This is a genomic window from Pseudomonas sp. Z2-11, assembly GCF_054161305.1.
Map to the genome: position 1 here is coordinate 5,022,843 of NZ_CP096395.1, position 57,435 is coordinate 5,080,277.

Genomic DNA, 57,435 nt, shown 5'->3' on the forward strand with positions numbered 1-57,435 from the left:
GCTGATCAGGTAGATGTCGCGATCGCGAATCAACGCCGCCAGCTGGTCCAGCTCGGCGCGGCTGATCAATGCGCCGCTGGGGTTGTGCGGCGTGTTGAGGATGATCATTCGCGTGCGCGGGCTCAGGGCTTCGCCAAGCTTCTGGAAGTCGATGGCAAAATCATCCAGGCCCAGTTGCACATGTACGCAACGCCCGCCGGCCAGTTGTACGGCAGGTTCGTAGCTGTCGTACGCTGGGTCGAAGACGATCACTTCGTCGCCGCTGTGTACCACCGCCGCGATGGCGCAGAAAATCGCCTGGGTCGCGCCGGGGGTCACGGTGACTTCCTGATCGGCGTCGACGCTGGCGCCATAGCTGCGGGCGATCTTTGCCGCGATCTGCTGGCGCAGGGCTGGCAGGCCAGTCATCGGCGAATATTGATTGTGGCCTTGGGCGATATGCCGGCCCACTGCATCGCGCAGGGCCTGCGGGCCATCGAAATCGGGAAAGCCCTGGGACAGGTTCAGCGCACCGGTCTGCGCGGCAAGCTGGGACATCTGGGTAAAAATGGTGATGCCGACATTCGGCAACTTGCTGGTGATCATCGAGGGTTCCCTGGGTCTGCACCCGGCTCTGGCGCGGCGCGGGAGAGGTCGAGGATAGCCCAATCGCCGGGCATGAAAAAGGGTGCCCGTGGGCACCCTCTTCAATTGTTGCCGAACACCGTGGCGAGGGAGCTTGCTCCCGCTGGGTTGCGAAGCAGCCCCAAGATGTATCCACCACAGCGGTGCATCAGACAAAACGCAGGGGGCTGCTGCGCAGCCCAGCGGGAGCAAGCTCCCTCGCCACAAAAGCGGTCCTGAGAAGCCAGGATCAGCGCTTGTCGCGGCGCTTCTTGTCGGCCTTCTTGTGGTGCGACATCAAGCGGCGCTTCTTGTTGACCTGGCGGTCGGTGAGCGTGTTCTTGTTGCCTTCGTACGGGTTCTCGCCGCCCTTGAACTCGATGCGGATCGGCGTGCCGACCAGCTTGAGGACGCGACGGTAAGTGTTTTCCAGATAACGAACGTAGGACTTGGGCACCTTCTCGATCTGGTTACCGTGGATCACGATGATCGGTGGGTTGGCACCGCCCAAGTGGGCGTAGCGCAGCTTGATCCGGCGGTTGTTGACCATCGGTGGCGCATGCTCGCCGACCGCGTCTTCGAGGATCTGGGTCAGGCGGTTGGTCGGCCAACGGGTGACCGCCGACTTGAACGAGTTCTGCACCGAGGCGTAGAGGTTGCCCACGCCGGTACCGTGCAGGGCCGAGATGAAGTGGATGTCGGCAAAGTCGACGAAGAACAGCCGACGCTGCAGTTCGACCTTGACGTAATCGCGCTCGCTCGGCGTCATGCCGTCCCACTTGTTGATCGCGATGACCAGTGCACGACCGGCTTCCAGGGCGAAACCCAGCAGGTTCAAGTCGTGATCGACCACGCCTTCGCGGGCGTCCATCACGAAGATCACCACGTTGGCGTCTTTGATCGCCTGCAGCGTTTTGACCACGGAGAATTTTTCGACTTCCTCGTGGATCTTGCCGCGCTTGCGCACACCGGCCGTGTCGATCAGCGTGTACTTCTCTTCGTTACGCTCGAAGGGAATGTAGATGCTGTCACGGGTGGTGCCGGGCTGGTCGTAGACGATGACCCGGTCTTCACCGAGCATGCGGTTGACCAGCGTCGACTTGCCGACGTTCGGGCGGCCGATGATAGCGATCTTGATGCCGTCCTTTTCGCTCGGACCCGGAATGCGCTTGGCTTCCTCGCCCTCGGCAACGACTTCTTCCTCGCCCTCTTCCGGCTCGTCTTCATCGTCCTTGGGGAAATCAGCCAGGGCGATTTCCAGCATCTGGGTGATGCCGCGACCGTGGGCACCGGCGATCGGAATCGCCTGGCCCATGCCCAAAGGTGCGAACTCGGCGCGAGCCATGTCCGGGTCGATATTGTCGACCTTGTTGGCGACCACATAGGAACGCTTGTTACGTTTGCGCAAATGCTCGGCGATCATCTGGTCGGCGGCGGTAAAACCGGCCTTGGCGTCTACCAGGAACAGCACCACATCGGCTTCTTCGATGGCGAGCAGCGACTGCTCGGCCATTTTTTCGTCCATGCCGTGCTCATCACCGGAGATGCCGCCGGTGTCGACCAGAATATAGGTACGCCCTTGCCACTTGGCCTCACCGTATTGGCGATCACGGGTCAGACCGGACAAGTCGCCGACGATAGCGTCGCGAGTCCTGGTCAGGCGGTTGAACAAGGTGGATTTGCCGACGTTCGGTCGGCCCACCAGGGCGATTACGGGAACCATGCGGCTCTCCACTTCGTTATTTCAGAAAATACAAAAGCCGCTGCGAGGCAGCGGCTGGTGCTCGGGGGCCACCTTGTGGGAGCGAGCCTGCTCGCGAAAGCAGTGGGTCAGTCGACATACAGGCCGCTGGACCAGCGCATTCGCGAGCAGGCTCGCTCCTAAAAAGGTGAAGCCGCTTGGGAATTAACCCAAGCATAGTCTTACTTGATGGTCAGGGCTTCCAGTTTGCCGCTGTTGCCATACACATAGATCATGTTTCCCACCACCAGCGGACGCGCACGCAGGCCGTCGCTGTCGATGCGCTCGCGACCGACGAAACGACCGTCGACCTGGCTGAGCAGGTGCAGGTAACCTTCCAGGTCACCCACTGCAACGTAGCTGGAGAACACTTCCGGGGCCGACAGTTGGCGACGGGCCAGGGAGTCGTTGCTCCACAATGCGGTGGTGGAACGCTCGTCAACGCCTTCGACGGTGCCCGAGGACAGGCTCACGTAGACGCTGCCGAAACCTTGGGCGACACCGGCGTAGCTCGACGCATCGCGCTGCCACAACGGACGACCGCTTTCCAGGTCCAGCGCCGCAACGCGGCCCTGGTAACTGGCGACGTACAGCGTACCGCCGGACAGCAGCAGGCCGCCGTCGATGTCGACCACACGCTCCAGCTCCGAACGACCTTGCGGGATCGCTACGCGCTGTTCCCAGACCGGTACGCCGTTGGAAATATCCAGGGCCACGACTTTACCGGTCGACAAGCCAGCCACCGCGAGGCGGTTGGTGACGATCGGCGCGCTGGTGCCACGCAGGGTCAGTACCGCCGGAGTGCTGTCGTACAACCAGCGCTGGTTGCCGGTGGCGGCATCCAGGCCAATCAGGCGGTCGTCCTGGGTCTGCACCACCACCACGTCACCGTTGGTAGCGGGCGGCGCGAGCACTTCGCTGGTCACGCGGGCGCGCCATCTCTCTTCACCGCTGCTCGCGTCCAGGGCGACGATCTCGCCCTTGAGCGTGCCGATCATGACCAGCCCGTAACCCACGCCAACGGCGCCGGACACAGGCAGCTCAAGATCCTTTTCCCATTTGACGTCGCCGCTCATGCGATCCATGGCCATGACGACGCCAGTCACGTCGCCGGCATAGAGGGTGTCGCCGTCGATGGCCGGCACCAGCATGTTGTAGGTTTCACCCTGGCCGTCACCGACGGAGCGGCTCCATTGCTTCTGCAGCACGACTTCTTCTTTGAAATCGGTCAGTTCGGCCGGAGGCAGTTCTTTCTTGCTGTTGCTGCTGCAACCCGCGGCCAGAATGGCCAGGGCCAGCAATGCTGCATGTTTCCAACGGATCACGTCACGCATCCCCTTTGGCCAGGTCGTCCAGCTTGATTTGCAGGCCACCGACTGCGGCTTCATCCGACAGCGCAGCCTTGGCTTTTTGGTAGGCCGCATGGGCCTCATTGGCACGGCCCAGCTGTACCAGCAGGTCGCCCTTGAGTTCTTCGCGGGTCGCCAGGAACGCCTTGTCGGCGTCGCCGTCGAGCAGCTTCAGCGCGTCTTCGGCCTTGTTCTGTGCCGCCAGCACCTGCGCCAGGCGCTGACGCGCGACTTCGCCCAGGGTCGGGTTGGCCGGTTTGTCGACGATGGCTTTCAGCTCGGTGACCGCGTCGTCCAGCTTGCCGCTGTCGACCGCAACCTTGGCCACGAACAGGCTGCCGTACTGGGCGTAGGCGGTGCCGCCGAACTCTTTGTTGAGCTTGCCGGCCAGGTCCGCCACGCGCGCCGCGTCAGGCTTGCCGTCGGGGGTCAGGGTGGTTTCCAGCAGTTGCTGGTAAAGCACCGAGGCACCTTGCGACTGATTGCTCTGGTATTTCTGGTAGGCCTGCCAGCCGAACACGATGACCAGCGCCAACAGGCCGCCAGTGACCAGCGGCTTGCCGTTGCGCGTCCACCAGTCCTTCAAATCCGCCAGCTGTTCATCTTCGGTACTCGACACCCCAATACTCCTTAATCGCTAAATCGGCTGTTTGACAGCTTCAACCCTGCACGACGCAGGTGGCCAGGTGTGCAGCAAGCGCATCCCAGGCAATACTTTGTTGTTCGCCCTGGCCACGCAGGGGTTTGAAACCTACCACTTGTTGGGCCAGTTCGTCGTCACCAAGAATCAGTGCGTACAGTGCACCGCTCTTGTCGGCCTTCTTGAATTGGCTCTTGAAGCTGCCGGCGCCGGCGTTGATCTGCAGACGCAGGTTGGGCAACTGGTCACGGATCCGCTCGCTCAGGGCCAGGGCGGCCAGTTCGGCGGCCTCGCCAAAGGCGCAGAGGTACACATCGACCTGGCGCGCCAGTTCTTCCGGCACCTTGTCCAATGCTTCAAGCATCAGCACCAGGCGCTCGATACCCATGGCAAAACCCACGCCCGGGGTCGGCTTGCCGCCCATCTGCTCCACCAGCCCGTCGTAGCGGCCACCGGCGCACACGGTGCCCTGGGCCCCGAGCTTGTCGGTGACCCATTCGAAGACGGTCTTGCTGTAGTAATCCAGGCCACGGACCAACTTGGGGTTGATCACGTAAGGGATGCCGACGGCGTCCAGACGTGCCTTCAGCCCTTCGAAATGCGCGCGGGATTCGTCGTCGAGGTAGTCGGCCATTTTCGGCGCGTCCACCAGGATCGCCTGGGTCTCCGGGTGCTTGGTATCGAGCACGCGCAGCGGGTTGGTCTTCAGGCGGCGCTGGCTGTCTTCGTCGAGCTTGTCGACATGGGCGGACAGAAACTCCACCAACGCCTCGCGGTAGCGGCCACGGGATTCGCTGGTGCCCAGGCTGTTGAGCTCAAGCTTGACCGCATCGCGCAGGCCCAGCTCGCCCCACAGGCGCCAGGTCATCACGATCAGCTCGGCATCGATGTCCGGACCTTCCAGGTTGAACACTTCAAGGCCAATCTGATGAAACTGGCGATAACGACCTTTCTGCGGACGCTCGTGGCGGAACATCGGGCCGATGTACCACAGTTTCTGCACCTGGCCGCCGCCGGTGATGCCGTGCTCAAGCACTGCACGCACGCATGCTGCCGTGCCTTCGGGGCGCAGAGTCAGGGAATCGCCGTTGCGGTCGTCGAAGGTGTACATTTCTTTTTCGACGATGTCGGTCACTTCACCGATGGAGCGCTTGAACAGCTCGGTGAACTCGACGATGGGCATGCGGATCTGCCGGTAACCGTAGTTATCCAGCAGGCGCGCGACGGTGCCCTCGAAATAGCGCCACAGGGGCGTCTGCTCGGGCAGGATGTCGTTCATGCCACGAATGGCTTGCAGAGACTTGCTCACGTGTATTCCTTAATCTTGCGACTTAACCGCGCGCGATGACCGCTGCGTCGGCTTCGACCTTTTCGGCCGCTTTCTGGCGGATCAGCTTTTCCAGCTCATCCACCAGATTGTCATTCGTCAGTTTCTGCGACGGCTTGCCGTCGATGTAAATCAGGTTCGGCGTGCCGCCCGTCAGGCCGATATGGGCCTCCTTGGCTTCGCCGGGCCCGTTGACCACGCAACCGATCACCGCGACATCCAGCGGCACCAGCAGGTCTTCAAGGCGCCCTTCCAGCTCGTTCATGGTCTTGACTACATCGAAGTTCTGCCGCGAGCAGCTCGGGCAGGCGATGAAGTTGATCCCACGGGAACGCAGGTGCAGGGACTTGAGAATGTCGTAGCCGACTTTCACTTCCTCGACCGGGTCCGCCGCCAACGAGATGCGGATGGTATCGCCAATCCCTTCGGCGAGCAGCATACCGAGGCCGACGGCAGATTTCACCGTACCCGAGCGCAACCCACCGGCTTCGGTGATGCCCAGGTGCAACGGCTGGACAATTTCCTTGGCCAGCAGGCGGTAGGCTTCGACGGCCATGAACACGTCGGAGGCCTTCACGCTGACCTTGAAGTCCGGGAAATTCAGGCGTTCGAGGTGCTCGACATGGCGCAGCGCCGATTCCACCAGCGCGGCCGGAGTCGGTTCGCCGTACTTCTTCTGCAGGTCTTTTTCCAGGGAACCGGCGTTGACGCCGATGCGGATCGGAATGCCGCGATCACGGGCGGCATCCACCACCGCGCGCACCCGATCTTCGCGACCGATGTTGCCCGGGTTGATGCGCAGGCAGTCGACGCCCAGCTCGGCCACGCGCAAGGCAATGCGGTAGTCGAAGTGAATGTCGGCCACCAACGGCACCTTGACCAGCTGCTTGATCTTGCCGAACGCCTCGGCGGCGTCCATGTCCGGCACGGATACGCGCACGATGTCGACGCCGGCGGCTTCAAGGCGATTGATTTGCGCGACCGTGGCGGCCACGTCATTGGTGTCGCTGTTGGTCATGCTCTGCACAGCGATTGGCGCATCGCCGCCCACGGGCACGTTACCGACCCAGATCTTCCGGGATTCGCGACGCTTGATAGGAGATTCGCCGTGCATGACTTATTGACCCAACTTCAGGCGAGCGGTCTCGCCACTGGTGAACGGAGCCACATCGACCGGCTGGCCGTTGTAGCTGACCTGCGCGCCACGGGCATAGCCCAGGCGTACGGCAAACGGCGGCCTGCCGTTGACGGACGTGCTGTCGCCCTTGCGCTTGAGGCCGCTGAACAGGACCTTGCCGTTGCCGTCGGTAATCTGCGTCCAGCAATCGGCGGTGAACTGGATCTGTACCTGGCCATCGCCAGGCGCAGGAGCCGGGGCCGCGGGGGTTGCTGGCGCTGCTGGCACGGCCGGAGCGGCCACGGTTGGCGCTGGCGTGCCAGGAGCAGGAGCCGCCGGGGTGGTCGGCGCGCTGCCGGCATGGGCCGGAGCCGTGGGGGCGGCAGGCGTTGGGGCTGGCGCGGGAACGGATGGCACGACAGGCTCGGCCCCCGCGGCGGCATCGGTCTCGCCGCTGTCCTGGCCTTGAGGCAATGCCAGGGCGGTTTCACCCTCAGTCTGCCCCTCGACAACAGCCTGGTCTTCCGGCTCATCCAGCGGATGAATCTGGGTGGTGCCGTCGGCGCCTTCGACTTCGACATGCTCAGGGTTCATCGCAACCGGCTCCTTGCTGCGCAAGGAAGCCTGATCCTGCCACCAGACGAAACCGCCACCGATCACCGCGATCAGCAGCAACAGGCTGACGATACGCAAAATGGTATGGGAAACGCGCACTGGCTCCTCGATACGGCCCAGGCTGTGCACACTGCTGCCCTGGGCGTCGGAACCGGTGTATTGATCGAATTGCTGGACCAGCACGGTCTGGTCCATGCCAAGCAACTTGGCATAGGCGCGGATGTAGCCCCGGGCGAAAGTATGCCCAGGCAATTTGTCGAACGCGCCGGCTTCCAGGTTGCTCAGGGAAGTCACGGTGAGATTGAGCTTGAGGGCCACTTCGGCCAGCGACCAACCATTGCTTTCGCGGGCTTGACGCAGGGTCTCACCGGGATTTACGCGAGTCGCTGCTACAACTTCGGGATGCGCCGCTTTCATCATTGCTCCGACAGGTATTGCTGATATTCCGGCGTACCGGGATAGAGTCTTTTGAGTTGCAGGCCATAACTGGCGGCCTTGTCACGATCTTCAAACACATGCGCCAGCCGAACGCCGAGCAATAGACTACGTGCATTTTGCTCGCTGAGCAGGCTAAACCGCTCGTAATAGTCGCGAGCGGGCACATAATGCCTGTCTTCGTAAGACAACTCAGCCATTTCCAGCAACGCGCGCGGTTGCTGGCGGTTGAGCCGCAGCGCCTTTTCGAGCTGCTGGCGGGCCAGGTCACGCTGGCCGAGTTTCGCGGCGGTCATGCCGAGGTTCTCGAACACCCGCGAACGCTCAGGGTAAAGGGTATCGGCGGCCGCTTGCTCGAAGCGCTCGTAGGCTTCCTTGTAGCGTGCCTGCTCGTAGAGGAAGCTGCCGTAGTTGTTGAGGATCCGGGCGTCTTGCGGGCGGGCGGACAACGCCTTGCGAAAGTGCTCGTCGGCCAGTTCCGGCTCCATCTCGGCCTGGAACACCAGGGCCAGCGCCGCATTGGCATCGGCGTCCGAGCTGTCCAGCTCCAGGGCCTTCTTGAGCGGCACCTTGGCCCGCTCGGTCATGCCCTGTTGCAAATAGCCGATGCCCAGCTGCACATAGGCCTCGCGCGCTTCGTCACGGCCCTTGCTGGTTTTCATCGGGTTATAGTCGCCCGACAGAACACAACCGGAACAAAGGCCGGCCAACAGCAACAGCAGCGCAAAGCGCAGGGACATAGAGTTCCTCTCTTAGTGACTGTTCGCAGCGTTCTGTACTGCATCGTCCGCGGCGTTCAATTCGCGCACGGCAATGTAGCGTTCGCTGCGACGGGTGCGATCCAGCACCTGTCCTACCAATTGGCCACACGCGGCATCGATGTCTTCGCCACGGGTGGTGCGCACGGTGACGTTGAAGCCAGCGTGGTGAAGCTGATCCTGGAACCGACGAATCGCATTGTTGCTCGGACGCTCGTAGCCGGAATGCGGGAACGGGTTGAACGGGATCAGGTTGATCTTGCACGGGATGTTCTTGAGCAGCTCGATCATCTCGACCGCGTGTTCAACCTTGTCATTCACGTCCTTGAGCAAGGTGTACTCGATGGTCAGCACGCGCTTTTCGCCCAGGGACGACATGTAGCGCTGGCACGACTCGAGCAGCATCTTAAGCGGATACTTCTTGTTGATCGGCACCAATTGGTTACGCAATGCGTCATTCGGTGCGTGCAGCGACAACGCCAGCGAGACGTCGATGTGCTTGGCCAGCTCATCGATCATCGGCACCACGCCTGAGGTGGACAGGGTCACGCGGCGCTTGGAGATGCCGTAGCCCAGGTCATCCATCATCAGGTGCATGGCGGCGACGACGTTGTCGAAGTTCAGCAGCGGCTCACCCATGCCCATCATCACCACGTTGGTGATGGCACGGTCGACGGTTGCCGGGACGCTGCCAAAGGATTTGTTGGCAATCCACACCTGGCCGATCACTTCGGCGGCGGTGAGGTTGCTGTTGAAGCCTTGCTTGCCGGTGGAGCAGAAACTGCAATCCAGGGCACAGCCTGCCTGGGACGAAACGCACAAGGTGCCGCGCTTGCCCTGGGGAATGTAGACGGTCTCGACGCAGCTGCCGGACGCCACGCGCACCACCCACTTGCGGGTGCCGTCGCTGGAAATGTCCTGGCTGACCACTTCGGGGCCGCGAATCTCGGCAACGGCCTTGAGCTTTTCGCGCAGGGCCTTGCCGACATTCGTCATGGCGTCGAAATCGTCGACGCCAAAGTGGTGAATCCATTTCATCACCTGACCGGCACGGAAACGCTTCTCCCCGATCGAGTCGAAGAATTTCTCCATTTCCGGCTGGGTCAGGCCCAACAGGTTGGTTTTGCCGTTCGATGTAGTCATGGATTCACCTTCACTCAAAAGCCTGGGCTTAGCGAGTGGTTACTTCAGTAGCGGAGAAAAAGTAAGCGATTTCGCGAGCAGCGGCGGCTTCGGAGTCCGAACCGTGGACGGCGTTGGCGTCGATGGATTCAGCGAAGTCAGCACGGATGGTGCCGGCAGCAGCTTCTTTAGGGTTGGTAGCGCCCATCAGCTCACGGTTGCGAGCGATGGCGTTTTCGCCTTCCAGCACTTGAACGACAACCGGACCGGAAGTCATGAAGGCAACCAGTTCACCGAAGAAACCGCGCTCGCTGTGCTCAGCGTAGAAGCCTTCGGCTTCGGCTTTGGACAGTTGCTTCATTTTCGAAGCTACAACGCGCAGGCCAGCGTCTTCGAAGCGGGTAACGATCTTGCCGATCACGTTTTTAGCAACGGCGTCAGGCTTGATGATGGAGAAAGTACGTTGAACAGCCATGGTGTAACTCCAGAAACGGTAATTTACGAAAAATTAAACCCGCGAATTATACGCGGGTTCTTGGGTATTGCCTAACCTGCGAGGCGATCAGTCCAATTCTGCGGCCCAGAGCTCCTGAACCGCTTCCAACACCTTCTCGCCGACTCGGCCAGAGGTGGCATCGAAGTCAGGCAGCTCAAGGATCATCTGCTGCAGACGGACGAAACCTACGGAGTACGGATCGAGACCCTCGTGGGCTTCGGCCAATTCTTCGGCGATGCGTTGTACATCATTCCAACCATAGCTCATGACAGTGTCACCATCAGTGCGGCGCTTCGGCCGCATGGTTAAGTGAGTATCTCGGGATTTCGACGGTCAGGTCTTCAGTGCCGACGATGGCCTGGCAACCCAGACGCGATTGCGGCTCAAGCCCCCAGGCGCGGTCAAGAAAGTCTTCTTCCAGCTCGTCCGCCTCTTCCAGCGACTCGAAACCTTCACGAATAATGCAGTGGCAGGTCGTGCAAGCGCAAACGCCGCCACAGGCGCTTTCCATCTCGATGTGGTGTTCGTGGGCCAGGTCAAGAATGGACGTTCCGGGCTCGGCTTCCACGACCATGCCGTCCGGGCAGAACTTCTCGTGGGGCAGAAAAATCACCTGCGGCATCAGTTATTCCTCGATTTCATTCAGGTTGCGCCCCGCCAGGGCGGCTTTCACCGTCGAGTCCAGGCGGCGGGCAGCAAAGGCATCGGTGACTTGCGACAGACGCTTGGTCCGCTGCTCGATGGCATATCCATCGGTGCCCTTGATCAATTCGGAGAGTTCTTGCATCTGCATTTCGATGACCATGCGCTCCTCGGCGTCGAGCAAGCGCTCGCCGTCGGCTTCGACGGCGGCTTGCACGGCTTCGATCAGGCGCTGGGCGTCGACCTGCTGCTCGCGCAGCACACGGGCGACTTTGTCGTCGCTGGCGTGCTGGAACGAATCCTTGAGCATCTTGGCGATTTCGCCGTCGGTCAGGCCGTAGGACGGCTTGACCTGGATGCTTGCCTCGACGCCCGAACCGAGTTCACGGGCGGAGACATTGAGCAGACCATCGGCGTCGACCTGGAAGGTCACGCGGATCTTCGCCGCGCCGGCAACCATCGCCGGGATGCCGCGCAATTCGAAACGCGCGAGGGAGCGGCAATCGCTGATCAATTCACGCTCGCCTTGCAGCACATGAATCATCATGGCCGACTGGCCGTCTTTATAAGTAGTGAAATCCTGGGCGCGGGCGACGGGGATGGTGGTGTTGCGCGGGATCACCTTCTCCATCAGGCCGCCCATGGTTTCCAGGCCCAGGGACAACGGAATCACGTCGAGCAGCAGCAATTCGCCGCCCTCGCGCTTGTTGCCAGCCAGGGTATCGGCCTGGATCGCGGCACCGATGGCGACCACCTGGTCCGGGTCGATTTCAGTCAGCGGCTGACGGCCAAAGGCTTCGGCAACGGCTTCGCGAACCCGAGGCACACGGGTCGAACCACCGACCATGACCACGGCCTTGACATCTTCCAGCTCGACGCCGGAATCACGCACGGCACGGCGGCAGGCCTTGAGGCTGCGGGCGACCATGGGTTCGATGAGGGCATTGAAGGCTTCGCGGGTCAGCGTGGCTGTCCATTCGCCGTAAGTGACTTCAACGCTGGCGGCGTCGGTCAAGGCTTCCTTGGCGGCGCAGGCGGTTTGCAGCAGATGGCGCTGGGTACCCGGATCGAGATCAGCGGACAAGCCCGCCTGCTCGATGATCCAGCCGGCAATAGCGTGATCGAAATCGTCGCCGCCCAGGGCGCTGTCGCCACCGGTGGCGAGGACTTCGAAGACACCGCCGGTCAGGCGCAGGATCGAAATATCAAACGTGCCGCCGCCCAGGTCGTAAATGGCGACGAGGCCCTCGGCATGCTGGTCCAGGCCGTACGCCACCGCAGCCGCCGTCGGCTCGTTGAGCAGGCGCAGCACATTGAGACCGGCGAGCTTGGCCGCGTCCTTGGTGGCTTGGCGCTGGGCGTCATCGAAATAGGCCGGAACGGTGATCACCGCGCCCACCAGTTCACCGCCCAACGCGGCTTCGGCGCGCTGACGCAAGACCTTGAGGATATCGGCGGAGACTTCTACCGGGCTTTTCGGGCCCTGCACGGTTTCGATGAACGGCATGTGGGATTCGCCGCCGACGAAACGGTACGGCAGTTGATCGCCCAATTGCTTGACGTCGGACAGACCACGACCCATCAAGCGTTTGACCGACACGACGGTATTGAGTGGATCGGTGGCGGCGGCCAGCTTGGCCGACTCGCCGACTTCGACGCGATCGGCGTGGTAGCGCACGGCAGACGGCAGGATCACCCGCCCCTGCTCGTCGGCCAGCGGCTCGGAAAGACCGCTGCGCAACGCAGCGACCAGGGAATTGGTGGTACCCAAGTCGATCCCGACAGCCAGGCGACGCTGGTGCGGTTGTGGACTTTGGCCGGGTTCGGCGATCTGCAGTAGGGCCATCGTAATCAGGACTTATCTGTAATCAGGCGTGCGACCGGAGCGGCACTGGGTTAATCGTCGAGGCGCTCTTCCAGCTGGCGCACTTCGTAGGTCAGCTTGTCGAGGAACTGCATGCGCCGCATCAGGCGTTCGGCCTGTTCGCGTTGCGCAGCGTCGTTCCAACAGGCGGCGAAGCTCTCGTTGAGTTCTTGCTGGGCGTCTTTCAGGCGACGCTTGAAGACCGCGACACCCGCCAGGTTGGCGCTGTCCTGCAGGTCTTCGAGCTCCTCGCGCCATTGCATCTGCTGCAACAGGAACTCGGGATCGTGCACCGTGACTTCCAGGGGCAGCTCATGACCGCTGATGGCGAGCAGGTAACGCGCGCGCTTGGCCGGACTCTTGAGCGTCTGGTAGGCCTCGTTGAGGTTCGCCGACTGCTCGAGCGCCCGCCGCTGCTCAGCCTCGGAGGCATCGGCAAAGCGGTCGGGGTGGACACCACGGGCCAGTTCCAGATAACGCGCGGACAACTGATCGAGGTCCAGCTGGAAAGCAGGCTGCAACTGGAACAACGCAAAATGACAAGGAGTACCCACGAGCAGCCTCAGATGTTGAAGCTTTCGCCGCAGCCACATTCACCGCGCACGTTGGGGTTGTTGAACTTGAAGCCTTCGTTCAACCCTTCCTTGACGAAATCCAGCTCGGTGCCGTCCAGGTACGTCAGGCTCTTTGGGTCGATGATCACTTTCTGACCATGACTCTCGAACACCTGATCGTCTTCACCGACTTCGTCGACGAATTCCAGTACATAGGCGAGGCCGGAACAACCCGTGGTGCGAACACCCAGGCGGATACCCTCGCCCTTGCCGCGCCCTGCAAGTGAGCGCTGGATATGGTTAGCTGCCGCTTCTGTCATCTGGATAGCCATGGAAACTCCTTACCGTAACGCGGATCAGATCAAGCCTTTCTTCTGCTTGTAGTCGCGAACGGCGGCCTTGATGGCGTCTTCAGCGAGTACCGAGCAGTGGATTTTCACTGGCGGCAAGGCCAGTTCTTCGGCCAACTGAGTGTTCTTGATAGTTTCGGCTTCGTCGAGGGTCTTGCCCTTCATCCACTCGGTGGCCAGGGAGCTGGACGCGATGGCGGAGCCGCAGCCGTAGGTCTTGAACTTGGCATCTTCGATGATGCCTTGCTCGTTGACCTTGATCTGCAGACGCATCACGTCGCCGCACGCCGGGGCGCCGACCATGCCGGTGCCGACGTCAGGATCCTGCGCGTCCATCTTGCCGACGTTGCGCGGGTTCTCGTAGTGGTCGATGACCTTTTCGCTATATGCCATTTGCTTCAATCCTCATCAGTGGAGCCGCTCTGGTGGCGACTTCTCAGTGCGCCGCCCATTCGATTTTCGAAATGTCGACGCCGTCTTTGTACATGTCCCACAGCGGCGAAAGAGCACGCAGCTTGGTAACGGCCTCGCAGACTTTCTGCGCGGCGTAATCGATTTCTTCTTCGGTGGTGAAGCGGCCGAAGGTGAAGCGGATCGAGCTGTGAGCCAGTTCGTCGTTGCGGCCCAGGGCACGCAGTACGTAGGAAGGCTCCAGCGACGCCGAGGTGCACGCCGAACCGGACGACACGGCCAGATCCTTGAGCGCCATGATCAGCGACTCGCCTTCAACGTAGTTGAAGCTCAGGTTCAGGTTGTGTGGAACGCGGGCGGTCATGCTGCCGTTGACGTAGAGCTCTTCGAGGTGCTCGACCTGCTTGAAGAAACGGTCGCTCAAGGCCTTGATGCGCACGTTCTCGGCGGCCATGTCTTCCTTGGCCACGCGGAAGGCTTCGCCCATGCCAACGATCTGGTGGGTCGCCAGGGTACCGGAACGCATGCCACGCTCGTGACCGCCGCCGTGCATGGTCGCTTCGAGGCGAACACGCGGCTTGCGGCTGACGTACAGGGCGCCGATGCCTTTAGGGCCATAAGTCTTGTGGGCCGAGAACGACATCAGGTCGACTTTCAGCTTGGACAGGTCGATGTCGACCTTGCCGGTGGACTGCGCGCCGTCGACGTGGAACAGGACGCCCTTGGAACGGGTCAGTTCGCCGATCGCCGCGATGTCGTTGACGGTGCCGATTTCGTTGTTCACGTGCATGATCGAAACCAGGATGGTGTCGTCGCGCAGTACGGCTTCGACCATGGCCGGGGTGATGATGCCGTCTTCACCGGGCTCGATGTAGGTGACTTCGAAGCCTTCACGCTCCAGTTGGCGCATGGTGTCCAGGACAGCCTTGTGCTCGATCTTGGAGGTGATCAGGTGCTTGCCCTTGGTGTGGTAGAAATGCGCGACACCCTTGATTGCCAGGTTGTCGGACTCGGTGGCACCGGAGGTCCAGACGATCTCGCGGGGGTCGGCATTGACCAGGTCGGCGACCTGGCGACGGGCGTTTTCGACCGACTCTTCGGCTTTCCAGCCGAACACGTGGGAACGCGAGGCCGGGTTGCCGAAGTTTCCGTCGACCAGCAGGCATTCACTCATCTTTTGCGCGACACGCGGATCAACCGGGGTGGTCGCAGAGTAATCAAGGTAAATCGGCAATTTCATGGACTCTCTCCTAAATCAGGCTGGCTGGCGTTCCGCGTGCTCTGCGGCAGTCATTCGACGGCGGACGCTTCAATCTTGTCCAGGTGCGGCGCCTTGCCATTGCAACGGCGCTGGTCCTGACGCTGGGCTACTTCTTGCACCTCACGGCGAGTCACAAGGTCGGCCAAGCTGATACCACTCAGAAATTCGTGAATCTGCAGGCTCAAATCGCACCACAGATGATGGGTCAGGCAAGTATCGCCGCCGTGGCAGTCGCCCAGCCCTTGGCACTTGGTCGCATCGACCGATTCGTTCACGGCATCGATCACCTGGGCGACCTGGATGCCTTGCATCTCGCGCGACAGCTGGTAGCCGCCACCGGGGCCACGAACGCTGGAGACCAGGTTGCTGCGGCGCAGCTTGGCGAACAGCTGTTCGAGGTAGGACAGGGAGATACCCTGGCGTTCGGAGATATCGGCCAGGGACACCGGCCCGTGCTGCGCATGCAATGCCAGATCCAGCATTGCGGTCACGGCGTATCGGCCTTTTGTAGTCAGTCGCATGGACAATTACCACGAAGTTCGGAATGGGGGCGAGTATGCAATTCCCGAGTATTTAAGTCAAGTATAAGACCTAGTGCTTTACTCGGGTTTACCCGCAAAAGAGCGCGCGAATGATAGCAAAGGTAGGTGGCTAACGACCAGCCATACCGCGTCATCGTTCTTCGCGAGCAGGCTCGCTCCCACAGGGGCTGGCGGCCCAGTGCGGGAGCGAGCCTGCTCGCGAAGAGGCCTGCCGGGTTTCAGCTAGCCTGGCTTTGGTCCTTGTCCTTCACGCACGCAAAGTCTTCCTCGCGCAGTTCCGGCAGATCCTTGGCACAATAATCACTCCCCAGCTCCTTCAGTGCGCCGCACATCCCCTCCAGGCGCCCGTCCACCGCTTGCAGGTGATCGAGCAACTGGTTGATGGCGCGCGCCACCGGGTCGGGCATGTCTTCGCCGACACCGTAGGCGTCGAAGCCGATCTTCTCGGCCATGGCCTTGCGCCGGGCGTCCTGCTCTTCGTCCGATTTGACGATGATCCGCCCCGGAATACCCACCACGGTCGCGCCGGGCGGCACGGCCTTGGTGACCACGGCGTTGGAGCCGACTTTCGCTCCCGCGCCCACGGTGAACGGGCCGAGCACCTTGGCGCCAGCACCGACGACAACGCCGTTTTCGAGGGTCGGATGGCGCTTGCCTTTGTTCCAGCTGGTGCCGCCAAGAGTCACGCCCTGATAGAGCGTCACGTCGTCGCCGATCTCGGCGGTCTCGCCGATGACGATGCCCATGCCGTGATCGATGAAGAACCGCCGGCCGACCTTGGCGCCCGGATGGATCTCGATGCCGGTCAGCCAGCGGCCGAAGTTCGAGACCAGCCGCGCCAGCCATTTCCAGCCCATGTTCCACAAGGCGCCGGACAGGCGATGGATCCAGATGGCGTGCATGCCGGGGTAGCAGGTCAGCACTTCAAAGGCATTGCGCGCCGCCGGGTCACGATGGAAGACGCTCTGGATATCTTCACGCAAACGTTCGAACATTTTATTCCTTCCGCTTAATCAGCTCGCCACGGGCCGCTTTCTGGGTTTCCGTGAGGATGCCGCGCAATATATTCATTTCCGCCCGGCTCACCGAGCTTCGTCCGTACAACCGACGCAGGCGCGCCATCAAGTGCCGAGGCTTGTCCGGGTCGAGGAATTCGATGTCCACCAAGGTCTGTTCCAGGTGTTCATAAAATCGCTCCAGCTCGTCCATGGTCGCCAGTGTCTCACTGCGCGGCGACGTCGCCTCGAATTTTTCTACCTTGCTGGGCTGGCCTTCGGCTTGCAGCCAGGCCATGCGCACTTCATAGCTCAACACCTGCACCGCCGCCCCGAGGTTCAGCGAGCTGAAGCCGGGGTCGGAGGGGATATGCACGTGAAAATGACATCGCTGCAGCTCTTCATTGGTGAGGCCGGAATCTTCACGGCCGAATACCAAGGCGATTTCCGCGCCCTGCCCCGCCTCCTCGACCACCTTGGTGCCGCATTCGCGAGGATCGAGCAGCGGCCAGGGGATACGGCGGTCGCGGGCGCTGGTGCCGAGCACCAGGTTGCAACCCACCAGGGCGTCTTCCAGGGTGGCGACGACCTGGGCACTGGCGAGAATGTCACCGGCGCCGGATGCCCGCGCGTCGGCTTCGTGATGGGGAAACGAGCGCGGCTCGACCAGCACCAACCGCGACAGGCCCATGTTCTTCATGGCCCGCGCAGCTCCGCCGATGTTACCCGGATGGCTGGTATTGACCAGGACGACACGAATGTTCTGCAACAAGGGAGGCGCTCTCGAACATATAAAAGGGAGCAAATCTTACCTAAGCACCTACCGTTAAGCTATGAAAGCGAACACCAACCTTCTCCTGTGAAAACTTTCTGATAGAATGCGCGGCTTTCTTTAACAACCTTAGGTGACACATCCATGCAGCCCATGCTGAATATCGCGCTGCGCGCCGCCCGCAGCGCCAGTGAACTGATCTTCCGCTCCATCGAGCGCCTGGATACCATCAAGGTCGATGAAAAAGATGCCAAGGACTACGTGTCCGAGGTTGATCGCGCCGCCGAACAGAAAATCGTCGACGCCCTGCGCAAGGCTTACCCGAACCACTCCATCCTCGGTGAAGAGACCGGCATGCACGCCGGTACCGGCATCGAAGGCGAAGAGTACCTGTGGATCATCGATCCGCTGGACGGTACCACCAACTTCCTGCGCGGCATTCCTCACTTCGCTGTCAGCATCGCCTGCAAATACCGTGGCCGCCTGGAACACGCCGTCGTGCTGGACCCGGTTCGTCAGGAAGAATTCACCGCCAGCCGTGGCCGTGGCGCCCAACTGAACGGTCGCCGCCTGCGCGTCAGCGGCCGCACCAGCCTGGACGGCGCCCTGCTGGGCACCGGTTTCCCGTTCCGTGATGACCAGATGGACAACCTCGACAATTACCTGGGCATGTTCCGCGCCCTGGTCGGCCAGACCGCCGGCATCCGCCGCGCCGGTGCCGCGAGCCTGGACCTGGCCTATGTAGCTGCCGGTCGTTTCGATGCGTTCTGGGAATCGGGCCTGTCCGAGTGGGACATGGCGGCAGGCGCCCTGTTGATCCAGGAAGCGGGTGGCTTGGTGAGCGACTTCACCGGCGGCCACGATTTCCTTGAAAAAGGCCACATCGTTGCCGGCAACACCAAATGCTTCAAGGCTGTGCTGACGGCGATCCAGCCGCACCTGCCGGCCTCGCTGAAGCGCTAAGCCGCTCGGCTCAAGAGAAGCACCCTTCGGGGTGCTTTTTTTATGCCTGTCACTTTACCCGGATACAGGTAATCCGTGGCGAGGGAGCTTGCTCCCGCTGGGCTGCGCAGCAGACCCAAGATCTTGCGGTCGCTGCGCAACCGAGCGGGAGCAAGCTCCCTCGCCACGATGGGTTACACCTTGAATATAAAGCAGACTGAGCCACCGCTTTCGCGAGCAGGCTCGCTCCCACCGGGAGATGGGAGTGGGGCAGGACTGCGGGCAAAAAAAAGCACCCCGGAGGGTGCTTTTTCATAGCGGTGGATTACTGGGCCGGTTCGTTCTGGCCCAGGATCAGTTGACCTTCCTTGCTGACCGGGATCTGGTTGCCCGGGTCGCGGTCCATACGGACTTTGCCTTCCTTGCCGTCGAGCATGTAGCGAACGTCGTAGCCTACAACCTTGTCGCTGATGTCATTGACGGTGTTGCAGCGAGTCTGGGTGGTGGTGTACGTGTCGCGCTCCTGCATGCCTTCCTGAATCTTGTTACCGGCATAACCGCCGCCGGCCGCACCCGCCACGGTGGCAATCTTCTTGCCGTTGCCGCCGCCGATCTGGTTGCCCAACAGGCCACCGGCCACGGCGCCGAGCACGGTGCCGGCGATCTGGTGTTGATCCTGAACCGGCTTCTGCCGGGTCACTGTCACGTCCTTGCACACTTCACGCGGGGTCTTGATCTGGGTCTTGACCGGGTCCACGGCCAGTACTTGCGCATACTCAGGGCCACTTTTTACCAAGCTGTAGGTGGCGACCGCACCACCGGCTGTTACACCGACAGCACCCAATACCGCACCAACCAGCATCGATTTGTTCACTTGAACCTCCTGACCATCACAAGCGGATTAATCCGCGCTTCTCCCAGCCTTGGAGCACAAAAAAAGGCGCGAGTTCAACTCGCGCCTTTTGAGCGGTGACGGACGGAAAACCGAGCCTTACGGGCGGTCGTCCACCTCGGTCTCGGTGGCCGCCGGAGGAATCAGGTCCTCGGAACTCAGGTTCAGCCAGATCAGCACCACGTTGGCGATATAGATCGACGAGTAGGTACCCGCCATCACACCGATGAACAGCGCGATGGAGAAGCCGAACAGGTTGTCGCCGCCAAACACCAGCAGCGCGACAATCGCCAGCAAGGTGGAGATCGATGTCGCCATGGTCCGCAGCAGGGTCTGGGTGGTCGAGATGTTGATGTTCTCGATCAACGAGGCCTTGCGCAGCACTCGGAAGTTTTCGCGCACCCGATCGAACACGACGATGGTGTCGTTGAGCGAGTAACCGATGATCGCCAGCACCGCCGCCAGCACCGTCAGGTCGAAGGTGATCTGGAAGAACGACAGGATACCCACGGTCACGATCACGTCGTGGATCAGCGAGACAATCGCGCCGACCGCGAACTTCCACTGGAAGCGGAAAGCCAGGTAGAGCATCACGCCGCCCAGCGCCAACAGCATGCCGAGGCCGCCCTGGTCGCGCAGCTCCTCTCCCACCTGCGGACCGACGAACTCGACGCGCTTGACCTGGGCCGGGTTATCGCCACCGGCCTTCTGCAAGGCCTCGGCGACCTGGTGGCCCAGTTGCGGGTCTTCACCCGGCATACGCACCAGCAAATCGGTGGTGGCGCCAAAGCTCTGCACCACGGCATCGCTGTAGCCCGAGCTCGCCAGTTGCTCACGCACCTTGGTGACGTCGGCCGGACGCTCGTAGGTCAGCTCGATGAGCGTACCGCCGGTGAAGTCCAGGCCATAGTTCAGGCCCTTGGTGGCCCAGCTGAACAACGCCAGTGCCGTGAGGAACAATGTGACGCCGAACGCAATGTTGCGAACGCCCATGAAGTTGATTGTACGTAACATGGCAGCCCCTTAAATCCACAACTTCTTGAAGTCACGACCGCCAAAGATCAGGTTGACCATTGCGCGGGTCACCATGATGGCTGTGAACATCGAGGTAAAGATCCCGAGGGACATGGTCACTGCGAAGCCCTTGACCGGGCCGGTGCCCATGGCAAAGAGAATCCCGCCGACCAGCAACGTGGTCAGGTTGGAGTCGAGAATCGCGGTGAATGCCCGGCCGAAGCCTTCGTTGATTGCCCGTTGGATCGACATGCCCGCAGCAATCTCTTCACGTATCCGCGAGAAGATCAGCACGTTGGCGTCCACCGCCATACCCATCGTCAAGACGATACCGGCGATACCCGGCAGGGTCAGCGTGGCGCCCAGCAACGACATCAGGGCCAGCAACAGCACCATGTTCACCGCCAGCGCAACCGTGGCGATCAGGCCGAAGAAGCGGTAGATGGCGATGATGAACAGCGACACGAACAGCATGCCCCACAGGGATGCATCGACGCCCTTGGTGATGTTGTCGGCACCCAGGCTCGGGCCGATGGTGCGTTCTTCAGCGAAGTACATCGGCGCGGCCAGGCCACCGGCACGCAGCAGCAGGGCCAGCTCCGAGGATTCGCCCTGGCCGTTCAGGCCGGTGATGCGGAACTGGCTGCCCAGTGGCGACTGGATGGTCGCCAGGCTGATGATCTTCTTCTCTTCCTTGAAGGTCTGGACCGGCACGTCTTTCTCGACGCCATTGACCATCTGTTTGGTGTAGGTGGTGGTCGGCTTCTGCTCGATGAAGATCACCGCCATGCTGCGCCCGACGTTGCTGCGCGTGGCGCGGCTCATCAGTTCGCCGCCGTGGCCGTCGAGACGGATGTTCACCTGTGGACGACCTTGCTCGTCGAAGCCCGCCTGGGCGTCGGTCACCTGGTCACCGGTGATGATCAGGCCGCGCTCGATCTGCGCCGCCGGACGACCGCCTTCGCGGAACTCGAAGCTCTCGGAAGTCGCCTTGGAAGCACCCGGCTCAGCGGCCAGGCGGAATTCCAGGTTGGCGGTCTTGCCGAGGATACGCTTGGCTTCGGCAGTGTCCTGCACACCCGGCAACTCAACCACGATGCGGTTGGCGCCCTGGCGCTGGACGATCGGCTCGGCCACACCCAGCTCGTTGACGCGGTTACGCACCGTGGTCAAGTTCTGCTTGATGGAGTATTCGCGGATTTCCGCCAGCTTGGCCGGGGTCATCGCCAGACGCAGCACCGCCTGACCATTGAGGTCGGCCGGCACAATGTCGAAATCGTTGAAATTCTTGCGGATCAGGGCATGGGCCTGTTCGCGGGCATCTTCATCGCTGAAGCCCAGCTGAATGGCACCTTCGAACTGCGGCAGGCTGCGATAACGCACGCGCTCTTTACGCAGCAGGCTCTTGACGTCGCCTTCGTAGACTTTCAGACGCGCATCGAGGGCTTTTTCCATGTCCACTTCCAGCAGGAAGTGCACACCGCCGGACAAGTCCAGGCCCAGCTTCATTGGGTGGGCGCCAAGATTGCGCAGCCACTGCGGGGTGGTCTGGGCCAGGTTCAGGGCCACAACGTAATCGTCGCCCAACGCCTTGCGTACCACATCCTTGGCCGGCAACTGGTCTTCAGATTTGACCAGGCGCAACAGGCCGCCCTTGCCGTTTTCGGCGATGGACGCAGCCTTGACTTCGATATTGGACGCCTTGAGCGCAGCGCTCGCGCGGTCCAGATCGGCCTGGGTGACCTGCAACGCCGTGCTGGCGCCACTGACCTGAATGGCCGGGTCATCCGGGTAGAGATTGGGAGCGGAATAAATCACACCGACCGCCAGCACTGCCAGGATCAGTAGGTATTTCCACAGAGGGTATTTGTTCAGCATCACGCCGCCCGCTTATGACGCGGGGCGCCTTGCGCGCCCCGTCGATTGAAGAGAAGTTGTTACTTAGATCGCTTTCAGCGTGCCTTTTGGCAGCGTGGCCGCGATGGCGCCCTTCTGAAACTTCATTTCAACAGTGTCGGACACTTCCAGAACCACGAAGTCATCCGCCACTTTGGTGATCTTGCCGGCGATGCCGCCGGTGGTGACCACTTCATCACCTTTCTGCAAGCTGCCGAGCAGGTTCTTCTGCTCTTTGGCGCGCTTGGCCTGTGGACGCCAGATCATCAGGTAGAAGATGACCAGGAAGCCGACCAGGAAAATCCACTCGAAACCGCCACCCATAGGGCTGGCAGCAGCAGGTGCAGCCGCGTCAGCCATGGCATTAGAGATAAAAAAGCTCATTTAGCACTCCAGTTGCAAATATTGAATCTAGGGATCGGAAAACTCAGTCCAAAGGCGGAACAGGCAACCCGCGCTTGGCATAGAAGGCCTCGACAAAGGCGGCCAATGTACCCTGTTGGATAGCCTCGCGCAAACCAGCCATAAGCACCTGATAATGGCGCAAATTGTGGATGGTATTGAGCATGCTGCCGAGCATTTCGCCGCACTTGTCCAAATGATGCAGATAAGCGCGGGAGAAGTTCTGGCAGGTATAGCAATCGCACGTCGGATCGAGCGGCGAATCATCATGGCGATGGAACGCGTTACGGATCTTCAGCACACCAGTGTCGATGAACAGATGCCCATTGCGGGCATTACGGGTTGGCATCACGCAATCGAACATGTCCACCCCGCGGCGCACACCCTCAACCAGATCTTCCGGTTTGCCAACGCCCATAAGGTAACGAGGTTTGTCAGCGGGCATCTGGCCCGGCAGGTAATCGAGCACCTTGATCATCTCGTGCTTCGGTTCGCCCACCGACAGGCCGCCAATCGCCAGACCGTCGAAGCCGATCTTGTCGAGGCCTTCCAGCGAGCGCATGCGCAAATCCTGGTGCATGCCGCCCTGCACGATGCCGAACAGCGCCGCCGTGTTTTCGCCATGAGCATTCTTCGAGCGCTGGGCCCAGCGCAACGACAGCTCCATCGACACCCGCGCCACGTCTTCATCGGCCGGGTACGGCGTGCATTCGTCGAAGATCATCACGATGTCCGAACCCAGGTCGCGCTGCACCTGCATCGACTCTTCCGGGCCCATGAACACCTTGGAGCCGTCGACCGGCGAGGCGAAGGTCACGCCCTCCTCCTTGATCTTGCGCATGGCGCCGAGGCTGAACACCTGGAAACCGCCGGAGTCGGTCAGAATCGGGCCTTTCCATTGCATGAAATCGTGCAGGTCGCCGTGGGCCTTGATCACTTCCATGCCCGGACGCAGCCACAGGTGGAAGGTGTTGCCGAGGATGATCTCCGCACCCGTGGCAACGATGTCACGCGGCAGCATGCCCTTGACCGTGCCGTAGGTGCCCACCGGCATGAACGCGGGGGTTTCCACCGTACCGCGGGGGAAGGTCAGACGACCGCGACGAGCCTTGCCATCGGTAGCAAGCAACTCGAAGGACATGCGACAGGTGCGACTCATACGGTTTCCTCGGGCCCGCGTGGCGCGGGGTTACGGGTGATGAACATCGCATCACCGTAGCTGAAAAAGCGGTACCCATGCTCGACGGCGGCCTTGTAGGCGGCCATGGTCTCGGGATAACCGGCGAACGCCGAAACCAGCATCAACAGCGTGGATTCGGGCAAATGAAAGTTGGTGACCAGGGCATCGACCACATGAAACGGCCGGCCCGGGTAGATAAAGATGTCGGTGTCGCCACTGAACGGCTTGAGCACGCCATCGCGCGCGGCGCTTTCCAGGGAACGCACGCTGGTGGTCCCCACCGCCACCACTCGCCCACCGCGGGCGCGACAAGCCGCCACGGCATCGACGACTTCCTGGCTGACTTCCAGCCATTCGTTGTGCATGTGGTGATCTTCGATGCGCTCCACGCGCACCGGCTGGAACGTGCCGGCGCCGACGTGCAGCGTCACGAACGCCGTCTCCACGCCCTTGGCGGCAATCGCCTCCAGCAACGGCTGGTCAAAATGCAGCCCCGCCGTCGGCGCCGCCACCGCCCCCAGGCGTTCGGCGTACACGGTCTGATAACGCTCGCGGTCCGCACCTTCGTCCGGGCGGTCTATATAAGGAGGCAACGGCATGTGCCCGACGCGGTCGAGCAGCGGCAACACCTCTTCGGCAAACTCCAGCTCGAACAACGCATCATGCCGCGCCACCATCCGCGCCTCACCGCCGCCGTCGATCAAAATCGACGAGCCCGGCTTGGGCGACTTGCTCGACCGCACATGGGCCAGCACCCGATGCCCGTCCAGCACCCGCTCCACCAGAATCTCCAGCTTGCCGCCGGAGGCCTTCTGGCCAAACAACCGCGCCGGAATGACTCGGGTATTGTTGAACACCATCAAATCGCCCGGGCGCAAATGCTCAAGCAAATCAGTGAATTGACGGTGAGCCATGGCACCGCTGACCCCGTCCAGGGTCAACAGTCGACTGGCGCGACGCTCGGCCAGAGGGTGGCGAGCGATCAGCGAATCCGGGAGTTCGAAGGTAAAGTCAGCAACACGCATGATGGGGTTCGTCTAGCAGGGCCGGAAAGTCTAGCGGAATTATCAAAAATTCACCATGAAACGTGATTGACCAACGGTAGGCACCTCTCTATACTTCGCCGCCATTGAGCCCTGATGGCGGAATTGGTAGACGCGGCGGATTCAAAATCCGTTTTCGAAAGGAGTGGGAGTTCGAGTCTCCCTCGGGGCACCATCTTAAAGAAAGACCTTGAAATTCAAGGTCTTTTTTTTCGTCTGCAGGAAAGTGGCTTTGCCGCGAGCAACGCAAATCCCACCTCAGGGCGTGGCGAGGGGATTCATCCCCGCTGGGCTGCAAAGCAGCCCAAAATACCAAACCCCTAATGGGAAAGGATCTGTGGCAAGGAAGAACTGGTGGCAGGAAAAAACCCGTGGCGAGGGAGCTTGCTCCCGCTTGAGCGCAAAGCGCTCACAAAAAAGTCACTGCCCACACCGATACTCCGAACTGCCACCGCCAAGGCATAAACCACCACCCCACCCCCTTCACCCGGTCACCAAGGATCTCACCCCATGGAATTGCTGCTGGAAACGGTCGCTCTTTACTCGCTCAAGCTGGCTTATGAGACGGAGGGTCACAGTCCGATTTTGCGGGATGATCCGTTGATGGGGGGTTGTGATCGGGAGGTTTTTGGGTTGTTGGTGCGGCGGGGGGATTTGGTTGGGATTCAGGGGGAGATTGGGCGGTGTTTGGGTTTGGCGTTGGGGGCGGTTGGTGGGGTGGATACGGTGTTGGGGCGGGAGTTGGGGCGGTTGGCGGAGGATTTTGATGCGGTGCAGACCATGGCGGAGCTTCATTCTCCGGCCGTCACGCTCAGGGATTATCTGCGCGACGTTCTTTGAGAAGGTCGCTCCTCCTCTTTAGGCCGACGGTGACGACGCAGCCGAGGAGCGTGCCGAAAAGGCGTTCAAGCAAGCATCGGAAGCAAGCGGTGGCCTTCAGCGGAAGAGTACGCGCCACCACCACGGAATTGCGCGTCTTTTTTCGCTCGTTCGTGATCCAGATCATCCGCTCTGACTTTGTAAGCGACTTCAGACCAGCTCGCGAAACCTAGAATCATGGGTCCTCCCTGGGGGGCCGCCTCCTACACGGATTATAAACTCGCAGGTTTCCTCTAGCAGAAATATATATAGGCATGTCCGTACCTATATATAGCTGAATTACTCCTTCGAAATTCTAAATGGTTCAAACTCATCAAAGCCGATTCGTGCTAACTCAGACCCAACTTTCTGCGAAACTCTTAATGCCCTACGCTGCTTTAAGTCAGCCACCCAAAGATAGCTATTGCCTTTGACATCGGTAAAAGAAAATGCGCCTTTACTTCTCTTCACTGCAGACACACATAACGATGCATCACAAAGAACTGGCTCAAAAATATAAGACACAGCCTTAGTATAGGCCTTAGAAGCAAGCTTCAACCCTACATAGGAAACATTCCCCTTTGCATCCAGAACTGGTACTACATGTTCTGGCTGCGAATCCACCACTTCCAGCGGAACAAAAAAGAACGCTGTCTTCTTCGTTACCCTCACGCTGTCGCAAGCAGCCTGTAGACATAACCAGTACTCTGACACTGAGCTCCTAATTATTGTGCCTAACCGCAAAACTGGAAGGGCACCACTTCCATCATTGAAAACCCTGCTTCCCGGAAAGCTCCTGACCCCTGTCAAAGAAGCAAATTCATACATACTTTCCTGGGCTTCCTTCAAACTTCCAGAAAACACAGATGGGAAACTTTTCTCATACTCTTTTCTTATAGGCTTAGGTTCACTCTTGAAGGAAAATAATTGGTCATTCCGTCCGGAGATCACAAATTGCTTTACCTCCGTGATGGGTGCTTTAGCTACGAGCGCCTTACCGTCACGCTCGAAATGAAAGTCTAAGGACTCTCCATTCTTAGCCATTGCATCTATGCGATTAGTTATCGCCTCAGAACCTGCCCATCGGCGTGCGACCCCATCTCTGTCCACCACGCTTTTCAACTCGCTCAAAACTATATCCAACGCATACTGTTCAGCATCTTCGGCAGTGCCTATTGAAGCGCGATGCAAGAAATAGGGGCCATCCATTCTCCCATTAAATCTAGATATAAGGTGGTGTGCTACGCTGCGTATCGAAGCTACAGTTGCAAGAGCGATATTTGATAATAAACCTTCAGCTATAGATGCAAACTCACTTAACAGACGGCTTGGCAATTCGCTTTCTGAAACCTGAAATTCACCAAATTGCGGCAACACTTGGGTACCATGCTTCTTAAACAAGCAAATTATTTTTAAACCATCCTTCCCAGATAGCGAAGCTCCGTCCAATCGTAACTTCAGCAAGGATCGTTCTGGATCATCAAAAGCATTGAGAATACTAGCCAAAATATCTGCCAAACGCTTATCTCCGGTATAAATGGATATAAGCCGCAACCGCCCCATTTTCTTAAGATCAGACAAAACTATCCCACGAATTAACTTTATTGCGGTCTTACCTGAATCTCCAAACATCTCCCAATCAAGACTAACTATATCGACCCGCTCAGCAGCTTTTACCACTCGATCAACGATATCTTCGTCCTTATTTGCTGGACAGAGCACTGAACAAATCAGTCCTAACTCCATCGCCGTATCAATCAACAATTTGGAATCTAACTGATGATCAATCATAGAGCTTTTTTTAAGTTCGTCCTCGCTCTGAGCAGCAGCTCTGGCGACACCTCTTCTTGGCACGTTAAGCGGCGATACTTTCTCCACTGTCGCAGTCCCCTTAGCTTGGTCATCCACGACAATCATTGTTTGCGCGAATTCTTTGGCCGCGGCTAATCTATCAACACTGAACTTTGTGGCTTCCATACTATAGGCTTTCCTTACCGACAAACTCTGCTTTTGGCTTCAACATAAAGGTCGCACCGACGAGGGAATCGATTAAAGTCAACTCATAACCAACTTTGTCGAGTGATTGCCTGGAGATGTAAAGCCCCATACCTCGCCCACCTGGACGTCGCGAAAAATTTAGCGAAAATATATTGTTTCTGTCCCCAGAGCTGATACCTGGACCAGTGTCACTTATAATCCACTCATCATTATTGGCCGATAATATAATTTCTCTTTTACGACCGTGAACGCGCTCCAACCAAAAAATTGAGTTATCTACAAGGTTTACGAATACCGGATAGAAAGACGACGTATATCCCTCTATAAAACTTTCCAAAAATTCTGGGGTTGCAGAGAATTCGATATCATTTTCCTTTAGTCTGTCTGAAAACAGATTGAGCAAAAAGTCAAAGATATGCTTCCCGGTAATCTCGGTTGGCTTTCTATACAGGCGACGGTCTAAGGGGGTAAAAAGTGTCAAATAGCCATCGAGATGATCAAAGCTACTCCGCATATCTAAGTACAGCTCATTTAAAGCGGGATTTTCCGCGGCCCATGCTTTCAGTCGTCTAAAGCCATCTCTGAGGGATCCAACGGTTTTTTCGAACTCGTGAGTAACGGTGCTGAGGGCCATACCAATTTGTGCCAACTCAAGATCTGCATCACGTCGTTCCTGCAGAGCATCAAGCTCTTCCTCCAAAGCTTCAGCGAGCTCCGCCGTATCGTAGGCGCTTGCATTCTGAAGAGACTGGACGGTGCTCAATTGATCCTTTAGTCGCGTCAGCTTTTTTATTTCAAGCGAAAAGACCGTTTCTATTTTTTCTTCAAGCGACTGGCGGATTATCGAAAGATCAGCAAACTCAGCGGAGGATCTCTGATGATTAGATAGTTCAGCTAGCGCATCATCGACAACATGATTAACGGCACGAAAACAATCCTTAGCCGCAGTCCTTACCTGATCAGCTACGCTCGCTATTAGCTCTTCAGTTTCGGACTTTAACTTTCTGGTATCTTTTAGAACCAAATCGGTTTTGCCCCGAATAGATTCTTCCAACCTTGTAGCATTATCGATAGGAATATCGCTAATACTCGCCATGCTGGAAATTAGCTTTTCAACTTCCACTTCAGCTTGCTGAAAAACTTCACTTTCCAACCTGGCAGACTGTTCCACATAACCTACCCATTGGTTGCTTAAAGCCTTTGACAACCCAACCCCTCTGGGCTTGGCGATCGTCATTGATTTTCTTTCATATCTTATGGAGTTCAAAGTTTCTTTTTCGAGCTGCATAATTGATGCGGCCTTGAAACCTTTAGATTGATCCCCTTTCAGAATTTCCTCTATCTTCGTCTTCGTTCCCCGCATCAAAGATTGAAGTTTTGTTTCAGGCGCTCGCTCATCGACCTTATGAAAGAAGGTTTCCAACTCAGACTTTAAATCATTTCTTTTCAGACTAACCTGCGCCGCCTTTTTCTTCCTAACATCAGCATTACTATTGAGCTCTAACTTGGTTTCCTGCCACTGATCGGAGTAACGTCCATCCTCCCGAAAGAAATCCGCAGCTGACTGAATGAAAAAATTCATCAGAATCGAACGAAAATCTCGATATGCTTTGTTCTCTCTGAACCCTTCACGACCTGCCTTTTCAGTTAGACGGCTGTTTTCAGTCCCATTTAGTTCAATAACCCCGAATAGGCGACGATAAGAGTAGAAATAATAGCCAGCACCTAAATTTCGCCGTCTTTCTATATCGAGGAAATCGTAGTCAGAGTCCCCATAGGGCTGAACACGCACCCCGTCACGGTAGATATAAATCCCACCATGTCGATCCAATTTCATTTTTAGCTTTGCGTACTCTTCACTTGATAAAAGTGAGTCTCTCTCTGCGCCCTGAAGGTAGGCAAATGACAAAGAAAATTTTCCGCAAGCAGTGGGAGTGCCATCAGACTTATCCCAGTTTAATACGTATGGCTCGGGTTCCTTCTGGTAGATACCAATTTTACCTTGAAACTGTCCGTACTCGTCGAACGTCCCAATTACATGGTGATCTACCTCCTCAAATTCCTGAGGAGAAAAAAACGCCTTATCACCTATGCGCTCAATTGGTGCCCCCTCATCTATATAGTCTCTAAACTTTGTCAGAATCGGAGGAGGCTTAAAGCCTGGAGTCATTGTATTGGTAAAGCCGATTAGGTTTTTTTCAAACCGTGTAGCCTTGCGCTCGTCAGCTCTGTTATCTATGTCATCCTTGATCAAATCATCGGTTGGGGTAATGTAAAAATGGGTGCCGAAGCCTTCGCCCTTCAGTGAAGGTTGGTCCAACTCCGATGCAAGAAGTTCAGGATCTACTTTAAAATCTCGAACTTGGCGGATAAGTACTTCTAGAGAAATAGGATCAATCCTGTGTTTAAGTTCTGCAAGAGACTCAATCACCTCCAAGGTCATTGATTCTACTAAGACAGCATCTGGCATCGAGCCAGAATCTATCTCTCTAATCGGAACAACTATTTCTTCCAAATCTAATCCGGGAAGTTCGAACATGCCCCAATTTAGGTAAGCGACGACAGTATTCAAGGGAAGCAAATCGTCTCTCTTCGCTCTAGAGACGATCAAAACCTGAGGGCCAAGCACAGCGATAGCGAGGCGCCCTATCCCCTTTTCGCCAAGTATGGGACGTTCCTCTTGACTTGGGTCTTTCGGCGGCCTAGCGAGCCCTTTAGCTCCAACCTTGCTGTCGGTTCCCAGCGTCAGCCATCTTTTCTCGAAATCCTCCCGTGTCATTCCTAGGCCATCATCTCGAAGGACTAAAAGATTATCACTTCTGAAAAAATCAACTTCAGCATTTCTAGCATACGCATCATGCGCGTTTTTAAATAGCTCACTGATGGCAGTTGGAATTCCGGCAATTTGCTGCCGGCCTAACATATCTACGGTTCTTGCTCTGACCTTGAACCTTGCCATTTAGGCCACCTGCTCTTGCAAGTATTGCGTATAGTGCCTCTGAAATTCCATTCCAAATACCTCTGCCATCCTAACAGGGACTGCATTCCCGACTTGTCGGGCCATTGAATTTAAATTCCCATGAAATACAAAGTCACGTGGAAATGTCTGAATGCACGCTGCCTCACGTACACTTATAGCCCTGTGTTGCTCAGGGTGGCCGAATCGACCATTAGATAAACTTATGCATCTAGTAGTGAGTGCCGATGACGGTTTATCCCAAGACATCCGACCATAAACGTCAGAATGCCCACCGTGATCTCGATGGCAGTCTAACCAGAGATGCTCCGGCCAATCCTCTCGTCCACCTCCAACAGGAGTTTTTGATATTCGCTCCAAATTAAGCTCGGACAAAAGAGCAGCGCGATGCACCGGATCATCTTTATTGGTCTCTCCAGCGCGCAATACTGGAAGTCCGGATATCCACTCTCCAACTGTAGGCAGGTTCAGCTGTTCTGTACCTGGGCCATGCGTAGGCTGAGGGATATATATAGGGCCAAGCGAACTAGCTATCAACACTAAACGTCGCCGCCGCTGGGGCACCCCGTAGTGATAAGCCATTACAACTTTATAGTCATACCAATAGTTTAATTTCTTAAGAAACTTTATAAATCTTGTGAACGGCCCCACCTTATCCATCGACTGCATTCCAGGCACATTCTCAATGAATATATACTCTGGCCTAAACTCTTGCACAAAGCGATGAAACTCAGGCAACAAAGTTTTTCTAACATCATCGCCTTTCTTCTGTCGATTTTGCTTAGAGAATGGTTGGCATGGCGCGCAAGCGCCGAACACTGTCGGCTGATTATTTCTAACCACGTGATGAGCCACATCCGATATCTTCAACGTTCGAATGTCCTGGCAGATGAACTCCGAGCCGGGGAAATTGGCACGAAAAGTCCTAGCTGCATCGGGGTCAATATCGAGACCTAAGCGCACAGCCATGCCCGCAGCACTCATGCCGCGACTGGTACCACCACAGCCACTAAAAAAATCGTAAAAATTCAGGCCTTTTACTCCCAATGTTTTGGTCAAGCGCCTAGCCACACTGACCATGAGCTTAGCCCGCGTGTGGGTTTATAGCCGGGCATCATACCGCATGCGACTCGTAGCCAGACACGGCCTCTTGACGTGATAATCCCGTAGTTTCAATCACAGCGACCACATTCGCCCCGTCCTCCTTTCACTCCGCGGCCTTCGGATTTGCGACACGCCAAAATCATTTGCGGATATCGCGGCATGGAGCATGCGGCAAAGCCTCTCCCAAAAAAAGGCATTCAACCACTCGACTCTGGAGCACACGTCTGATCCAGGACTGCTCAACTCGACGAGTTTTCTGCTCTCCACACACTGAAAAAATCTCAACATCCAGACCAATTCAACACGGTCGCGTTTAATGGGCTGGCTGGACACTGGAACCGTTGGTAAACACGATATGACTCTGGGGGCTTAGCAGGGCGGCCGATTGCTCTATCATCAAATGAACAATCTGTAGCCTGACCAGCGTGTATCCCGGCTTATAATTCGTTTTCAAAGCCACGTACTATATGGAGCGCGACAGTCTCCCTCGGTAAAAAAGGTCTCGCTGGGCAAGACCTTTTTTCCGATCCAGACAGCACGAAGCTCCGCTGCCCTACCTCCCCTCAACTATATCCAAAGCCCTATTCGCCAACAGCTCACTCAACTCAATCACCTGCAAAATCCCCAACGCAACATGTCTTCTCGACCCTTCCAGATCAAACGCCAAATCACTGATCATCGCATTCGCCGAAGCCAAGCTCTCGCTCAAATTCGCAAGCAAACACTCCGTATCCACATCAGGATCAATACGAAACAGCGTGCTGGAATTCTCGGACGTTTCGCCCTCAGGCTTGGGTTTCAGGTAGAAATTCAACGCGCGGTTTGTGGCGTCTTCGAGTTTCTTGTTGCGGACAGATTGGGCGCGGGATACGGATTCGTCTGCCGCAGGTGGGTTTGGAGTAACTTTTGCCATCGTCTTGCTTCCTGTAGTTGGAGCCATCACCCGCTCGCGACTAAACGATGGGAGGCAGCTGTACGCAGGTTAGTCGACCGGGGAAACAAGAAACCGGCGCGTCCGAGGACGCCCTGCGCACAGCCACCATCGAGTGCGGGATGGAAATCCCGACTGGATGACGCCTTGCACAACCTGTTTCACCCTGGGCGACTAAACCCGATCACTGATGAGCAGTGACAGGTCCCAAACTACCGACGCAACCCAAGGCGCACAAGCCGGCGGATTCTGGCGTAGTTGTAGGTAAAGGCGCAAGGTGATGTGGGCTTACGGGCGGGGGGCGTCCGGTGTCTGACAGCCCCGGCTGACGCAACGGCCATCCATCGCCCCTGAACCATGAGGCAGCACTGCGGTTCGCCTGGGCAGTTATTGTTTCAGGTCTTCAATCAGTTTGCCGACTGCCAGATCGGATACGCGGAAAAACGCCGCGCGCAGTGCTTCGGGATCGGTGGCGTACTGTTCAGGGGTGTAAGCGAGGGTATTGCTTTCATTGAATGGCGAGATGGTATTGAAGTTGCGCCAAACCGATGTACCGCCGCGCTTCATGAATCCGTTCACGCCAATGACCGGGTAAAGCACGGTGCTGTAGTTTTTCAGGCTCAGCCCCCATTGCATGACCATGATTTCAACGTCGGCGTCCGCTTTCTCGCCGTCGGCAACAATGGTGAACAGCCCTTCTTGCTTGATGCGCCTTTCGAAGCTTTCACGCACCAGCTTGCCTACATCGATACCGTGGGCCTGCATGTTGTTCAGAATCGCTTGGGAAATATCCACCGTCGCGCCGTCTGCCGCCTTGGTGCCCGCGACCGAGCCGGCGCCGGTCAATGCGCTGGTGGCGGCGCTGGAGGCTCCGGCCGCCATGCCGGTTGCGGCACCTGCTCCGGCACCCAAGCCTGCTCCCCAGGCCTGAGTCATGCTGGTGTACTTGAAGTTCTGCACGGCAAAGTACACCGGAAGGATCTTGATGGTTTTGATCTGGTGACGGTCTTCGACACTCAAGGACTTGGTGACACACCCGGAAAGCAGGGCGACCGAAAGCAACGCGAGAAACAGCTTTTTCATGGGAGGGAAAACCGATTACATGGATGAATGAAAGCCTTGGGTTGCAAGACCGACCAGTCTTTCAATAGGGTTGTACGGTTGCGCAATCAGCCGGAGCCATCGCTTTCGCCATCGGTTGAAATGCCGGCATTGCTAGTCAGCACTTTCCCTGGTTCACACCGTATACCTGGCCCTGCTGAAAAACAGTGCCGCTCCGATGCCAATTGCACTGGTCGAGACGATACCCAGGTCAACACCGGAGATCAGAGGCGGCAGCGCAAAAATACTCGCAAACCCTAGAACGACCAGGGCAATGCCTAGCCATTTCCTGAGGCCGTAAGTTTTCATATAAAAAAACAACAACAGGAACACTGCGTACGCCAGGGCATATAGGCCATATTCGTTCATCGCACTAGCCTCCCCGAGTCTTGATAATCATGGAGGACCCTGAGTGTTGCGGCCCTATGCCCCCGCTGACTTGCGCATCCAGACTGATGATGACATCACCGGCGTGATAGGTCGGCAGTTTGCCTAGCGTGAATTCGCGGACGGCCCATCCTACGGGGATGACCGCAGCGGGCATGACCTTGCCTGCCGCTGCGGCGAAGACGCCACTGGTGAGGTTGGCGATACTCATTCGTTGGGCGTTGAGTAGATCCCCCTGCTGCCGGGTCAAGGGTTTGGAGATCCCGACCGTCATTTGGCAGGGTAAATCCTTGGCGAGCATCTTGTCGTAGAGTTCCACCACCCGGTTGCTGACTTCATAATGGGCGGCTTTCGCTTCGCCGAAATGCAGCGTCCTGAGGCTACCCCGCTCATCGGCTGACAGAGTAAAACGCGATACGCTGAAGACAATTCCATGGCTTCCAGAAAACTGACCGTTCTCAAACTTCAATGCTCGCATCCTTATCGAGTCTGGTGAGGCCGGGAGTTTCTATTAGCGGAAAGGCATTGGCAAATAATAAGCAGCTAAGCGCCGGCTATTTCAGCTGTGCCGAACAAGAAAGGTCCCGCTGTGCAAGACCCTTCCTGCCCCGATTAACTACCGCGCCTCAACAATATCCAACGCGCGATTCGCCAAGAGCTCACTCAGCTCAATCAACTGCAAAATCCCCAACGCAACATGCCGCCGGGAACCTTCCAGATCAAACGCCAAGTCATTGATCATCGCATTCGCCGAAGCCAGGCTTTCGCTCAAGTTCGCGAGCAAACACTCGCTATCAACATCAGGATCAATACGAAACAGTGTGCTGGAGTTGTCGGGCGCTTCGCCCTCAGGCTTGGGTTTCAGGTAGAAATTCAGAGCGCGATTGGTGGCGTCTTCGAGTTCTTTGTTGCGGGCGGACTCAGCGCGGGATATCGATTCGTCTGCTGCAGGAGGGTTCGGTGTTATTTTTTTCATGATCTCAACTCTCTTGGTTGAGCTGCGACCCGCTCGCTGCTAAACGAATTGGGAGGCAGCTGTACGCAGGTTAGCAGACCGACGAGTTGAGAAATCGGCGCGCCCGAGGACGCCCTGCGCACAGCCACCATCGAGTGCAGGGATGGGGATTCCTGACTGACGACGCTTGTGCGACTCAACTCGGCGAGCTGCTAAACCCGATCACTGATGAGCAGTGACAGGACCCAAGCTACCGACACCACCCAAGGCGCACAAGTCGGCGGATTCTGGCGTAGTTGTAGGCAACGGCGCAAGGCGACGTGGCCTTGCGAACGCGGGTCGTCAGCGTCTGTAGGCCTTTACTGACGCGACCTGCCTCGTAAGCCAGAACCAGCTTTCTGGCCTGTGGCTATCTGCGCCAACCAATCCCGAGGGGACACTCCGACCTTGGCTGTGAACGCGCGTGAAAGTGCCGATGGGGTTGTGTAGCCAAGCTCTTCGGTCAGGCTCTTGATGGATTCGCCTTGGCGCAAGCGGCTCTGGGCCAGGGCGATGCGCCAGGTGGTGAGGTAGTCGGCGGGGGTTTGGCCGACGATGTCGCGGAAGGTGTTGGCGAATGCGGTGCGCGACAGGCAGGCCTGTTCGGCCATGCGCTCCAGCGTCCACGCGGCGCCCGGGTCTTCGTGAATGGCGACGAGCACTCGCGCCAGTCGCGGGTTTGACAGCCCGGCGATGAGACCCGGGCGGATGCCGGCTTCCTGGTGATCAAGCAGCCAGCGCAGCAGTTGCAGCACCACGACTTCGAACAATCGGTCGGCGAGCATTCGCTGGCCGCAGCGCACGTGGTCGGTCTCGGCGAACAGCAGCTCCAGCGCGGCGTGCAGGCCCGGTACCTGGGCCAGCGGCAACGCGATCAAGGGCGGCAGTGCCCGCGCCAGGGGGTTGCGTGCGCCGCCCTCGAACATCAGTCGCGCACAGGTGAAGTCGGAGCCTTCCGCCGGGGGGTTATGGAATTGATGGGTGATCGGGCAGGGATAAAACAGCAGCGACGGTTCTTCGAAGCTCATCGAGGGCAAGCCTTGCCCACCGGGGTGGCTGACTTTCAGTTGACCGCGACGAAGCACGTGCAGGTAGCCGAACCCCTCGCCGGCATCAAAGCGATTTACACCACACAGGGCGCCGGTGTGGTGCAACTGCGCTTGCACGCGGAAGTGGTCGAGGATGCCGGAGAGCCGGTCCAGGGTTGGAAGTGTTTGCATTCTGAACGAATAGCTACGTTAGTCGTACGTTAAGAGCCAAATAGTACAGACCCGCTCCTTATACTGCCAGCACCACCTCACTGGGCAGTAGGGCTCACCATGAAACTCTCTCGATCTCCCCTCTTTTGCGCTTCGTTGCTGCTTGGCTTGAGCGCCAGCGTCAGCGCGCACGAGGCCGCACATCAAGACGGCATAACCAGCAAACCGGCGAAGGCTGTGAAGGCGCCTTTCGATATCGTCCACACGAGCATCACCACCGAAGGCAATGTGGCGATTTTCCATATGGCCGTTTCCGGCAAGGCCGGCACCGTACGCCCTGCCGCCAGCGGCAAGCTGGCCGGCAGCAGCGTGTTCTCGTATGTCTGGCCAACCAGCCTGGACCCTTCGGTGATCGGTTTCGAGCCGAAGTCCGGAATCCTGGCCTTCGCCGTCACGTCACACCCCGACTTCGACGATACCCCGCTGTTCGACGAGAACCGCGACGGGCGCCTGGATAACGATGGTGATCTTTGGCACTCGCACTGGGTAGTGCTGCAGCCCGACCCGGCCTGTGGAAAAGATGCGCTGAAAGTCGTCGACATTCCCGCAGGGGCCAAGCCTCGCGTGCCCAAGACCTGGCCAGGGTTACCGATCCTGATCGACAGCCCGGGGTGGACCCCGACGATCAATCAGAAAACCGTCGAGGTGCGCGTGCCGTTTGACGACATCGGCCCGGTCGAGGCCGGCGCGTTCGATGGCGTCACGGCCGCCCTGCGCGTGAACGCGAGTGTGCACAACCCGCTGCTGTGCGTCGCCGACGTGTTCAAGGTGGCCTCGGGCGACCTGTCCCTGCCCGGCAAGGTCAAGCACTAATGCCGCCTCGCCTCCCTGTATTGCCCCGCCCCATCACTGGAGAAACACATGACTCGTATCAACATTCAGCCACAACAAGCGCCCGCCGCCAGCCAACCAATGCTGGCCCAGATTCAACAGGCCTTTGGCGCAACGCCCAACATGTTCAAGGGCGTAGCCAATTCTCCGGCCGCGCTGAAAAGCATGTGGTCGGCCTTCGGCGCCCTGGGCCAAGGCACATTGGGTGCCCGGCTTGGCGAGCAGATTGCGGTAGCCGTGGCCAACCGCAACCGCTGTGAATACTGCCTTGCCGCGCACACGGCCCTGGGCCAAAAGGCCGGTGTGTCTGCGACCGACATGGCGGCCGCCCAGCGCGGAGAATCCAGCGACCCCAAGACGGCTGCGGCCCTGGCGTTCGCCCTGATAGTGGTCGAGCAGCGCGCACAGGTGACTGACGCCGACGTGCAGCGCCTGCGGGACAACGGTTTTGGCGATGAACAGATTGTCGAGATCATCGCTCATGTCGCGTTGAACTTGTTCACCAACTACATCAACGTCGCGTTGGACATTCCTGTCGACTTTCCCAAGGTCGCCCTGAAATAAGCCTGACCGAGTCCCGCCCGGTATCGGGCGGGCTCACCTTGGCCGTGGTCCTACTCCGCCGCTTCGGCACTGTGCACAACAACCAGCAATTGGGCCTGGACGTCGCCAACCGAACGCAGGCGATGGGGTTTCTGGGCATTGAAATGCAAGGCGTCACCGCGATTCAGCAGCACGCGCTCGTTCATGAAGTCCACTTCCACCTGGCCTTCGTGAACAAACAGGAACTCCTCACCCGTGTGTTCCTTGAACGCATGATGCGCCGCGAATTCGGCCGGGGGATAGAGGATGAAGGGTAGCAAGGTTCGCTCGGAAACCTGATGGGCCAACACTGCGTATTCAGAGCTGCCAGGGTTCGCCGCAAGCGATTGGCGATCGTCACACCGCACCAGGCTGTAGCTGTCGAGCGGGACGTTTTCCTCGGAAAACAATTCCTCGACTTTCACGTTCAACGCCTTGGACAGCTTGAGCGCCGTGGCGATGGAGGGCGTGCTCAGACCCCGTTCCACCTTGGACAGGTAGCTCTTGGTCATCCCGGTTTTTTCGGCCAGGACGTCCAGCGTCACGCCGAGTTTTTTTCTGAGCAGTTTCAAGCGAATGGACATAGATAACCATCATTTCCATGGAAGCGGACAATCGGCGATTGCCAATGACACTTTGTGTCATATAGTCTATTTAGTGTCATTAGAACAGCCATCCCCAAGCTTCAGTGACGCGAATCAGGAGAACGGATATGAGCAAGACCCTGGCGACACCAAAGGACCAATTGGTCCAGCATGCTGTTCACCAGATGCAGAAATCACTGCCGGATAATACGTGGACTGTACGACAAAAGCTGGCACTGACCTGCCGCATCCTGTTCGAGAACGGCCACGACTCAGGCCTCGCCGGGCAGATCACCGCGCGCGGGCCGCAACCCGGCACTTACTACACCCAGCAATTGGGTTTGGGATTCGACGAGATTACCGCTGGCAACCTGCTGTTGATCAACGAGGACCTGGAGGTGCTGGAAGGCCATGGCATACCCAACCCGGCGAACCGCTTCCACAGCTGGGTCTACCGCGCCCGACCGGATGTGAATTGCATCATCCACACCCACCCTACCCACATCGCCGCGCTGTCGATGTTGGAGGTCCCGTTGCAGATTTCCCACATGGACCTCTGCCCGCTGTACGAAGACTGTGCGTTCCTGGAAGGCTGGCCGGGCGTGCCGGTGGGTAACGAGGAAGGCGACTTGATCGCCGGCGCCCTGGGCGACAAACGCGCCATCCTGCTTTCCCACCATGGCCAGTTGTCGACCGGCGAGACCGTGGAAGAAGCCTGCAACATCGCCCAACTGATCGAGCGCGCGGCGAAACTGCAACTGCTCGCCATGGCCGCCGGCGAGGTGAAACCGATCCTGCCGCACCTGGGTCGCGAAGCCCACGACTGGATCGCCCGCCCCAAGCGTCACGCCGCCGCCTTCAACTACTACGCCCGGCAGAACTTGCGCCAACACGCCGATTGCCTGAACTGATCCCACTAGGAGCGAAGCCATGTCTACCCCGAACATCCACGGCATCATCGGTTACACCATCACCCCTTTCTCTGCCGACGGCCAGGGCTTGGACCTGGACGCCTTGGGCCGGTCCATTGATCGCCTGATCGAAAGCGGCGTGCATGCTATCGCACCCTTGGGCAGCACCGGCGAAGGGGCCTACCTCAGCGATGCGGAATGGGACCAGGTCAGCGAGTTCAGCATCGCCCACGTCGCCGGCCGAGTGCCGACCGTGGTCAGCGTGTCTGACCTGACCACCGCCAAAGCGGTGCGCCGCGCGCGTTTTGCCCAGGATCGCGGCGCCGATGTGGTGATGGTCTTGCCAGCTTCTTACTGGAAATTGAGTGAGGCGCAGATTCTCACGCATTATCAGACCATCGGCGCCAGCATCGACGTGCCCATCATGCTCTACAACAACCCGGCCACCAGCGGCATCGACATGTCCGTGGAGCTGATCCTGCGGATTTTCAACGCGGTGGATAACGTCACCATGGTCAAGGAGAGCACCGGAGATATCCAGCGCATGCACCAGCTGCATCTGCTGGGCGAAGGCCAGGTACCGTTCTACAACGGCTGCAATCCACTGGCGCTGGAAGCCTTCGCGGCTGGAGCCAGAGGCTGGTGCACCGCTGCGCCGAACCTCATCCCGCAGCTCAACCTCGACCTGTACGAAGCCGTGCTGGCCAACGACCTGAACAAAGCCCGGGCGCTGTTCTACCGACAATTGCCACTGCTGGACTTCATTCTCAAAGGAGGCTTGCCCGCCACCATCAAGGCCGGTTTGCGCACCCTCGGCCTGGAAGTCGGCGACCCGCGCTTGCCGGTCTTCGCGCTCGACGATGCGGGCAATAGCCGATTGAACGCGATGCTGAACCAGCTGCGCTGATTTTGCCTGCTCTTGCGACCCGAGCGGTTCAACGTCGACCTGCTCGGTCGCTCCGGCAAGCGGCCTTGATACCCTCGCGACGGAGAGAACCTCATGACCATCAAAGTTTATGACACACATGTCCGCACCCAAGACGGGCGATACCTGCATTTTGACGTGCTGATCGACCGCAACGACCTGGATTTTGCCCAATCCTGCGCGCGACGTTTCCTGGCCGAACAGGGCATCGAAGATCAGGACATTACCTTGAACGACTGCCGTTTCTGCCACGTCGAGCCGAGCAACCCCGAGATAGTCGAGGCCATCAACCGGCAGGGCTTTTTCATTCTCAAGCTGCAAGGCTGCGAGGCGTGAAATGGATACCTACAAACCGCTGCACTGCGACCTGCATGACTACCTGGAAATCGCCTGCCTGTGCGGCTACACGCTGGACATCGAGCTGACTGACGGCCAATGCCTGACCGCCCGCGCGATCACCACGCGGACCGCCAGCACGGGGGAGGAGTTTCTCGAAGTTGAAACTGTTGATGTCCGTCAGGAGATCCGCCTCGATCGCTTGCTGGCGATTACGCCGCTGAACAGCAACGCCAGGTTCGGCCGAGTTGTGCTGGCGGTGGGTGAACAGGTAAGTCGTTCGTATGATGGATAAGTACGTAAGGCAGCCCGTATTGTTTCCTTTCGCCGTCAAGAGATGGGATAGGCCGCGTTAAACGCCGATGCAAAATCTTCCGCTTTCGAAAAGAGCAGCATCTCAACGTCGCCTATCTCGACATCGAGTTTTCGAGAGACGTCCACCAGCAATCCGATGTAGGTCGGGTAGACATCGGTCGTTGCAACTCGACGCCAGCCCTGTTGCCGCGCCTGGGTCTTCAAGCGCGGCCAGCAGGCGTTGAGCTGCGTGTTTCGCCCCGCCAAGTGCGGAAACCACCAGCGTTGTTCATCACCGTGAAGCATCTGCAGAACGTTCAGAGAAAATGAGACCCGCGCATCGAAGATGGCGTGCTCGTTTGGATTCGAAAATGCCGCCACCTTCGACCACGAGGCGATTCCCTTGTGATTTACCGGCACTTGTCCCTGCGACACGATTTGAACGTAGCCCTGCATCGTCGCCGGCGCATTTCTTTTCACACCTCCCCAGACTCGCACCGCGTAGTCCGCGAGTACCGCCCTTTGTTCGGGCGACGCCGCCCATTCTCGGGAGGCATGTCGCTTCAGTGAGCGCGTCTTTTCGTACCAGTTCGAGCCAGCTATCGCCCATTCAAACGATCGGTGAGCGAGAGCGGTATCAAACTTCCAAGTGTAGATACCGGGAAGTGATGGCAAGTGCTGCGTGGCATAAGAAAGCAGCGTTTTTTCGAGAGACTGCATCGACAGGGACCACGTATTGAACGAGGCGGCCATGTTAATTGACTTCCTTACGTGCAGCGAACTTTCGATGTCCTGCTTGTTTTCAGCAACCACAGCCAAAAATAGTCCTCAGCTCGATAATGGCACTGAGGCATCAAGCTCGGTTATCCTGCCCTCACTTCAATCTGATCGATCAAGGACGAAATCACCATGAAAGCTCCCGGGAAATTCGATCTTGAGGCGCATGGCGCAGGCTGGTACCCCTGGGCGGAAATCAGCAATTGCTTCTGGCCCGGGGTCGGCAAAAGATCCGCCGGCGTGGACCCCGTTCTCGCGCAGATGGTTGCAGCGAAGGGTGTCTACTGCATTGCCTGGAGAGCCACCGGGAAGGCATCTCCTGACAATCCGACCGTCCAGTACATCGGGCAAACGAGCAGTTTCAAGTTTCGCATGGGGCAATTTGCCAGGTCTGCAGGTCTTTGGGGTGCCCAGGCTCCTGGCCATTCGGCTGGATGGCGCTGGCATGACAAGAAGGAAAAACAGTTGTCCGTGGCGTTCTTTCCGCTGCGTGGCTCAAACATCCCCAAACACATGTTGAATGGCTATTTGCATTGGTACGAGGCACTGGCCCTTGAAGCCCATCATCAACGATGCAGTGCGTTGCCGTTCGTGAACGTTCCCAAAAACGGCATCGTTGCATTGGACTGATGGAACTTCCCCGTGTCGAACAAGGTTCGGTCTAATTTTGACCATGATCTTAGCTCTCTCTGGTTGAGGCTACGACCCGTTCGCGACTAAACGATTGGGAGGTTAGTCGACCGACGAGCTAAGAAATCGGCGCGCCCGGAGGCGCCCTGCGCACAGCCACCATCGAGTGCAGGGATGGGGATACCTGACTGATGGACGCTTGAGCGACTTAGCAACGTCGGGCGACTAAACCCGATCACTGATGAGCAGTGACAGGACCCAAGCTACCGACACCACCCAAGGCGCACAAGTCGGCGGATTCTGGCGTAGTTGTAGGCAGCGGCGCAAGGCGCTGTGGGCTGTGGGCTGTGGGCTGTGGGCTGGCGAGGCTTTGTTGCTAGCGTCTGTCAGTCGTTACTGACACGGCTCCAGCTCCAGTGCGAGGCGCTCACGACGGGGGAACTCGTTACAGTTGCGGTTTGCTATATGAGGCGCGGTCTGGGCTGACGGCGGGCAAAGCTTCAAAAACGGGAGTGTCAGATTTTTTGTGTGCGGGCCGGTAACGGCCTGCCGTTAGGCAGACCTTCATTTACCACGTCGGCCTGATGAACCGATCCCCGTACAGGATCGCGAACTGATTCATGGCGCTTTTCCAGTCATGGGCTGCACTGCCCCAGTTTGCGGTTATATTGCGCAAGCCCAGCCAGATTAACTTGGTGGCAGCTTCATCGGTTGGGAAGTGCCCCCTCGTTTTAATGATCTTGCGCAGTTGAGCGTTGATGCTCTCGATTGCATTGGTCGTGTAAATCACTTTCCGGATGGCGGGCGGAAAGACAAAAAACGGGATGACTCGATCCCAGGCGCGTCGCCAGGCAGCTACGATGGTTGGGTACTGTTTGCCCCAGGGGCCATTTTCGAACGAGTCCAAAGCCGCTTCGGCGGCCTCGGCGTTGATCGCTTGATAGATCGGCTTAAGCGCTTTGGCCAGTTCCCGACGTTTGTCCCAGGCTGCATAGTCGAGGCTGTTGCGGATCAGATGTACGATGCAGGTTTGCAAAGTCGTCTCAGGAAACACCGCGCTCAGGGCTTCTGGCATGCCTTTGAGACCATCGGTCACGGCAATCAGCACATCTTCGACTCCGCGTGTCTTGAGGTCATTGAAGACCTTCATCCAGAACTTGGCGCCTTCCGTTGTCTCGATCCAGATGCCCAAGATATCGCGGGTTCCGTCCGGTAATACGCCCAAGGCCAAGTAGATGGCCTTATTGCGGACCAGTCCTTCTTCCCTGATTTTGACCCGCAACGCGTCGAAGAAGATGACCGGATACATCTGCTCAAGCGGTCGTTGCTGCCAGGCGCCGATCTCCTCCATCACCGCGTCGGTGACCGAACTGATGAAGTCGTGCGAGACATCTGTCCCGTACTGTTCCAAGAGAAACGCGCGAATCTCGCGAACCGTCATGCCCCGAGCGTACATGGCGATGATCTTGTCATCGAACCCGGTAAAGCGCCGCTCATGCTTGGGAATCAGGATCGGCGCAAAGCTGCCATCGCGATCACGGGGAATCTCCAGACGAAGCGGACCGTCGTCTGTCAGAACGGTCTTGCCGCTTTTACCGTTGCGCTGGTTACTCGACTCCTCGGGACGCTCCGCGCCCTGAGGATAGCCAAGATGGTGGCCCAGCTCTGCGCCCAGGGCTCGCTCGATAAGCGCCTTCTTGAAGGCCATCGACGCATCCTGAATCGCCTCGGCAGTCATTGGGCCTTTGACGAACTGATCAATCAGCTCCTTCGGGATCGAAGGGAGCTCGGCTTTGGCCTCCAAGGCCGTCTTCTTTTTGGTTGGCATACATGCACCTCTTCAGCATGTTATGCCCGAACACAAAATTTCTGACAGTCCCTCAAAAACCTAACAGAACTGCTAGCTATACAAGCTTGATAAACAAGCGGACGCTGATAGGAGATCAGTGTCGCTGGAGCCTGCCAAATGAGTGTCCCGCCCGCGCCCTCCATCAACGTCTATCAATACGATCCGCTGGATCGCTTGATCAGCGCTCATTCGATACAACGTTTTTACAACCGCACTCGTATTGCGACCGAAGTTCAGGGAGAGAGAACGACGTGCTTTTTCGAACAGGGCAACACATCACTTGCCGAGGTAAAACCCGGCGACACCATCACTTTACTCGCCACCGATCTGCAAAAAACTGTGCTGTATAACGTCCACCCTACCTTCAATCTTCCGCAGGTCTACAGCCCTTACGGCCATCGCCCGGCGGCAGACGGATCACTGAGCTTGCTAGGATTTAACGGCGAACGGCCTGATCCGGTGACCGGTCATTACTTATTGGGACAAGGTTACCGAGCGTACAACCCGGTGCTGATGCGCTTTAACAATCCGGACAGCTTCAGCCCATTCGGAAAAGGCGGCATCAATGCTTATGCCTATTGCGGGAATGACCCAATCAACTACATGGATCCGTCAGGCAGAGTGAAACTTTTCTTTTTTGCACGCAGGCTTTTCAACCAATCGAACATTTCCGGCGCGCTGAAACGGATTCAAAAAAGCGTGGGCGGTATAAAAAAAACAAAAGCGATAACAACACCAGCAAAAAGTACAACCCAAAGAGCAAGGCAAGCAGCATCCCACCGTGCAGCTACGGAGCAACCAGCCGCTTTGGCGTCAAATCGCCCTCCGATTGGGGCGCCTATGACCCGGTCAAGGGAGCTCGCAATTGAAACCCTCAGTACTCCAGTCAGTAACGCTTCTACAGCTCGAAGTAGCACCGCCCTGCGCCCTATTTACAACTATGCATCGACTGATCAATGGGACGTGCAACTCATCAGGGGTCCATCGCAACCTGCCGCTATTGCTCCAATAAAAAACTACGCTCACCCTGGCTCCTGGGAAGTGCAACTGGCCCCTGATCCTATGCAGCCCTGGGTTGTTTTAGACCGCGTGGACTTTCAGGGTCGTAAATTGCCCGGCTGACATGCCCGAAACCCACACACAAAAAATCTTTCCAACCTTTCCCCTCCCGCAAAGCCCCCATCCCCTCCAGCAAACGCCCCTCAACTCCCCCACCCCGATAATGCCCCCCTCCACTCACCCACAACCGCTGCAACCCGAGCACCGTGTACCTCCCATGAACCTACGCACCTTCGTTCGCAGCTACTGCCTCAACTCCAGGCTCGCTACGAATGCGCTGACCCGCCTGCATAAATCCCTTTCTTCCCTGGCCGGCTATCTGGCGCAGCAGGGTTTTGATTCCAGGACTTGGCCCGCGCCCCGTGACGAAGGCGCGCTGGACCGTCACCTCAGCGACGTTTGCCCGGAGCTGGCCGCGACGGTGTTCAGCCATGCCCGCGACGGGGTGATCATGGTCGATGCGTTCGGTCGGATCATCGGCGTGAACGAGGCGTTTACGCGGCTTACCGGTTATGGGCAGGACGAGGTGCTGGGGCGGGAGTTGAATTCTCATCGCATGGTGCGGCGGCTCGCGGCGTTTTATGCGCCGATGAAAAATGCGCTGGATTTCCACGGGCATTGGTCCGGTGAGATTCAAAGCAGCCACAAGGATGGCCGGGAGATGACGTCGCGGATCAGTATCAGTGCGGTGCATGACCGTCACGGCAACGTTCAGCACTACGTGGCGCTGTGCAGCGACATGACGCAGATGAAGCAGCGCTTGCAGTTGCTGGAGCGGGATGCGCGGTATGACGCGCTCACGCAGTTACCCAATCGCTTGTTGCTGGCCGAGCGGATGCGTCAGGCGCTGGGCAAGGCGCGCTTGCATCAGCAGAAGGTGGCGATCGCGTTTATTGACCTGGATGGGTTCAAGGCGCTGAACGACAGCTATGGCCATGACTGGGGCGATCGGGTGCTGCAGATTGTCGCGGCGCGGATCAACGCGACGTTGCGTGAGGGCGATACGTTGGCACGCCTCGGCGGTGATGAGTTTGTTGCCGGGCTGGTGGGTTTGCAGGATGTGGAGGACAGCGAACCGTTGCTCAAGCGGATGCTGGCGGCGGCGAATGCGCCGATCCTGATTGGTGCGCAGACGGTGGAGATCGCCGCGAGTATTGGCGTGGCGTTTTACCCTGAGCATGGGCTGGAGGTCGATGCGCTGATCAGCAAGGCGGATCAGGCCATGTACCTGTCGAAGAAGGCTGGCGGCAATCGTCTGGCGTTTTGTCCGACGCGGTTCATTTCGGTCAATAGCGAAGTCTGACGGTGGTGCCGAGGGTGCGTTCGCTGCCGGTCATGACGCCGTAGTCGCCGGCGCCGAGCAGCGAATACACGGCGATGATGTAGTGGCGGTCGAAGACGTTGCGCACCCAGCCTTCCACTTCCCAGGCGCGGTCCTGGCTGCGCAGGCCGAGGCGCAGGTTGGTCAGGCCGTAGCTCGGTTGATAGCTGCCTTCGCCGCCTTCGAGGGTGCCGTAGTAGCCGGTGCGAAAGCTGTAGTCGATGCCGCTGAAAGCTTCCAATCCATAGGGCAGCGGATGGCTGTGGTCGAGGCCGCTGCTGAGGTTCCATTCCGGCGCGTTGTAGAGCCGGTCACCGCTGAGGTCGCAGGTCCATTGGCCCGAGGCCGGCGGGCACGGCGCGTTGGGGAAGCTGCGGTAGCGCGCATCGCTCCAGGCCAGGCCGAGGCGCCCGGTGAGTTGCGAGGTGAGTTGCCAGGCGGAATCCAGTTCGATGCCGCGCAGGCGGACTTTGCCGACGTTGATCAGGTTGTCCCGCAGCGGCGGCGCGAACAGCGAGGTCGGCGGGCTGTAGGTGAGCGCCTGGTAGTTGTCGACGTCGGTCTGGTAGACGGCAAGGTCGAGCAACGCGCGCTCATTCCAGAAGCGCGTTTTCACGCCCAGTTCCAGGGACGTGGCCCGCTCCGGCTCGAAGGTCGGCGCGGTGAACGGGCCGACCACGTCGAAGTTGATGCCGCCGGCCTTGTAGCCCCGCGACCAGCTGACGTAGCCCATCACCGCTTCGCTGAAACGGTAGCTGGCGCTGGCGAGGCTGGAGACGTTGTGTTCTTCGATCGAGTCCTCGCGGTAATAACCACGGCCGAGGGCGATGTCGCGCAGCAATTGTCCACCAGCCTGGAACACCGGCGGCAAGCCGGTCAGCGGGGCGAGGTTGCTGACGTCGCGGGAGATCCAGCCGTCCTTGCGCTCATGGCTGTAGCGCAGGCCGCCGGTGAGTTCCAGCGGGTCGATCGGGCGCCAGGAGAGCTGGCCGAAAATCGCTCGGCTGTCGCCCTTCTGCTCGCCGCCGAAATGTTGTTGGGCGCCATTGAGCAGCATCGAAGGCACCTGCCTCGGATCGGTAAAATTGATGCCGAAGAGTTTTTTCAGTTGGTCGAGTTGATCGCCGACGAACCAGGGCGCGGCGTCCTTGCCGAATTCGGCATCGATCTCACGGTCAAGCTGCTGGCGCAGATAGTAGAGGCCGGCGACATAGTCGACGGACGAACCGGCCGTGCCGGACAGGCGCCATTCCTGGCTGAACTGCCGATGGCCGAGCTCGGTTTCGGACTGGGCCACCGCCAGCGCGGTGCTGTCGCCGTCGCGGGTGGCGCGGTAGTCCCAGTCGCGATAAGCGGTGATGCTGGTGAAGCGCATCGTCTCGTCGAGGTCCCAGTTCAATTCCAGCGACACGCCGTTCTGCAGGGTTCGCGGACGGCCCGGCGCGTCGATGCGGGTCTCGCGTTTATATGGGTCGGGCTCCGCCAGCGGGTAGCCGACAAACTGGGCGCGCTTGCGGGTTTGCTGGCTGTAGTGATTGGCCAACAGGACGTTGCCGGCTTCGTTTTGCTCGGCGTAGTCGGCGATCAGGCGAGCACTGAAATCGGTGTTCGGCGTCCATAACAATTGGCCGCGCAGGCCCTGGCTGTCGGCATCGCCGAGGCGGCTGCCGTCTTGCAGGTTTTCGACGCTGCCCTCGGAGGCGCTGTCGAAAACGTTGAGTCGGCCGGCCAGCACGTCGTCCTGCAGCGGCCCGGAAATCGTCCCGCGAAACTCACGCAAACCGCGCTCGCCATAGCTGGCTTCGAGATTGGCTTCGGGCTGGAAGGTCGGCTGGCGGGTGATGATGTTCAGGGCGCCGGCGGTGGTGTTCTTGCCGAACAAAGTGCCTTGCGGCCCGCGCAGGACTTCGATGCGCTCGATGTCCATCAGCTCGGTGACGGCCATGCCCTGGCGCGCCTGATAGACGCCATCGACATAGGTGCCGACGCTGCCTTCCAGGCCATCGTTGTAGGCGGTGGCGCCGAAGCCGCGCAGGCCGAAACCGGCGTAGCGGGCGTCATGGCCGGAGACGATCAGGCCGGGCACGCGCTGTTGAATGTCTCGAAGCGAGTGCAGGCCGGCTTCGTCAAGTTGTTCGCCGTAGAGGACGTTGATCGGGATGGGCACGTCTTGCGGGTCTTCTTCGCGGCGTCGGGCGGTCACCGTGGTTTCTTCGAGCGTGAGGGCGCTGGGCGACTCTTCGCCGGCAGTCACCGATGCCCAGGGCCATGCCGAAAGACTGCCGATCAAGAGCAAGCGGTAACTCAAACCCGGCATCCTAGAACTCCCGAGCCAACGCACGACGCGCTGTGTCCGGGCAGGCCAGTGCCTTGACCCACGCCAGCAGTTCGCGGCTGTCGGCGGGCTTGAGCAGTACCGCGTTGAACTCCAGATCCTCTGGATAACCCTGCGGCCTGCGTGGCGGCACCGCCGAGTACAGCATCACGGGCAGATGGCGCCAGCGCTTGCGCACTTGTCGCAGCAGTTCCCAACCGTCCATGCCGGGCATCATCTGGTCACTGATCAGCAGGTCGACCGGTTGTTCCGCCAGGCAGGCCAACGCCGCTTCGCCGTTGGTCGCGATGCTCACATCAAACCCGTAGCCGGCCAGCAGGTCGTAGAGCCATTCGCTGTTCTGCTCGATGTCATCCACCAGCAGCACGTGCTTGCCCTGGCCATCAAACGGCGCGGCGTTGTTGTCGACGATGCCGTTTTCGAGGTCGTGTTCCTCGGCGCATTTGAGTTGCAGGCGAAAACTGAAGTGGCTGCCCTGCCCGATGGCCTGGGGTTCGAGGCGACTGTCCATGCGTTCGAGCAATTGCGTGACGATGGACAGACCAAGCCCGCTGCCTTCGTAGCGCTGCGCATTGCGGCCGCGGCGGAACGGTTGCAGCAGCTGTTCGAATTCTTGCGGGTCGATGCCGATGCCGCTGTCGATCACGTTGAAGTGCAGTTCCACGGTGCCGGCGGTGGCGCCTGGACCTGCGCTCACTTCGAAGCGGATCTGGCCATCGCGGGTGAATTTCGCCGCGTTCGCCAGCAGGTTCATCAATACCTGCCGAAGGCGTTTGAAGTCGGCTTCCACCAACGGCGGCAGGTCATCGGCCAAGTTCGCCTCGAAAGTATTGCCCTGGCGCGCGGCGAGGAAACCCGCCTCATCTGCGATCTCGTTGAGGAAGCCGTACAGGTAGCCCGGTGCGAGGGTCAGTTGCATCTGCTCCAGCTCGCCACGGGAAAATTCGAGCATTTCGTCGATCAGCTCCAGTTGCTGGCGGGCGTTGCGCTCGATCGTCGCCTGATAGTCGCGGTTGGGCCCGGCGTGCAGCAGGCGCGCGTAGTCGATGATGCGCACCAGCGGCGAGCGCAGGTCGTGGCTGATTCGTGCCATCAACGCGCTGCGGGCGGCCAGCGATTCACGCAGTTGCGAGGTGCGCAGCGCCACGGTGCTTTCCAGCCGTTCGTGTTCGGCCTGGCGTTGTTGTTCGAGGGTGGACAGGGCGTGCTTCTCGCGGTTGCGGCTACGGGCGACTTCCATGAGCAACGTACACACCAGCAGGACCACGCCGGCCAGGGTCGACGACAAGCTGTACTTGCTTTGCGGCGACTGCCAGGGCAATTGCTCCTGAGGGAAGAAAATCCGCATCAGCAGTTGCCCAAGCAATAGCGCCGGCACCAGCCAGGCCATCCAGCTGTAGCTCAGGCGTGCGCGCCAGGCCATGAACAGCGTGACGAGCAGCACGCCATAAAAACTGAACAGGGCTATCTGGACTAACAGCGCGCCCTGGACCGGATCGACCTTGAGCCACCAGAGCCGGCCGAAGATGCAGCCCAACAGCGGCACCCAATAGCTCCAAGCGATGATCCTGGGCAGTTGGGATACCTCCAGCAGCACGCGGAAGTAGGCCAGGAACAGGACGAAAGAGATCGCGCTGGCGCAGGTCAGCAGCTCACGCGTCCAACCCAGCGCGCTCGGCCAGTAGATCAAATATCCGTTGAGGATGCAGGTCAGCAGGATGTAGCTGAGGACCGCGCCGGCGTTCACGCTGAGCAGTCGCGAACGGAGGATCCAGCCGACGATCAGGCCGAACGGGACGACCAGCAGGACGATGCCGAGGGTGAGCCCGTCGCTCAGGTACGTCTGTTGCTGACTGCGCAGCAGCGCCGCTTCGGACCACAGTTCCGGCTCCAGGAGCATCTGGAAGTTGCTCGTCACCCGGACGAACACCGTGGTGCTCTGCCCTGCCGCCAACGTTACCGGGAATGCCGGCTGACGCGCCGCTGGCTGCGGCCATTCGGCCAAGGGATAGGCGCCGCCGGCATGGGCGTCATGCCCCGGCTGGTAGACGCGAATGTCTTCCAGGCGCGGAGCCCCGACGACCAGCATGCGCGAGCACGCCTCAACGCTCGAATTGGTGAACTGCCATTTCAACCAGAACGCGGACCGGCTATAGCCTTGGGTCGGCCAGTGCGCGGTTGCAGAGTTGAAATCATTTTCGGGCAGTTGGGCGACTTGTTCCAAGCTCAGGCTGGCCTGGGCGTCTTCGAAAATCTGCGCCGAGGGCATCAGGTCCAGTTGGTCAGCCCGGCAGATATCCACAGGCGCCGCGCGCAGCAGGCCTGTGGATAACAACGTTATCGTCAGCAAGAAAAACTGTAGTAGCCGCATCAGGCGCGCCCGGCCGACTCGATTTCGCCGGTGCCCAGGGTCTGCTGGCGAAACTGACTGGGCGTCATGCCGATTCGCTGGCGGAACGCCGTGGTGAAATTGCAGGCGTTGCGAAAACCCACCAGTTCGGCGACGTCTTGCACGCTCATGGCGCTTTCGGCGAGCAGATCCTGGCCGCGCCGCAAGCGGGCGTCGCGGATATAGGCAAACACGGTCATCCCCAGGTGTTCGCGAAAAATCGCCGAGAGGCGTTTTTCATGGGTGCCGACTTTTTGCGCGAGAATGCCGAGGGACGGCATGTCGTCCAATTGGTTTTCGATCAGGCGCATCGCCGCGCGCAGCACGATTTCATCGCCTTGCGGTTCCGGATCGGCCGGTCTTTCGTGGAGTGCCGGTGGCGCGCGCCAGGTCAGTTGCAGGTGGATCTTGATCCGCGCCAGCACTTCTTCGGGGGCACAGGATTTGGGGATGTAATCGACCGCGCCGACCGTCAGCCCTTCGAGGCGCTCCAATGAAGTATTCGCCGACGACAGGAACAGGATGGGGGTATGCCGAGTGGCCGGTGCCTCGCGCAACAACCGGCACAGGCTGAAGCCGTCCATTTGCGGCATGTGCACATCCAGCACGATCAGGTCCGGGCGCAGGGCGAGTGCCCGTTGATAGCCTTGATAGGCGTCGCTGGCCAGTGAGATGCGCCAGGGCTGGGTCTTCAACAGGATGAGCGTGGCGCGGATGTCTTCTGGGACATCGTCGATCAGCAGAATATGCGGCAACGCGTCGGACGCCGCCGAGCCCCCTGCCGCCGCTGCCGGCCTTTCGTATCGTCCGTTGTCCATTCGCCAGGTCTCTTGTTGTGTTCAGCCAGGTCACTGTCGCGAATTGCCAAGCGAGGAATTATGTACCGGGCCGGCAACAAATCGATATAGCGGCAGGTAAAGCGAGAACTGAAGCTATCAAATTTTTGAGGGACGATAAACGGTCGTTCGATTTGGGCCGTTCTCTGATGCGCGGGGATGCCGTTCGCTAAACCCTGTGGCGAGGGAGCTTGCTCCCGCTGGGCTGCGCAGCAGCCCCAAAGCAACACACCCGATCTTCCTGGCACACCGAGGTGCCTGGTTCAGGGGCCGCTGCGCAGCCCAGCGGGAGCAAGCTCCCTCGCCACGGGGTTAGTGTGAATCTTTGAATGAACAGTGTTGCCACCGTCGATTCGCGGGCAGGCCCGCTCCCACAGGGATTCGGTTTCTATTTCAGATCCGGTGGAGGGATGGCAAGCACGATTGGCTGCGCCTGGACATTAGCCCAGGCGAGTTTTGGTTGAAGCCAACAGGCGAGATGGCCGACGCAGTTGATGCCGTTCGCTAAACCCTGTGGCGAGGGAGCTTGCTCCCGCTGGGCTGCACAGCAGCCCCAAAACAGCAAACCCAATTTTCCTGACACACCGAGGTGCCTGGTTCAGGGGCCGCTTCGCAGCCCAGCGGGAGCAAGCCCCCTCGCCACGGGGTTAGCGTGAATCTTTGAATGAACAGTGTTGCCACCGTCGATTCGCGGGCAGGCCCGCTCCCACAGGGATTCGGTTTCTTTTTCAGATCCGGTGGAGGGATGGCAAGCACGATTGGCTGCGCCTGGACATCAGCCCACGCGAGTTTTGGTTGAAGCCAACAGGCGAGATGGCCGACGCAGTTGATGCCGTTCACTCAACCCGTGGCGAGGGAGCTTGCTCCCGCTGGGCTGCACAGCAGCCTCAAAGCAGCAAACCCGATTTTCCTGACACACCGAGGTGCCTGGTTCAGGGGCCCGCTTCGCAGCCCAGCGGGAGCAAGCCCCCTCGCCACGGGGTTAGTGTGAATCCTTGAATGAACGGTGTTACCACCGCCGATTCGCGGGCAGGCCCGCTCCCACAGGGATTCGGTTTCTACTTCAGATCCGGTGGAGGGATGGCAAGCACGATTGGCTGCGCCTGGACATCAGCCCAGGCGAGTTTTGATTGAATCCAACAGGCGAGATGGCCGACGCAGTTGATGCCGTTCGCTAAACCCTGTGGCGAGGGAGCTTGCTCCCGCTGGGCTGCACAGCAGCCCCAAAGCAGCAAACCCAATTTACCTGACACACCGAGGTGCCTGGTTCAGGGGCCGCTTCGCAGCCCAGCGGGAGCAAGCTCCCTCGCCACGGGGTTAGTGTGAATACTTGAATGAACAGTGTTGCCACCGTCGATTCGCGGGCAGGCCCGCTCCCACAGGGATTCGGTTTCTTTTTCAGATCCGGTGGAGGGATGGCAAGCACGATTGGCTGCGCCTGGACATCAGCCCAGGCGAGTTTTGATTGAATCCAACAGGCGAGATGGCCGACGCAGTTGATGCTGTTCACTCAACCCGTGGCGAGGGAGCTTGCTCCCGCTGGGCTGCGCAGCAGCCCCAAAGCAGCAAGCCTAATTTTCCTGACACACCGAGGTGCCTGGTTCAGGGGCCGCTTCGCAGCCCAACGGGAGCAAGCTCCCTCGCCACGGGGTTAGTGTGAATACTTGAATGAACAGTGTTGCCACCGCCGATTCGCGGGCAGGCCCGCTCCCACAGGGATTCGGTTTCTTTTTCAGATCCGGTGGAGGGATGGCAAGCACGATTGGCTGCGCCTGGACATCAGCCCAGGCGAGTTTTGGTTGAAGCCAACAGGCGAGATGGCCGACGCAGTTGATGCTGTTCACTCAACCCGTGGCAAGGGAGCTTGCTCCCGCTGGGCTGCGCAGCAGCCCCAAAGCAGCAAACCCGATTTTCCTGACACACCGAGGTGCCTGGTTCAGGGGCCGCTTCGCAGCCCAACGGGAGCAAGCTCCCTCGCCACGGGGTTAGTGTGAATCCTTGAATGAACGGTGTTACCACCGCCGATTCGCGGGCAGGCCCGCTCCCACAGGGATTCGGTTTCTTTTTCAGATCCGGTGGAGGGATGGCAAGCACGATTGGCTGCGCCTGGACATCAGCCCACGCGAGTTTTGGTTGAAGCCAACAGGCGAGATGGCCGACGCAGTTGATGCCGTTCACTCAACCCGTGGCGAGGGAGCTTGCTCCCGCTGGGCTGCGCAGCAGCCCAAAGCAGCAAGCCTAATTTTCCTGACACACCGAGGTGCCTGGTTCAGGGGCCGCTTCGCAGCCCAGCGGGAGCAAGCTCCCTCGCCACGGGGTTAGTGTGAATACTTGAATGAACAGTGTTGCCACCGTCGATTCGCGGGCAGGCCCGCTCCCACAGGGATTCGGTTTCTATTTCAGATCCGGTGGAGGGATGGCAAGCACGATTGGCTGCGCCTGGACATCAGCCCAGGCGAGTTTTGATTGAATCCAACAGGCGAGATGGCCGACGCAGTTGATGCTGTTCGCTCAACCCGTGGCGAGGGAGCTTGCTCCCGCTGGGCTGCACAGCAGCCCCAAAGCAGCAAACCCGATTTTCCTGACACACCGAGGTGCCTGGTTCAGGGGCCGCTTCGCAGCCCAGCGGGAGCAAGCTCCCTCGCCACGGGGGCTTATGCAATCAGAACGAGTAGCCGATCTGAGCGAGCAGTTGCGGGTTTTCCTGGCGTGTATCGCTTTGCGCTTCGCCGCCGGAGTGGCGCCACGCGACCGTTGCGTCGAACGACAGCTGGCCGTATTGAGCGCGCAAGCCGACACCGCCGCCGGAGATGCTGCGGGTGTTTTCCTCATCGGCCCACTCGTTGTGGTTGATGCGCACCTTGCCGGCGTCCCAGAACAGGTAAGGCGTGAGCTTGTCGATCGGGTAGCGAAGCTCGATTTGAGTCAGCATGCCTTCGTCGCCCGAGCCTTCGCTTTGTGGATAAGCGCGTACGCCATCGATGCCGCCGAGGCTGAAATCTTCGGAGGAGTCGAGGTTGTCGTTGCTCCACTGGCCGAGGAAACGGGCGAAGAGCGTGAAGTTGGCTGGCAGCGCTTGCAGGCGGGCGAGGTCGACATTCACTTTGCTGAAGTCGCCTTCGGTCTGGGCGGTCTGACGGTCGCCTTCGCGCAGCGCCGAATCCAGCTTCAGGTCACCGTAGGTCAGCGTCGCGCCGCCGTAGGTGATGCCGCCGCCGAACAAAGTGTCCCTGACGTCAAACTGCAAGCTGATGGGCAGCGAGTTGCTGCTTTTTTCAAAGCTCAGGCCGAGCACTTCGTATTTGTCTTCAAGGTCCTTGTGCTGGTACTGCCCGGCCAGCATGAGGTTCGCCTGGTTGCTGCGCAGCAGTGGATAGCTCAGGCCGACGCTGCTGACTTCGGCAGTACCGGTCGCACCCAGGTCGGCGAATTCGGCACCCAGGTCATAAGAGCTCTGGGCGTAACCGATGTTGCCACGCAGGCCAGAAGTGCCCAGTGGCATCGAGTAGCCGAGGCTGCCGAAATACAGGTCTTCATCAGTGGCCATCACCGCGGCGCTGAGGCGATCGCCCAACATCAGCGGGCTGTTCCAGTCGCCTTGTACCGTCAGGCGATTGCGCCCCGAATAACGGTTGCCGTGGTTGTCCAGCGTGGCCTTGCCCTCGAAGGCCTCGGTTTTGCTCACCTGGGCATTAAGGTCACCGGTGCCGAGCGCTTCACCCGGACGGATGACCGGACGAACAGCCACGCCCGGCAAGTCGGAGAGCACCAATATGCTGCGCTCCAGGCGCTCACGCTCGATCACGTCGCCCGGCTGCAAGTCATCCAGGAACGGCTGCGCCTGGGCGGCCAGTTTTGCATCGTCGTTGACGGCGGTGACTTTGCCATAGCGGCCCTCGATCACGGCGATGGTCAGCTCGCCTTTTTCCATGCGTTGTGCCGGCAGGTAGGCGCGGGCGAAGGGGTAGCCTTGCTCGCGGTAGTAAAGCGTGACCTGCCGGGCCACTTCGCGCAGCGCATCCAGATCAAGGGCCTGACCGATGGCCGGGGCAACGACGCGTTGCAGGCTGGCCTCGTCGATGCGGGTGTTGTCGGTGAAGCGCACGGCGTTGAGCTGGACTTTGGCGCCGCCGACTTTTTCCTGCGTCGGCTGTGGCGCCTCGACATCCAGGCGAATGCTTTGCGGCAGCTCCTGCTGCGGAATCGGCAGTTCCTGCAGGATGCGACCGGCGTCGGGGATCGAGCGTGCCGGCAGGGTCGCCGCCCAGGCCGGGGAAGTGGACAACAACGCCAGACCGGCGGCGCAGGACATCAGTTTGTTATGCATTGGATCAATCTCGAAAAATTCGGCTTGCCTGAGCCCATGACCACGTCCGCGGACGTGGCCAGGGGGCTCCTTCAAATGAAAAGGTGGATGTCAGGGTTCAGGGACGCATGGCCAGGCTTGGCAAGCGCACACCGCCGCGTACGACGAACACGGTCTGCGGCGGATAGGCCGCACACGCGCCGCCGGCGGATACCCCGCCGTCGGAGCAGACGTTCCCGGCCAGTTCCCGCTCGCTGGCGGTGTCCTCGGCCTGGGCGGCCGAATCGCTGTCGCCCGCATTGCCGTTCGCCCGAGTGCCGCCCTGGTCCACCAGCAGGAGACCGCCGTCCTCGACGCCGTAGTCAGACCAGTCAGCCGGTTTCGGCTGGGCCGGATCGAGCTCCGGGGCATGCGGCGAGTTCTGCTGCGCGCCAACGCGAGTTGCATCGGCGACGCTCTGCCGGACGGCCTCATAGTCAATGGACGAGGTCACGGTGAGGTTAGCGTTGGCCGGGTTGCTGACGATCAGGTAACCCAGGTCTGCCAGCCCACCGATGTTGATCAGGTGCGAGCCTGGGCCGGAAGTCCCCACCGAGTACAGCGGGTTGCCGAGCATCTGCTTGGTGTCGCCGTTCCACAGACCGTTGGCGTCATAACCGCCGATACCGCCGCCGTCGAAGGTGGTGCTGCCGTCGAACACCTTGGTCTGGGTGGTCGTACCGTTGGTTGAAACCACCAGGGTCGGTTGCTCGCGGTACACGGCATGCACGCCGCTGTTGCCCAACGCCCTGCCGAAGTTGCTCTGCTGCTCGTCGCTGTTATAGCGGAAATTGCCGCTGCCACTGCCGACCACATCGACCATCCGGGTGCTACCGGCAAGGCTGCCGGTGTAGATCAC

Annotated in this window: 55 protein-coding genes and 1 tRNA gene (2 of these 56 running past the window's edge); 12 read left to right on the plus strand and 44 right to left on the minus strand. The window is 59.2% G+C overall.

The window, feature by feature from the left end; translation table 11 throughout:
• From M1E16_RS22290 to trmJ, 20 genes are all read right to left on the minus strand, one after another.
• Positions 1-585 carry the 5' portion of a pyridoxal phosphate-dependent aminotransferase gene (locus M1E16_RS22290; RefSeq protein ID WP_434698796.1) on the minus strand. It extends 564 nt beyond the left edge of the window, so the window shows 585 of its 1,149 coding nt (coding positions 1-585); the start codon lies at positions 583-585; its stop codon lies beyond the left edge, outside the window.
• A gap of 268 nt (positions 586-853) precedes the next feature.
• Complete coding sequence (gene der, locus M1E16_RS22295) at positions 854-2,326, minus strand: ribosome biogenesis GTPase Der (protein WP_434571979.1); 1,473 nt, start codon at positions 2,324-2,326, stop codon at positions 854-856.
• 200 nt (positions 2,327-2,526) lie between these two features.
• A complete protein-coding gene (bamB, locus tag M1E16_RS22300; protein WP_434696871.1) occupies positions 2,527-3,678 on the minus strand; it encodes an outer membrane protein assembly factor BamB in 1,152 nt (383 codons plus the stop codon).
• Positions 3,671-4,312: a YfgM family protein gene (locus M1E16_RS22305; RefSeq protein WP_434571975.1), complete on the minus strand. Its 642-nt coding sequence runs from the start codon at positions 4,310-4,312 to the stop codon at positions 3,671-3,673. Before M1E16_RS22305 ends, bamB begins: the two co-directional genes overlap by 8 nt.
• A gap of 40 nt (positions 4,313-4,352) precedes the next feature.
• Positions 4,353-5,642: a histidine--tRNA ligase gene (hisS, locus tag M1E16_RS22310; protein ID WP_458128390.1), complete on the minus strand. Its 1,290-nt coding sequence runs from the start codon at positions 5,640-5,642 to the stop codon at positions 4,353-4,355.
• A gap of 22 nt (positions 5,643-5,664) precedes the next feature.
• Positions 5,665-6,774, minus strand: coding sequence for a flavodoxin-dependent (E)-4-hydroxy-3-methylbut-2-enyl-diphosphate synthase (gene ispG, locus M1E16_RS22315; RefSeq protein ID WP_305498996.1), 1,110 nt, complete (start codon positions 6,772-6,774; stop codon positions 5,665-5,667).
• A gap of 3 nt (positions 6,775-6,777) precedes the next feature.
• A complete protein-coding gene (locus tag M1E16_RS22320) occupies positions 6,778-7,809 on the minus strand; it encodes a RodZ domain-containing protein (protein ID WP_458128391.1) in 1,032 nt (343 codons plus the stop codon).
• Positions 7,809-8,567, minus strand: coding sequence for a type IV pilus biogenesis/stability protein PilW (gene pilW / locus M1E16_RS22325; RefSeq protein WP_305498992.1), 759 nt, complete (start codon positions 8,565-8,567; stop codon positions 7,809-7,811). Before pilW ends, M1E16_RS22320 begins: the two co-directional genes overlap by 1 nt.
• Positions 8,568-8,579: 12 nt before the next feature.
• A complete protein-coding gene (gene rlmN, locus M1E16_RS22330; protein WP_092202362.1) occupies positions 8,580-9,728 on the minus strand; it encodes a 23S rRNA (adenine(2503)-C(2))-methyltransferase RlmN in 1,149 nt (382 codons plus the stop codon).
• Positions 9,729-9,756: 28 nt separating this feature from the next.
• Positions 9,757-10,182 (minus strand): nucleoside-diphosphate kinase, encoded by a 426-nt coding sequence (gene ndk / locus M1E16_RS22335; RefSeq protein WP_042727994.1) that lies wholly within the window; start codon positions 10,180-10,182, stop codon positions 9,757-9,759.
• An 87-nt stretch (positions 10,183-10,269) separates the two neighbouring features.
• Positions 10,270-10,470, minus strand: a complete 201-nt coding sequence (gene iscX / locus M1E16_RS22340) for a Fe-S cluster assembly protein IscX (protein ID WP_016773328.1) — start codon at positions 10,468-10,470, stop codon at positions 10,270-10,272.
• A gap of 13 nt (positions 10,471-10,483) precedes the next feature.
• Positions 10,484-10,825 (minus strand): ISC system 2Fe-2S type ferredoxin, encoded by a 342-nt coding sequence (gene fdx / locus M1E16_RS22345; RefSeq protein WP_434571971.1) that lies wholly within the window; start codon positions 10,823-10,825, stop codon positions 10,484-10,486.
• A 3-nt stretch (positions 10,826-10,828) separates the two neighbouring features.
• A complete protein-coding gene (gene hscA, locus M1E16_RS22350) occupies positions 10,829-12,691 on the minus strand; it encodes a Fe-S protein assembly chaperone HscA (protein WP_458128392.1) in 1,863 nt (620 codons plus the stop codon).
• A 50-nt stretch (positions 12,692-12,741) separates the two neighbouring features.
• Positions 12,742-13,263 carry a co-chaperone HscB gene (hscB, locus tag M1E16_RS22355; protein WP_458128393.1) on the minus strand — a complete coding sequence of 174 codons (522 nt, stop codon included), beginning with the start codon at positions 13,261-13,263 and terminating at the stop codon, positions 12,742-12,744.
• 8 nt (positions 13,264-13,271) lie between these two features.
• Entirely contained in the window at positions 13,272-13,595 is a 324-nt protein-coding gene (gene iscA / locus M1E16_RS22360; RefSeq protein ID WP_003185155.1) for an iron-sulfur cluster assembly protein IscA, read from the minus strand.
• 24 nt (positions 13,596-13,619) lie between these two features.
• Positions 13,620-14,006 carry a Fe-S cluster assembly scaffold IscU gene (gene iscU / locus M1E16_RS22365; protein ID WP_003185157.1) on the minus strand — a complete coding sequence of 129 codons (387 nt, stop codon included), beginning with the start codon at positions 14,004-14,006 and terminating at the stop codon, positions 13,620-13,622.
• 43 nt (positions 14,007-14,049) lie between these two features.
• Positions 14,050-15,264, minus strand: a complete 1,215-nt coding sequence (locus M1E16_RS22370; RefSeq protein WP_434571968.1) for an IscS subfamily cysteine desulfurase — start codon at positions 15,262-15,264, stop codon at positions 14,050-14,052.
• A 50-nt stretch (positions 15,265-15,314) separates the two neighbouring features.
• Complete coding sequence (gene iscR, locus M1E16_RS22375) at positions 15,315-15,806, minus strand: Fe-S cluster assembly transcriptional regulator IscR (protein ID WP_030139599.1); 492 nt, start codon at positions 15,804-15,806, stop codon at positions 15,315-15,317.
• 239 nt (positions 15,807-16,045) lie between these two features.
• A complete protein-coding gene (gene cysE / locus M1E16_RS22380) occupies positions 16,046-16,822 on the minus strand; it encodes a serine O-acetyltransferase (RefSeq protein WP_434655882.1) in 777 nt (258 codons plus the stop codon).
• A 1-nt stretch (position 16,823) separates the two neighbouring features.
• Entirely contained in the window at positions 16,824-17,594 is a 771-nt protein-coding gene (trmJ, locus tag M1E16_RS22385) for a tRNA (cytosine(32)/uridine(32)-2'-O)-methyltransferase TrmJ (RefSeq protein WP_458128394.1), read from the minus strand.
• Positions 17,595-17,738: 144 nt separating this feature from the next.
• On the opposite strand from trmJ, the gene suhB reads away from it, so the two are divergent.
• On the plus strand, positions 17,739-18,557 hold the full coding sequence (gene suhB, locus M1E16_RS22390) for a type III secretion system regulator SuhB (protein ID WP_003185165.1): 819 nt from the start codon (positions 17,739-17,741) through the stop codon (positions 18,555-18,557).
• Positions 18,558-18,861: 304 nt separating this feature from the next.
• Here the strand turns inward: suhB and M1E16_RS22395 are convergent, their stop codons facing one another.
• The 6 genes from M1E16_RS22395 to queA all read right to left on the minus strand — a co-directional run bounded on the left by M1E16_RS22395 (position 18,862) and on the right by queA (position 24,945).
• On the minus strand, positions 18,862-19,410 hold the full coding sequence (locus M1E16_RS22395; RefSeq protein WP_458128395.1) for a glycine zipper 2TM domain-containing protein: 549 nt from the start codon (positions 19,408-19,410) through the stop codon (positions 18,862-18,864).
• A gap of 117 nt (positions 19,411-19,527) precedes the next feature.
• Positions 19,528-20,442, minus strand: coding sequence for a protein translocase subunit SecF (gene secF, locus M1E16_RS22400; RefSeq protein ID WP_434571964.1), 915 nt, complete (start codon positions 20,440-20,442; stop codon positions 19,528-19,530).
• Positions 20,443-20,451: 9 nt separating this feature from the next.
• Positions 20,452-22,320 carry a protein translocase subunit SecD gene (secD, locus tag M1E16_RS22405; protein WP_458128396.1) on the minus strand — a complete coding sequence of 623 codons (1,869 nt, stop codon included), beginning with the start codon at positions 22,318-22,320 and terminating at the stop codon, positions 20,452-20,454.
• A gap of 63 nt (positions 22,321-22,383) precedes the next feature.
• Positions 22,384-22,722 carry a preprotein translocase subunit YajC gene (gene yajC, locus M1E16_RS22410; protein ID WP_305498975.1) on the minus strand — a complete coding sequence of 113 codons (339 nt, stop codon included), beginning with the start codon at positions 22,720-22,722 and terminating at the stop codon, positions 22,384-22,386.
• Between the two features lie 43 nt (positions 22,723-22,765).
• Positions 22,766-23,881, minus strand: a complete 1,116-nt coding sequence (tgt, locus tag M1E16_RS22415) for a tRNA guanosine(34) transglycosylase Tgt (protein ID WP_305501181.1) — start codon at positions 23,879-23,881, stop codon at positions 22,766-22,768.
• A 14-nt stretch (positions 23,882-23,895) separates the two neighbouring features.
• Positions 23,896-24,945: a tRNA preQ1(34) S-adenosylmethionine ribosyltransferase-isomerase QueA gene (gene queA, locus M1E16_RS22420; protein WP_458128397.1), complete on the minus strand. Its 1,050-nt coding sequence runs from the start codon at positions 24,943-24,945 to the stop codon at positions 23,896-23,898.
• A gap of 108 nt (positions 24,946-25,053) precedes the next feature.
• Between queA and M1E16_RS22425 the strand changes: the two genes are divergently transcribed.
• Positions 25,054-25,138 (plus strand) — tRNA-Leu (locus tag M1E16_RS22425).
• A gap of 335 nt (positions 25,139-25,473) precedes the next feature.
• The gene (locus tag M1E16_RS22430) at positions 25,474-25,803 is read left to right on the plus strand and encodes a hypothetical protein (protein ID WP_458128398.1); all 330 of its coding nucleotides are present in this window, start codon (positions 25,474-25,476) and stop codon (positions 25,801-25,803) included.
• Between the two features lie 65 nt (positions 25,804-25,868).
• Here the strand turns inward: M1E16_RS22430 and M1E16_RS22435 are convergent, their stop codons facing one another.
• The 10 genes from M1E16_RS22435 to M1E16_RS22480 form a co-directional block, all read right to left on the minus strand.
• A complete protein-coding gene (locus tag M1E16_RS22435) occupies positions 25,869-26,021 on the minus strand; it encodes a hypothetical protein (protein WP_458128399.1) in 153 nt (50 codons plus the stop codon).
• Between the two features lie 100 nt (positions 26,022-26,121).
• Positions 26,122-27,798 (minus strand): response regulator receiver domain, encoded by a 1,677-nt coding sequence (locus M1E16_RS22440; RefSeq protein ID WP_458128400.1) that lies wholly within the window; start codon positions 27,796-27,798, stop codon positions 26,122-26,124.
• 1 nt (position 27,799) lies between these two features.
• A complete protein-coding gene (locus tag M1E16_RS22445) occupies positions 27,800-30,778 on the minus strand; it encodes an ATP-binding protein (protein WP_458128401.1) in 2,979 nt (992 codons plus the stop codon).
• Positions 30,779-31,855 (minus strand): DNA cytosine methyltransferase, encoded by a 1,077-nt coding sequence (locus tag M1E16_RS22450; protein WP_458128402.1) that lies wholly within the window; start codon positions 31,853-31,855, stop codon positions 30,779-30,781.
• A 598-nt stretch (positions 31,856-32,453) separates the two neighbouring features.
• Positions 32,454-32,813: a DUF6124 family protein gene (locus M1E16_RS22455; protein ID WP_458128403.1), complete on the minus strand. Its 360-nt coding sequence runs from the start codon at positions 32,811-32,813 to the stop codon at positions 32,454-32,456.
• 405 nt (positions 32,814-33,218) lie between these two features.
• On the minus strand, positions 33,219-33,914 hold the full coding sequence (locus M1E16_RS22460; RefSeq protein ID WP_458128404.1) for a hypothetical protein: 696 nt from the start codon (positions 33,912-33,914) through the stop codon (positions 33,219-33,221).
• 153 nt (positions 33,915-34,067) lie between these two features.
• Positions 34,068-34,301, minus strand: coding sequence for a hypothetical protein (locus M1E16_RS22465; RefSeq protein WP_458128405.1), 234 nt, complete (start codon positions 34,299-34,301; stop codon positions 34,068-34,070).
• Between the two features lie 4 nt (positions 34,302-34,305).
• Positions 34,306-34,788, minus strand: coding sequence for a hypothetical protein (locus M1E16_RS22470; protein WP_458128406.1), 483 nt, complete (start codon positions 34,786-34,788; stop codon positions 34,306-34,308).
• A gap of 147 nt (positions 34,789-34,935) precedes the next feature.
• The gene (locus M1E16_RS22475) at positions 34,936-35,295 is read right to left on the minus strand and encodes a DUF6124 family protein (RefSeq protein ID WP_458128407.1); all 360 of its coding nucleotides are present in this window, start codon (positions 35,293-35,295) and stop codon (positions 34,936-34,938) included.
• Between the two features lie 338 nt (positions 35,296-35,633).
• Positions 35,634-36,533, minus strand: coding sequence for an AraC family transcriptional regulator (locus M1E16_RS22480; protein WP_458128408.1), 900 nt, complete (start codon positions 36,531-36,533; stop codon positions 35,634-35,636).
• Between the two features lie 216 nt (positions 36,534-36,749).
• Between M1E16_RS22480 and M1E16_RS22485 the strand changes: the two genes are divergently transcribed.
• Positions 36,750-37,385, plus strand: coding sequence for a hypothetical protein (locus M1E16_RS22485; RefSeq protein ID WP_458128409.1), 636 nt, complete (start codon positions 36,750-36,752; stop codon positions 37,383-37,385).
• 48 nt (positions 37,386-37,433) lie between these two features.
• Complete coding sequence (locus M1E16_RS22490) at positions 37,434-37,967, plus strand: carboxymuconolactone decarboxylase family protein (RefSeq protein WP_458128410.1); 534 nt, start codon at positions 37,434-37,436, stop codon at positions 37,965-37,967.
• A 50-nt stretch (positions 37,968-38,017) separates the two neighbouring features.
• Here the strand turns inward: M1E16_RS22490 and M1E16_RS22495 are convergent, their stop codons facing one another.
• The gene (locus tag M1E16_RS22495; RefSeq protein ID WP_458128411.1) at positions 38,018-38,569 is read right to left on the minus strand and encodes a helix-turn-helix domain-containing protein; all 552 of its coding nucleotides are present in this window, start codon (positions 38,567-38,569) and stop codon (positions 38,018-38,020) included.
• A 128-nt stretch (positions 38,570-38,697) separates the two neighbouring features.
• Here M1E16_RS22495 and M1E16_RS22500 point away from each other — a divergent pair, with 128 nt between their 5' ends.
• From M1E16_RS22500 to M1E16_RS22515, 4 genes are all read left to right on the plus strand, one after another.
• The gene (locus M1E16_RS22500; protein ID WP_458128412.1) at positions 38,698-39,480 is read left to right on the plus strand and encodes an aldolase; all 783 of its coding nucleotides are present in this window, start codon (positions 38,698-38,700) and stop codon (positions 39,478-39,480) included.
• 19 nt (positions 39,481-39,499) lie between these two features.
• Positions 39,500-40,387, plus strand: coding sequence for a dihydrodipicolinate synthase family protein (locus M1E16_RS22505; RefSeq protein WP_458128413.1), 888 nt, complete (start codon positions 39,500-39,502; stop codon positions 40,385-40,387).
• A 93-nt stretch (positions 40,388-40,480) separates the two neighbouring features.
• Entirely contained in the window at positions 40,481-40,741 is a 261-nt protein-coding gene (locus M1E16_RS22510; protein ID WP_434628485.1) for a DUF2024 family protein, read from the plus strand.
• Position 40,742: 1 nt separating this feature from the next.
• Positions 40,743-41,036 carry a Rho-binding antiterminator gene (locus M1E16_RS22515; protein ID WP_434696850.1) on the plus strand — a complete coding sequence of 98 codons (294 nt, stop codon included), beginning with the start codon at positions 40,743-40,745 and terminating at the stop codon, positions 41,034-41,036.
• Positions 41,037-41,071: 35 nt separating this feature from the next.
• Here the strand turns inward: M1E16_RS22515 and M1E16_RS22520 are convergent, their stop codons facing one another.
• Entirely contained in the window at positions 41,072-41,788 is a 717-nt protein-coding gene (locus M1E16_RS22520) for a hypothetical protein (RefSeq protein WP_458128414.1), read from the minus strand.
• 156 nt (positions 41,789-41,944) lie between these two features.
• Between M1E16_RS22520 and M1E16_RS22525 the strand changes: the two genes are divergently transcribed.
• Positions 41,945-42,442, plus strand: a complete 498-nt coding sequence (locus tag M1E16_RS22525) for a hypothetical protein (RefSeq protein WP_458128415.1) — start codon at positions 41,945-41,947, stop codon at positions 42,440-42,442.
• Positions 42,443-43,010: 568 nt separating this feature from the next.
• Here M1E16_RS22525 and M1E16_RS22530 read toward each other — a convergent pair.
• Positions 43,011-44,270 carry an IS256 family transposase gene (locus M1E16_RS22530; protein WP_434577927.1) on the minus strand — a complete coding sequence of 420 codons (1,260 nt, stop codon included), beginning with the start codon at positions 44,268-44,270 and terminating at the stop codon, positions 43,011-43,013.
• Positions 44,271-44,408: 138 nt separating this feature from the next.
• Here M1E16_RS22530 and M1E16_RS22535 point away from each other — a divergent pair, with 138 nt between their 5' ends.
• A complete protein-coding gene (locus tag M1E16_RS22535; RefSeq protein ID WP_458128416.1) occupies positions 44,409-45,413 on the plus strand; it encodes an RHS repeat-associated core domain-containing protein in 1,005 nt (334 codons plus the stop codon).
• A 154-nt stretch (positions 45,414-45,567) separates the two neighbouring features.
• Positions 45,568-46,653: a diguanylate cyclase domain-containing protein gene (locus M1E16_RS22540; protein ID WP_458128417.1), complete on the plus strand. Its 1,086-nt coding sequence runs from the start codon at positions 45,568-45,570 to the stop codon at positions 46,651-46,653.
• On the opposite strand, the gene M1E16_RS22545 is transcribed toward M1E16_RS22540, so the two are convergent.
• From M1E16_RS22545 to M1E16_RS22565, 5 genes are all read right to left on the minus strand, one after another.
• On the minus strand, positions 46,637-48,988 hold the full coding sequence (locus tag M1E16_RS22545) for a TonB-dependent receptor (RefSeq protein ID WP_458128418.1): 2,352 nt from the start codon (positions 48,986-48,988) through the stop codon (positions 46,637-46,639). The genes M1E16_RS22540 and M1E16_RS22545 overlap by 17 nt on opposite strands.
• Position 48,989: 1 nt before the next feature.
• The gene (locus M1E16_RS22550; RefSeq protein ID WP_458128419.1) at positions 48,990-51,377 is read right to left on the minus strand and encodes a 7TM-DISM domain-containing protein; all 2,388 of its coding nucleotides are present in this window, start codon (positions 51,375-51,377) and stop codon (positions 48,990-48,992) included.
• Complete coding sequence (locus tag M1E16_RS22555; RefSeq protein ID WP_458128420.1) at positions 51,377-52,213, minus strand: response regulator transcription factor; 837 nt, start codon at positions 52,211-52,213, stop codon at positions 51,377-51,379. The genes M1E16_RS22550 and M1E16_RS22555 overlap by 1 nt, the downstream gene beginning before the upstream one ends.
• A 2,680-nt stretch (positions 52,214-54,893) precedes the next feature.
• Positions 54,894-56,558 (minus strand): ShlB/FhaC/HecB family hemolysin secretion/activation protein, encoded by a 1,665-nt coding sequence (locus M1E16_RS22560; protein ID WP_458128421.1) that lies wholly within the window; start codon positions 56,556-56,558, stop codon positions 54,894-54,896.
• 97 nt (positions 56,559-56,655) lie between these two features.
• Positions 56,656-57,435: the 3' end of a two-partner secretion domain-containing protein gene (locus M1E16_RS22565; RefSeq protein WP_458128422.1), read on the minus strand. It continues 5,325 nt past the right edge of the window; only the last 780 of its 6,105 coding nucleotides appear in the window; its start codon lies off the right edge, out of view; the stop codon is at positions 56,656-56,658.

Excerpts from the sequence above, each read along its gene's own strand:
- M1E16_RS22550 (WP_458128419.1), bottom strand. The coding sequence starts at position 51,377 with ATGCGGCTACTACAGTTTTTCTTGCTGACGATAACGTTGTTATCCACA.
- bamB (WP_434696871.1), bottom strand. The coding sequence starts at position 3,678 with ATGCGTGACGTGATCCGTTGGAAACATGCAGCATTGCTGGCCCTGGCC.
- M1E16_RS22560 (WP_458128421.1), bottom strand. The coding sequence starts at position 56,558 with ATGCATAACAAACTGATGTCCTGCGCCGCCGGTCTGGCGTTGTTGTCC.
- tgt (WP_305501181.1), bottom strand. The coding sequence starts at position 23,881 with ATGTCCTTCGAGTTGCTTGCTACCGATGGCAAGGCTCGTCGCGGTCGT.
- M1E16_RS22455 (WP_458128403.1), bottom strand. The coding sequence starts at position 32,813 with ATGGCAAAAGTTACTCCAAACCCACCTGCGGCAGACGAATCCGTATCC.
- M1E16_RS22505 (WP_458128413.1), top strand. The coding sequence starts at position 39,500 with ATGTCTACCCCGAACATCCACGGCATCATCGGTTACACCATCACCCCT.
- M1E16_RS22430 (WP_458128398.1), top strand. The coding sequence starts at position 25,474 with ATGGAATTGCTGCTGGAAACGGTCGCTCTTTACTCGCTCAAGCTGGCT.
- yajC (WP_305498975.1), bottom strand. The coding sequence starts at position 22,722 with ATGAGCTTTTTTATCTCTAATGCCATGGCTGACGCGGCTGCACCTGCT.
- cysE (WP_434655882.1), bottom strand. The coding sequence starts at position 16,822 with ATGTTCGAACGTTTGCGTGAAGATATCCAGAGCGTCTTCCATCGTGAC.
- secF (WP_434571964.1), bottom strand. The coding sequence starts at position 20,442 with ATGTTACGTACAATCAACTTCATGGGCGTTCGCAACATTGCGTTCGGC.
- der (WP_434571979.1), bottom strand. The coding sequence starts at position 2,326 with ATGGTTCCCGTAATCGCCCTGGTGGGCCGACCGAACGTCGGCAAATCC.
- M1E16_RS22495 (WP_458128411.1), bottom strand. The coding sequence starts at position 38,569 with ATGTCCATTCGCTTGAAACTGCTCAGAAAAAAACTCGGCGTGACGCTG.
- M1E16_RS22555 (WP_458128420.1), bottom strand. The coding sequence starts at position 52,213 with ATGGACAACGGACGATACGAAAGGCCGGCAGCGGCGGCAGGGGGCTCG.
- M1E16_RS22490 (WP_458128410.1), top strand. The coding sequence starts at position 37,434 with ATGACTCGTATCAACATTCAGCCACAACAAGCGCCCGCCGCCAGCCAA.
- M1E16_RS22530 (WP_434577927.1), bottom strand. The coding sequence starts at position 44,270 with ATGCCAACCAAAAAGAAGACGGCCTTGGAGGCCAAAGCCGAGCTCCCT.
- M1E16_RS22370 (WP_434571968.1), bottom strand. The coding sequence starts at position 15,264 with ATGAAATTGCCGATTTACCTTGATTACTCTGCGACCACCCCGGTTGAT.
- pilW (WP_305498992.1), bottom strand. The coding sequence starts at position 8,567 with ATGTCCCTGCGCTTTGCGCTGCTGTTGCTGTTGGCCGGCCTTTGTTCC.
- M1E16_RS22475 (WP_458128407.1), bottom strand. The coding sequence starts at position 35,295 with ATGAAAAAAATAACACCGAACCCTCCTGCAGCAGACGAATCGATATCC.
- secD (WP_458128396.1), bottom strand. The coding sequence starts at position 22,320 with ATGCTGAACAAATACCCTCTGTGGAAATACCTACTGATCCTGGCAGTG.
- M1E16_RS22460 (WP_458128404.1), bottom strand. The coding sequence starts at position 33,914 with ATGAAAAAGCTGTTTCTCGCGTTGCTTTCGGTCGCCCTGCTTTCCGGG.
- ndk (WP_042727994.1), bottom strand. The coding sequence starts at position 10,182 with ATGGCTGTTCAACGTACTTTCTCCATCATCAAGCCTGACGCCGTTGCT.
- M1E16_RS22445 (WP_458128401.1), bottom strand. The coding sequence starts at position 30,778 with ATGGCAAGGTTCAAGGTCAGAGCAAGAACCGTAGATATGTTAGGCCGG.
- M1E16_RS22465 (WP_458128405.1), bottom strand. The coding sequence starts at position 34,301 with ATGAACGAATATGGCCTATATGCCCTGGCGTACGCAGTGTTCCTGTTG.
- iscU (WP_003185157.1), bottom strand. The coding sequence starts at position 14,006 with ATGGCATATAGCGAAAAGGTCATCGACCACTACGAGAACCCGCGCAAC.
- rlmN (WP_092202362.1), bottom strand. The coding sequence starts at position 9,728 with ATGACTACATCGAACGGCAAAACCAACCTGTTGGGCCTGACCCAGCCG.
- M1E16_RS22500 (WP_458128412.1), top strand. The coding sequence starts at position 38,698 with ATGAGCAAGACCCTGGCGACACCAAAGGACCAATTGGTCCAGCATGCT.
- M1E16_RS22435 (WP_458128399.1), bottom strand. The coding sequence starts at position 26,021 with ATGATTCTAGGTTTCGCGAGCTGGTCTGAAGTCGCTTACAAAGTCAGA.
- M1E16_RS22320 (WP_458128391.1), bottom strand. The coding sequence starts at position 7,809 with ATGAAAGCGGCGCATCCCGAAGTTGTAGCAGCGACTCGCGTAAATCCC.
- M1E16_RS22535 (WP_458128416.1), top strand. The coding sequence starts at position 44,409 with ATGAGTGTCCCGCCCGCGCCCTCCATCAACGTCTATCAATACGATCCG.
- M1E16_RS22515 (WP_434696850.1), top strand. The coding sequence starts at position 40,743 with ATGGATACCTACAAACCGCTGCACTGCGACCTGCATGACTACCTGGAA.
- ispG (WP_305498996.1), bottom strand. The coding sequence starts at position 6,774 with ATGCACGGCGAATCTCCTATCAAGCGTCGCGAATCCCGGAAGATCTGG.
- fdx (WP_434571971.1), bottom strand. The coding sequence starts at position 10,825 with ATGCCGCAGGTGATTTTTCTGCCCCACGAGAAGTTCTGCCCGGACGGC.
- queA (WP_458128397.1), bottom strand. The coding sequence starts at position 24,945 with ATGCGTGTTGCTGACTTTACCTTCGAACTCCCGGATTCGCTGATCGCT.
- M1E16_RS22480 (WP_458128408.1), bottom strand. The coding sequence starts at position 36,533 with ATGCAAACACTTCCAACCCTGGACCGGCTCTCCGGCATCCTCGACCAC.
- M1E16_RS22540 (WP_458128417.1), top strand. The coding sequence starts at position 45,568 with ATGAACCTACGCACCTTCGTTCGCAGCTACTGCCTCAACTCCAGGCTC.
- iscR (WP_030139599.1), bottom strand. The coding sequence starts at position 15,806 with ATGCGACTGACTACAAAAGGCCGATACGCCGTGACCGCAATGCTGGAT.
- M1E16_RS22525 (WP_458128415.1), top strand. The coding sequence starts at position 41,945 with ATGAAAGCTCCCGGGAAATTCGATCTTGAGGCGCATGGCGCAGGCTGG.
- suhB (WP_003185165.1), top strand. The coding sequence starts at position 17,739 with ATGCAGCCCATGCTGAATATCGCGCTGCGCGCCGCCCGCAGCGCCAGT.
- M1E16_RS22520 (WP_458128414.1), bottom strand. The coding sequence starts at position 41,788 with ATGGCCGCCTCGTTCAATACGTGGTCCCTGTCGATGCAGTCTCTCGAA.
- M1E16_RS22440 (WP_458128400.1), bottom strand. The coding sequence starts at position 27,798 with ATGGAAGCCACAAAGTTCAGTGTTGATAGATTAGCCGCGGCCAAAGAA.
- hscA (WP_458128392.1), bottom strand. The coding sequence starts at position 12,691 with ATGGCCCTACTGCAGATCGCCGAACCCGGCCAAAGTCCACAACCGCAC.
- iscA (WP_003185155.1), bottom strand. The coding sequence starts at position 13,595 with ATGGCTATCCAGATGACAGAAGCGGCAGCTAACCATATCCAGCGCTCA.
- M1E16_RS22510 (WP_434628485.1), top strand. The coding sequence starts at position 40,481 with ATGACCATCAAAGTTTATGACACACATGTCCGCACCCAAGACGGGCGA.
- M1E16_RS22545 (WP_458128418.1), bottom strand. The coding sequence starts at position 48,988 with ATGCCGGGTTTGAGTTACCGCTTGCTCTTGATCGGCAGTCTTTCGGCA.
- iscX (WP_016773328.1), bottom strand. The coding sequence starts at position 10,470 with ATGAGCTATGGTTGGAATGATGTACAACGCATCGCCGAAGAATTGGCC.